Here is a 55,615-nt window from a genome sequence, read left to right as displayed (position 1 = left end):
TTATACTTTTGAATTATCAGCACAACACAAGGATCATATACATCGAAATGTTCATCAAGTTTAGGAAATACTAAATCAAGGCTCTCTCGATAATGCACTTTAGCCTTTGTTAGCGAGGTTAACTGTACTTCATAATAACGGTCCAACTGCATCAACTCATCATACACCTCTTGCTTCTTGACATTCATATCGATATCCAACATATAGTACGCTTTAGCGATGTACATTGGATCCAGTTTATCAGTTTTTGCAGCTCGCAGATCTAACTTACGAACCTTTGCAGACTGTAGTGGACTAATCATAATAAACTTCTTGTTCTTTTGTTCTAAAAAGTGTTGAATTACTTTGTGATACACCCCAGTAGATTCAAAAATAAACATCACATCATGACCACTGTTTTCTTTGAGCTCATTGTAGCGGTCCATAAGAACCTCAAATCCTTCTTTGTTATGCTCAAAGGAAAATGTTTTTCCATATTCCTTACCCAATTTAAAAAATGATCGCACATGACTTTTTCCTTTTGATACATCTATTGCTATACATGGTAATTTCATTTTGTTGCCTCCTTTCCATGCTTGTGAGCCTTAAGTTTCCTTCTCTTGTACACGGTGCCTATTTTCGTTTTTCATACAGGATACGTTCCTCATTAGTTCTAAGCAGGCTTTCATGATTAAGAAAGGGATGAGAACGTTTTTTTTAACGAGCTCAATGACCCCAAAGACGCCCCGTTCTTCATACCCTAGAACCTTTTTCTAATCTATGCCTAGAAAAGAAAAAAGCCAAGAGTATCTTACATAACTCTTAGCTCTCATATGCAATATGTGGGAGTGAACCTTAATCAATAGTCTAAGCTATAAAGGTTTTTACGAGATCTAAGTCCCAAATGTGAACACTCCCTAATTGAAGTATATCACATTCTCACGCACATTTACGTAAGTCTAATGTTTTATTAAGATATCTCTTAGCTTTATAATACGAAAAGACATCCGAAGATGTCTTAATATTATTTTGTAATTGTATAAGAGTCAATAATTTGATATGTACTTGTGTACACGGTTACAATCATGCGATCATCTTTTACATCAACTTTTGAAAAGACGGTTGCATCTGGACTCTTTTTCATTGCTCCTGGATTCCAAGATACATCAATCCAAGCACGATTATCATACATATCATATGTTTTCTCTCCACTGTTACGTGAAACCATGTAGATGGTTCCATCTTGTGAAGTTGAAATTTCACTACGATTATCTACCTTTGTATTTGGAGCACTGTTTTTAATTGGATAACTTCTTAAGTAGTTATGATCATGTCCTTGTAGTACTAAACTTACACCACACTCTTCAAATACTGGAACTAAGATCTTTTTAATATTTCCTGATCCTAATCCTGTATCTCCATGACCCAAAGCCCATCTACCACCAAAAGGCCCTTTATGGAAAGATACTACAATAAACTTATCTTTACCATATGTAGAAACTGTATTTCTAATCCAAGTAGCTTGTTTTTCTAATTCTCTTGTACTGTCATAATTAGAATTAATATTTATAAACAATGCATTCCCATATGTATAAGAATAGTTAAGTGCATATCCATTCTCATTCACTGGTGAAAAGATTTGTGGATATAAAGCTTCACTTGTTTTTCCTTCATGATTTCCTAATACTGGCATAAAGGCTCCAGTTGTAAAGCTATTACCAAAGCTTGTTAAGAATCCATCCCAATGTGATTTACTCATCGACTCAACCATATCTCCTGTATGAATATATAAAGCAGCATCTGGTACTAAAGCTTTTGCTTTTCTAGCTGTATTTCCCCAATATGCATTATATTCACTTGATCCACCTTGTGAATCAGAGAAATGTACAAAACTAAAATCTTTTGTATTCGTATCATCTGTTGTAAATGTATATACTTCACTTTCAAACTTTGTCTTTGATCCTGTTTTCGCATTTGTAACAATATTACCAACACGATATTGATATGTTGTATTTGGTTTCAATCCATTTAAACTTACCTTATTCGCATTATAACTTGTTAGATAAATAGATGTCTTTGCAGAGCTACCTCTTGTTTCAATACCTTGAGTAGCTAAATCTTGATCAACTGTCGCATAACGTATATATGGTTCAGCAAAAGTTGAATTACTTTGCCAAGTAAACGTACGGTTATCCGTAGCTTGTTTCACAAATGCATTATTCAAACCAATTGGTTCAAACGTTTCTATTCCACGCTCTGGTGTTTCACCTTCATAGATTTTATATGTATCTACTACACTTCCGTCAACTCGGTATGTCGTAAATGTTAATTCATTGTCATTTGCTTTAATATTTGTATATGTTTTCGCACCTGCTGCTTTTGCTTCGTTTTTATAAGCTGTTGTTTTTGATAACCATGTTCGACCAGAACTTGGATCCGTTTGTTCTGCTCCTGCAACTCCAGGGCTGATATATAACAGACCATCTTTCTTTGCAAATGCACTTCTTTGTGGATAATCCTCTAAAATCATATCATTTTTCACAAGATATGATCTTGCATAATACGTTTCTTTTCCTTGAAGAACTGCATTTACACCTAATTCATCAAAGACTGGTGTCAATTGTTTCTTAATCGTACTTGTTGAAATACTGTTTCCATAAAAACTATCACTCATACTAACTACAATCCATTTACAGTTCTTATTATTTGCTACCGTATTTCTTAACCAAGCGATGTGATTCTTAATATCAGTTGATGAATTCAACGTTGTATTCACATTTAAAATCAACGTATTTCCTACAACTACATAAGAATCTGATGAATCTTTCTGTGCTTTTGTAGCTGAATGATTCAATGCAAAGTACTTATTAGCACTGCTTTTTTGATCCGTATTATGAAGTAATGGAATATCACTATTAAACATATCATAGTAACCATTTAAATAACTCTCACTTGTTCCTGACGCAAGTTTTCCTGTATGGATTATAAAATCAGCACCAGTACGTTCAATAGCTGCATTATATGTATTTACATAATTATTTTGATAACTTGATGTTGAGCGATAATGGGCATTTGATAATGCAACAAAATTCACTTCATCTCCTGTCGTTTTAAATATATATTCTTTTGATATAGAATTATCATTTTTATTCTTTGCATAATATGTATATGCTGTATCCTTCTTCAATCCTTTTATATATGCTACATGATAACTTGTATATGACTCCACCGTAGCTGTAGCAGCAATCTTCTTCTCTTCTGCTTTTGCTCCTGTTGGGTAGTAATAAATATCAACCACTGGCTGAGTATCTTTTCTAGACAGTTTAGCCGTCTTAAAGTTGATTTGAATACTTGTACTACTATCCCCTACATATGTTGTATTCACATTCCCAATGTATAAATCGCTTGCCGCAGAGATTTCATTAGGTACTGTAATAAAACAGATGATACCTATCACCAATGCAATAAAAAGATTCCTTAATTTCTTCATATTCCCTCCTCTTTTCAATTACTCTTTCTAATAAATAAGTCGTCAGTTTATAAAAAAGGTTCATTATCTTTTCAAAATATCCCTTTTAAAAATAAAAAGTAGCATTACATACTTCGTAACCCTACTACTTACACATTCTTATTATCTTAATCCAATCATACTACCTAAAGGAAAGATTAACTTCAACTCTGTCCCTTGTTCTAAAGAAGAAGATATTTCAATTCCAATATACAATTTTTCACATAAGAGTTTACACAAATACAACCCCATACCCGTTGCCTTATTGTAAATTCTTCCATTTTCCCCAGTAAAACCACGTTCAAATACTCTTTCAATATCCCTTGGATCAATGCCAATTCCAGTATCTTTCATATACAATACAGTATTTTCTTTTTCCTTTTTTGTATAAATTTTTATTTCTCCATCCACTCCTGTATATTTAAGAGCATTATCAATCAATTGATTTAATATAAATTCTACCCATTTCGCATCACTAAATATTTTTTCATCAAGATCACATAAATCAATTTTAATATTCTTATATAAAAACGTTTGTTTATGTTTCTTAACAACCTTACGAACAATCTCATCTAGTTGTACTTCTTTCACAACGTAATCTTTTTCAAGACTTGTACTACGTGCATAAAATAATGCTTGTTCCACAAAACTATCAATACGATTTAATTCAGTATCTAAATTACGCATGACTGTACTATCATTATTTGCTACAATCAATTTCCCAGCAGCTAATGGGGTTTTTATTTCATGAACCCATAACTCAATATATTCTTGATATTCCTTTTCACGGATAGTGAAAGCATTGATTGTATCATTTAAATTTTTATTCAAATCCACAAGAACATCATATAGAATACGACCCTCTATAAATCTTGGTTCTTGAATCATTTCATGAATTAAATATTTTTTATCAACCTTTTGTAAGGTTGCATCAAGATTTTGATAAAACCCTACTTTTTGTTTGTATTCAATAAACAAACCTACGATTATGGCAACCCATAATAAAATCGCAAAAAATAAAATTGTATCAAGATTACTTCCACTGGCAACAAAAAACATTGTTTGTATACAGGAAACAAACAACCCTAAAACAAAAACATAAAACTTCTCAAGTAAAAACTTACTAATCTTCATACACGATGTATCCTAATCCTCGTTTTGTCTGTACTAGATCCTGTAATCCAATATAGTCCAATTTTTTTCTAACACGATTAATGTTTACAGTCAAAGCATTGTCATCAACAAAAAGATCTCCATCCCACATATCGTTCATCAGTTCATCACGAGATACAATTTCATTTTTATGACGAAATAAGCAATGTAATATACGAAACTCATTTTTGGTTAACTCAATTGTTTGATCTTGATATTGCAATAAGCTTTTACTCATATCCAAAATAATATCACCAACCATCAGTGATGTCTTCTCTTCATGTTCATAAGCACGGTTTATCAATCGTTCAATACGTGCTAAGAGAATTTGTAAGTTATAAGGTTTCGTTACAAAATCATCAGCCCCTAAATTCATACTCATCAATTCGTCCATTTCACTATCTCTACTTGTCACAACAATAATTGGTAAGTTGGATTGCTTACGAATCTCTCGACAAATATAATAACCATCAACAATTGGTAAATTTAAATCTAACAATAACACATGTGCATGTGCCTCTAATGTTTTCTCTACAGCATGCTTAAAATCCACAACCAAAGTTGTTTCATAGCCATTCTTATTCAAAAATTCTCCCAATTCATTACGAATGTTTTGATCATCTTCAACAATTACAATTTTGTACATAAAGCACCTTCCACAACCATTATATAAGAAAACATAAAGAAAAACTATGCAATAAATTTAAAAAAAGAATGTTTCTTTCGAAACACTCTTTTGCTACATACCTTCGTGCATTGTACGATTTATTACATCATCCTGTTGTTCTTTCGATAGTTTATTAAAATTAACAGCATATCCAGATACACGGATTGTAAGTTGTGGATATTTCTCAGGATGTTTTTGAGCATCCAATAAGGTTTCACGATTAAATACATTTACATTTAAATGGTGACCACCACTTTGTGCATATCCATCAATCATCGTCACTAAGTTATCAACTCTATCTTTCATCATGACCTCCTATTTCTCATCATCTTTCCCCAACGCTTCAGGGATAATCGAGAATGTGTTTGAAATTCCATCTCTAGAATATTCATATGGTAATTTGGCAACCGATTCTAAAGAAGCAACTGCTCCTGTAGTATCTCTACCATGCATTGGGTTTGCACCTGGTGCAAATGGTTCTCCAGCTTTACGTCCATCTGGTGTATTTCCCGTTTTCTTTCCATATACAACATTTGATGTAATCGTAAGGATACTCATTGAAGGAACTCCTCCACGATATGTTCTATGTTCTTTGATCATGTTCATAAATATTTTTACTAGGTTTGCTGCAATTTCATCAACACGGTCGTCGTTGTTTCCATATTTTGGAAAATCTCCTTCTACCGCATAATCTACTGCAATACCATCTTCATCACGAACTACTTTTACTTTTGCATATTTGATTGCAGATAAAGAATCAGCAACTACTGATAATCCAGCAATACCAGTTGCAAAGAATCTTCTTACATCATGGTCATGCAAAGCCATCTCTACTGCTTCATATGAATACTTATCATGCATATAGTGAATAACATTTAAAGTATTTACATACAACTCTGCTAACCAGCTCATCATCTGCGTATACTTTTGGATTACTTCATCATAATCTAAATACTCTGAAGTAATTGGTTCCATTCTTGGTGATACTTGAATCTTTTTCTTTTCATCAACACCACCATTAATAGCATATAGTAAACATTTTGCTAGGTTGGCACGAGCTCCAAAGAATTGCATATCCTTTCCAACTTTCATACAAGATACACAACAAGCAATACAATAATCATCACCCATTTCGACACGCATCAAATCATCATTTTCATATTGAATTGAACTTGTCTCAATCGATATCTTTGCACAATACCGTTTGAAGTTATTTGGCAAGCGTGTAGACCATAAAACCGTTAGGTTTGGTTCTGGTGCTGGCCCTAAATTTACAAGTGTGTGCAACACTCGAAATGAATTCTTTGTAACTAAGGTACGTCCATCTAATCCCATACCTCCAATAGATTCCGTTACCCAAGTTGGGTCACCTGAGAACAATTCATTATAATCTGGTGTTCTCATAAATTTCACTAAACGTAACTTCATAATGAAATGATCCATAAGTTCCTGTGCTTCAACTTCACTGATTACTCCATTATCAATATCTCTTTGAATATAAATATCCAAGAATGTTGATGTACGTCCTAGTGACATAGCAGCTCCATTTTGATCTTTTACAGCTGCTAAATATCCAAAATAAACTGCTTGTACAGCTTCCTGTGCGTTGGTAGCTGGTTCTGAAATATCACATCCATAGATATTTGCTAACTCTTTTAAAGCAGTTAATGCTCTGATTTGTTCGGAAACTTCTTCACGTTCACGGATTCTTTCTTCCGTCATTGAACCTAATAATACTGTATTTAATAAATCCTGTTTATCCTTTATTAAATAATTCACACCATAAAGTGCTACTCGACGATAATCCCCCACGATTCTTCCTCGTCCATATGCATCTGGCAATCCAGTAATGATTCCACATGTACGAGCACGTCGCATTTCTGGTGTATATGCATCAAATACACCTTGGTTATGTGTTTTACGATATTTCGTAAAAATTTCTACTACTTCTGAATCAATTTCATATCCATAAGCTTTTAATGCAGATTCACTCATTCTAATTCCACCAAAAGGTTGTAGTGAACGTTTGAACGGTTTATCTGTTTGAAAACCTACGATTTTCTCTAAGTCTTTATTTAGATATCCAGCTTTGTGAGATGTTAGCGAAGAAACAATTTTTGTATCTGCATCTAATACTCCGCCGGCTTCTCTTTCTTGTTGATTTAAATCGGTTACTTGATCCCACAATTTTTTTGTAGCATCAGTTGGCTTTTCCAAGAAACTTTCATCACCTTCATAAGGCGTATAATTTCTTTGAATAAAATCTCTGGTATCGATTTCTTTATTCCATTTTCCCGCTTTAAATCCTTCCCAGCCTTTGTACATTAATGTTACCTCTTTTCTTCTATAATTTAATGTTTGTATGACTCTTACAAAACCTATTGACTCACGTGAAGATTATAACACATAAGCCCCTCATTGTCATTAATTGGCATATACTTTTCTTTGCTTATATTCCCCGATTTTACAATCGATATATATTTCCAAAATCTCCTCTGGTTGATACCCTGTAACTTTCGAAATCACATGCCCTCGATGGAGTAACAAAATCGTTGGAACGACCTCAATTTCATAAAATTCTGTTATCTTATGATTGCTTTGGTTAATATCCACAACATACACACTTAGCTCATCAAACTTATCTCGCATCTGATTCACAATTGGTGTCATGGTGGTGCAGTTTGCACAACCATCACCACTTACAAGTACCAAACAAAATTCTTCGTTTTCTAGTACTTCTTTAAAATTTTCATTTTTCAACATTTACTTCACTCCTAAAATTTTTTTCACTTCATCTACACTATCCTTTGAAGGTGTTAAAACACCTTTTAAAGGATATTCCATTTGCATGTTCTCATATTTCGATACTCCCAAAGTATGATAAGGAAGTATTTCTATCTTTTCTACATTATGCAAGGTATCTAAAAATGATCGCAATGCATAAAGATCTTGTTTATCATCACTGTATCCAGGGACAAGTACATAACGAATCCATAATGACTTATGATGCTTATCTAGAAAGCTAGCAAAAGCCAATGTATGCTTATTTTCAGCCCCTGTTAAAAGCTTATGTTTTTTAGGATTCATCTGTTTGATATCCAACAAAAATAAATCTGTATATTTCAATAGTTCTTCAAACTTTTGAAGTTCTTTATCATTGTTTTCTTGAAATGTAATTCCAGAGGTATCAATACAAGTATGTAATCCTTCTTTTTTTAACTTCTTAAACAATTCAATTGCAAAATCAATCTGCAAAAGAGGTTCTCCACCACTTAGTGTGACACCACCATCTTTTATATAGTTGTAATATTTCATTATCTGCTCAAATACTTCATCCACACCATACTCTTTTCCCCTGTTTACTTCCCAAGTATCAGGGTTATGGCAATACAAACAACGAAGTGGACAACCTTGCATAAAAACAACAAAACGGACTCCTGGTCCATCTACCGTTCCAAAGCTTTCAAAAGAATGAATACGTGCCAAATCTACCACCTCTTTTTCATATTATAGCACAGCTTTTTTAAATCCTTATAAAATATGACTTGCTTATTTGCCTTTTTATCTAATACCTTTTATACTAATATTATGACAAAACAAATAATCGATGAAAACGGAATGCGAAGGTCTTTAATTCGCATTACTCATGAAATTCTTGAACACAATAAAGGTGTTGAAAAACTCTTGTTAGTTGGTATTGAAACAAGGGGTATTTATTTAGCAGAACGAATCAAAGAGAACATCAAAAAGGTAGAAGGAAAAGATGTTGAATGCATTGCTTTAAATATTTATGCATGGCGTGATGACTTAGATAAAAATACCAATTTACCAAAACTTGATTTAGATATTAAAGATAAGAAAGTCATCCTTGTAGATGATGTCCTTTTTAAAGGTAGAACAGTACGTGCTGCTATGGATGCAATCATGTATTTTGGAAGAGCAAAAGAAATTCAACTTGCTGTACTCGTTGATCGAGGGCATCGTGAACTTCCAATACGTGCTGATTATGTAGGTAAAAACATCCCTAGCTCATTAGATGAAAATATCAAAGTAAAAGTAAAAGAAATTGACGATGAAGATGGCGTCTACATTATGAAATAAGAGGTAGTTATGAACTTTAATAAAGACTATGTATTGAATACAGCAAAAACACTATTATCCATTGATTCGCCAACTGGATATACAAAAGAAGCAATCGCGTATCTAGAAACGCAAATCAAAGAATTTGGTTTTTCTTACAAGAAAAGTGAAAAAGGAAACTTAATGGTTTCATTAACCGGTAAGGATACATCTTATATACTTGGTATCTGTGCACATGTAGATACCTTGGGACTTATGGTACGATCTATTCAAAGTGATGGAACATTAGCACTTACTAATCTTGGTGGGCCTATTATACCAACATTAGACGCAGAGTATTGCAAGATTTATACAAGAGACAATAAAATCTATACTGGAACTATTTTAGCCAATACACCAGCTGCACACGTCTATCCTGACGCTTCTACACAAGAGCGTAAGATTGACAATATGTTAGTAAGAATCGATGAAGTCGTTAAAACCAAAGAAGACGTAGAAGCTCTTGGAATTCAAAATGGTGATTATATCGCCATTGAACCAAAAGTAGAGATCACCAAAAGTGATTTTATCAAATCAAGATTCCTTGATGATAAAATCAGTGTATCACTACTACTAGGTATTTTAGAAAAAATCAAAACGGATGCTATTACTTTACCTTATAATGTAACTTTCATCTTCTCTACTTATGAAGAAGTTGGTCATGGATCTTCTTATATTCCAGAAGATATCAATGCTCTTCTAGCAGTTGATATGGGGTGTATTGGATTAGATCTAGCATGTACAGAGTATGATGTATCCATTTGTGCAAAGGATTCTTCTGGTCCATACGATTATGATATGACAAACGATTTAATTGCTTTAGCAAAACAGAACAAGTTAAACTATGCAGTCGATATCTATCCCTTCTATGGCAGTGATGTAAGTGCTGCCTTGCGTGGAGGCAACAATATCAAAGGAGCATTGATTGGTCCTGGTGTTCATGCCAGCCATGGGATGGAACGAACCCATTATCAAGCCGTAGAAAATACCATGAAATTAGTATTATCTTATATCACAAAACAAACCCCTGATTCATAAATCAGGGGTTTTTGTTATTAAGAAGTTACTAAGTTTAATTTCTTCTTTCTTTTTCGATAGATTAGATATCCTATCGCTAATAACAGTAAGATGATGCCGATAATCAATGGGATTAAAATTCCTCTACTATGCAATTGTGCCATATTATATAGAATAAAATCAAATGTTGCAATTGCTGCTGTTGAACCTTTTGCCCTTGTGAATTCTTCTACTTCCACATCATCAATACCGAATAATTTGATCATGATACCTGGAGCTGTAATTTCATCACCATTATGAGAAATCATATCAAATAGTGCAGACTTAATAATAATTACTTTGTCATTACTATCTCCATGGAACTCCATTCCCTTATTTCTATAAGGAATCAAATCACCGTTATCATCATATGTAATAAATGCTTTCACTGTAAAGATATCACTACCTTCACCTGCATAAATCACTAAACTTCCTTTTGTTGAATAGATACGATATGTACTATTTCCACTTCCATCACGAATGGTTGTATCATGACTTGTACCTCTTGATAAGTAACCTTCCGTTGTCTTCGTTGCATTTGTACTATCATTTACAATAACACCAATATAGAACGTGTTATTACCATTACCACCAAGAATTTCTGTTTTTGCAAATGTATCAATAAGTTTAAATACATTATTTCCGCCTTGTGCATTGAATTTAACACTACCGATGTTTGATACATCATATGTATCTTTACCATTTCCTTGATCGTATGCGAATCCACCACGATCAATTTCATAAGTATCATCTGATGTTTGTCCATTCAATTCTAAACGATTTATATTCTTAATCGTATAATGATTATTTGTACCTGTTGCTTTTAAGTCAAGTGTTAATACATCATCTCCACCTGCTCCATCAAAGATAAATTGTTTTGATGAAGTTGCATTGAAGTTTTTCATATCTACTTGAACTGTATCTTTTCCACTACTTCCATTAAATACAAACTTGTTCGCTAATGAAAGCAATGTAATCGCGTGATAACTATTACTTACACGTGAATAAATACTAACATCACCAGCATCTTGATCAATGATATATTTGTTATTCAATCCACCATACAATGCTGTTGTCTTCGCATATAGCTTACCTAAGATTTCCAATCCCTCACTCAACGATGAAACTAGCTTAATACTATTTCCACGTAATGAAGCATTGGCAGCTACATGGATTTTTCCATTCGCTTCAATTTCAAGATTACCACCAGCTTGTAGTTTTGTTGCTGTTGTAATACTCATAGACTTGTTATTGTGAATCTTTAAGTTACCACTTGCACTTCCACTAATCTTACTTCCAGCAATTTTCAAATTACCATTACCTTGAATATTAAAGCCGATTGTTTCAGCATAAATTCTACCATTTGAAGTTACATTTCCAACATTGTTAATGGTAACTGATTGTGCTCTAATATCATCCAAGATAACACTTCTTGTATTGCGAACTTGAATTGTTGAAGCTTGTAGTTTCATACGGTTTACACTTGAGGTAAACTGCAATGTTCCACTTACGATTGCTTCAAGATAATTCGCCGAAATCATATCTCCCAAAATCGATGTTGCTTCAAGATATATGTTTCCTTTAGAAACCATATTCTTAATATTCAAACTTCCTGCATTCTTCAAATAAATATTACCTGAAGCATTTGCATAAAGCGTTTTCACATTGGTAGATAGTTTGCTTTGAATACCTTGACCAATCTGTCCAGCTTGCAAGTGTAACGTATTGGTTTGGATACCTCCACCTGTTATACTTCCAGTTGCCTTTAAGTGAATCGCATTCGACGCTGTCATTGAGCCGATTCTCATTGACGCTAAATCTTCTACATACATATATTCACTAGCTTTAATATTTAATACTCCGCCTTTTGATTTAAGTTTTAACCATGCATTCGCTGAACCAATATTCTTATCTGCACGAATTGTCATATTCACTGCATCTAATAATGTATTTTTATTTGCTAGAATATTTCCATTTACATGCAATGTGATATTCTTACCAACACTAACTTTTTCCACTAATAAGTCTTTCGCGTTTGTGAAGGTTGCATTACCACTAACTTTCATATTCAACTTATTTACTATTGCATTCACGGTTGCATTTTTTGAACTTGTAAGACTAAGAGCATCTGTTTTCACATTATCAACAACGATGTTGCCACTAATGATATTAACAATATTACTACTTGTAATGTCTTTTACATGTAAATCCTTATCAGAAGCATTTACAATGTAAATATTGTCTTTTGCATTTGCATACAATTTCGATACACTAGTATTCAATCCTTGGCTACTATTACCAATATTACCACTCGCTTTAACAATGAGTGTATCCGCACTAACATTTGCATTTTTCGCAGATGTTAGATTTCCTTTTACATATAGATCAAATACACTTTCTACATTACTATCACCACACATGTGTAAACTCTTCAAGTTAGTAAGATATGTTTTTGCTGCATTTACAGTAAGTTTATTTACATCAAGAACAAATCTTTCACTTCTTGAACCAATAACTTTTTTAGCATTTATCACTGCTGCATCAGCAATGATACTTGGAGATGATGAACCAAAGATATTTTCTTGTGCATCAATTACCACATTCGTACCAGCTTCAATCTTACCAATGTTCATATCACTTCCATAATGTGATAAGTAAACACCACCATATGCCTTTGCATAGATTTCTTTTGGCACTTTAAGAATAACTTTCTTATCTTTTGATCCAATATCACCTTTTATAGATTCAAGGGTTACTGATTTAGCTTTCAAGTTATATGCACAATCAGATCGATTCTCAATATCTTGATAAGCACTCAAGTAAATGTTTTCATCACTTGTCAATGCACCCAATCCAAGCGTATCTGTTCCATACAAGTATATATTGTTTTTCGCTGTAGCATTTAGAATACCTGTTGCACTTTGTTTTACTTGTAGTGCATTTTTAGATGTTCCAATACTACCTTTTGTTCTTAATTCAATATTGTTTCCAATAATATGTGTCTTATTACTTTCACCAAACAATGAAGCATTTGTTGAAAGAATAACATCTTTGTTGTGAGCATTCACTTGATCAATAATCAAATCCCCACTTGTTTCTTCCACAAAGACACCATTTCCATCTGCATACAATGATCCACTCAAATCAACCTTTAATAACTTATTCTTCAATCCAATACTTCCACCAGCTTCAAGCACTGCTTTTTGAGCTTCAATATTGTTTTGTGTAGAAGCATTAAGAATTGATTTTTCTGCTTTCAAGTATGCTGTTTCCTTTGTCTTCACAAGATCAATGTTCATATTACCTTTTGTCTCATGAAGATAGATTGACTTATCTGCAGTTACTTTTATGTTTCCACTAACATTCAATGTTACATATCCTAAATTATTTCCAATTCCTTGTGAAACAACCATTTCCAATTCTGAAGCCTTGATATTTACTACGCCTGCTTTACCAGATACCTGACCAGCATTTTGGATAAATACACGTTCTCCACTTTGAATTGTATGAATCAATACATCTGTATTGTTATATAGTGCTATTTTCTTTGTAGCCTGCAGAGCAACTTCATCAATTGTTGTATGAAGTTCCATCGCTCCTGTACTAACACCATTTAGGAATTTTGCATGAATATCACCTGCAATTACATTGCCTGTATACATATCAACAGTATCACCTGCATGAATTTTTTCAATTCTTAAATCTTTTGTTGAATCATTTTTAAAGTATACAGATGCTTTTGCAACTACATCAAGAACATTCACAGATAAATTCATTTTTGCTTCCATGCTTCCTACTGAAGCATCGCTTACTACTTTTAGCTTATTTGCTTTTAATAGATGTCCGCTACTTCCAGATAGACTTCCACTCACTTCAAGATCTAATGTCTCTTGAATATTGCTTTCACCTACTGCTGCAACATCTTTATCATTACTGATATAAGCATTTTTCGCTGTTAGTGTAAATTCAGAAACAGACATATACAATCGCTCTAAACTACTTCCAAGCGCATTCGTTGCAGTTAAGATTGCTTTATTTGCTTTAATTGCTGGTGTTGTATCACTAAAGATATCCACTGCTTTTAAATCAACTACCTTACCTGCTTCTATCTTGTCAATTGTCAATCTTCCTGTGTGTGTTAGATAAACACTTTCTTTTGCATAAGCCTTTACCAATCCACTCGTATTTAAAACCATACGATTACTACTAGATCCAACATTACCTAATGTGCTTCTTATATCGGTATTAACAGCTACTATATGAGCGCCATTACCAACCGCCATAATATCTTGTTTAGCACTTAAGAATACATCTTTCGCTGTTTGAATCGACTCAATTGCTAATCCATCTACACCATGAAGATATATATTTTCTAAACTATTTGCAACAACTTTACCACCTGCATCTTGTTTAATATTCAAATATCTCGTTGCCGAGCCAATCGATTTCGTTGCATCCAGGTATACATCTTTCGCATAGATATGTGTTCCATCTTGTAATCCAAGAATTCCTTCTTTTGCTTTTAAATGTACTGCTTTATTTGTTGCATCTATTGCTTTAATAATTAGATTGCCTGTTATTTCTTCAATATAAACATTGTCTTTTGCTTCTACATTGATAAATCCATCTGTAAGTAAGTGTGTCTTTAGATATGTAGTTGCATTACCAATACCTTTATTACTATGAATTGAAAGTTCTTTACCTTTTAAATGGTAAGCACTTGTTTTGTTTCCTAACAAGTTTCCATCCACAGTAATTTTAATATTAGCATTTGTTGTAACACCCTCTAATGTAAGTGTTTTATCATTTGTGATTACGATATTTTCAATCGCTTGTGCAAACAAATTATTCACACTGATATTTGCTGTAATAGCTTTATCTGAATATAGTTTCAATACATCACTTTGAGCATGTTCAACAATTAAATCAACAGCTGTAAGATATGCTTTTTCAGCCACTAATTTTTTCACTGTCAACAACTTGTTATTTTTCACATATACATCTTTTTCGCTTTCTGCTTGTAATGTATCAATAGCTGTTAGAATAACATTTTGTTCACTACCAATCATTCCATCAATTTTTAAAATCAATGATTTACCAAGAATATCAATTCCAGAGGTTTTTTGTGTACTCAAGTTTCCTTTGGTAATCAAGGTATTGTAAGTGCTGTTTAAACTTCCATTTTTACTAAAGATAAAGTCACTATCTTTTATATCAAAATATGTTTCTCCACTTTCTACCTTACCATCAAAGACAACTTCTAATCCTGCTGGCTTCGTTTTTGGTGTAATGGATTCACCACTTTCCATTTCGATCTTATAGCCTATAACAATTTCTTGAGCACCTAAGAATACATATGCACCCATACCATCATCACCAGCTGTAGGATCCCATTCCCAAATTTCTTTAATTTCAGTGATTGGTACTAACTTCGTTTTACCAAAATCAATCAATAATATATTTTCAATATACATTGCTGTTGATGTACGAACATCAAACTTACCACTTACTGAAACATTCTTAAAGATAATTTGTAACTTTCGATCAGGGAAAGCTTCTTCACTAAGATCAATAAAGTCTAATGCACTAACAGATAGATATACATTTTCTGCTGCATCAATTGTAATATAAGAATCTTCCAATCCTTCATCAGCCAAATAAATCGTAAAACGATTATCTGCACTTCCCACATTTCTCGCCTTATAGATCTTTAATTCTTTGAATCTTAAGTTTGCGTCTGCAGTTGTTTTTATATCTGCATTGGTACTCAACTCTAAGATTCCATTCAATAGTTCAATACCACTTTCGAAGACAATATCTCCTCCAAAGAGACTATTGATAATTACTCTTGTCTTTCCATCACCTTCACTTACATATAGAATTTCCAAATTATTTATATTTGCTGTTATTACATGTTCAGGATTTTCTATATCCTCATCATTAAAGTTGATACCTCCAATATAAATATTATATGGAGATTCATTTACAACCTTAATCATTGAAATATCAACATTTCGATAAACTGTTACATTTCCATTTACCTCACCTGCATAAGATGTGATAATAAGTGATCCAGAAGCAATTTTTCCAAACGATGTAATATGAATGTTACCATCTTTATCTTTATATGCAGTTGCTCCTGTTGTTGATGAAATATTTCCATCTTTATCAATCGTGATTTCAATTGGAACACTTGATCCATAATAGATTTTACCATTCAATGTAATGGTATTCTCACGATTATATTTATTCTCTTCTTTTTTATCGATTTCACTATTTAATACTTTTGGTACCAATTCATTCACGAAATATTCAACCGTTTCTACGATTGTTTCGACAATCCATTTCACGAGTTTATTGAATGGCCATGGTAACCATTTTACAATTTTCTTTGTAACTTCTCGTACTACTTGCATTGTCTTACGAACTGCTACTAATACATATTCAACAACCGTATCTACTTCTGTATGGTTGTTTAAAACACTTACTAAATTCGTATTAACCGGAGATGATGCTTTAATATTAATATCATTTCCCATCAGTACAGAATCAGCACCTAAAATTATTATTTTAGCTTTGATATTTGCATTTGCTTTTGCATTTGCAAAGATTGAACCAGTTACCCCAATAATACGAGCATCGGTTTTTGCACTCATTTTAAAATTACTGATAAGTGAATATAAATGCAATTCATGAGTTGCAGCTAAAGTAACATTAGTAGCTGTTATTGTTACATTTGCATTTACTGTAATCAATGAATCAATATATGTTTTTGAACTTGCTGTATAACTTTTACTTTCTGCATATGTAGTAATATTTAATGTCTTAATATCTGCAAAGATGTAGATATTTTTTCCACGATATACACCATTTACTCCAAGGTTAATCGTGTTATTTACATTTACATTAGCAATTGCTTTAGCATTATTATTATGTGCAACAAATCCATGTGATCCTTTAATAATCGATTTCACTGTTGCAACAAGATTTGTTTCAGCATTCACTTTTAGCGTACCTGTTGCTACCACTTCATTGTTGTTAGCAAAGCTGACACTTGTCACTGCATTTGTAATGTTTACAGTATTTTTAATAACAGCACTTGGGAATGCTCCATAAGATCCTCCCGTACCTTCTACTTTTACTGTAATATCACTTAATGCTTGAATAATTAAGTCACCAGTTGAAAGCAACTTCGTATTATCACCAAACATAATTTTATTATTTAATGATAATGTAACATCACTACTGATTTCACCTAATGCAACAATACCACTATTTGTAGCATTGGCATTACCAACAACTTCAATAATTGGTGTTGATAATAAAATCAATTCTTTGGCACTAAAAGTAACCAAATTAGCAACTTCAATACCAATGTTTTCATTTATTGTGATATTCGCTGTAGCACCTTTTGAACTTCCTAAAATAGAGACACCTTCAGAAGCTAAACTTGTTGCTGTTGCTTTAATACTTTCAATTGCAATCAATGACAATACATCGCCTGCTGTTATTGTGCTTGATTTTCCAACAATAACCTTGGTTGTTGAAGTGATTGTATTTATTGCTTTTGATTCACCAATTGCAACACCACTAACACTCTTACCAGTACTAATTGCACTATTTACAATTTTCGTACTTGCATTCATAAATACATTTGCTAATGCTTTAACACTAACTGTTTGTCCCAATTCAATCTTAGTACTTGATGTAATTGTAGTTTCCGCACTGTTTAGTGCTCCTCCATTTACTAAGCCTCCTGATGATTGTCTTGTTTCTGCACTCGCACTAATATCTGCATAACTTATAAGATGAATATCCTGCTGCGCACTTAGCGTGGCTGAATTTTCTACTTTTACTAAAGTTTCAACCTGGATTGTAGATTTTACTTGGTTTGCACCAACACTTACTAAACCACCGGAATCCGTCTTTAAAGTTGGACTATTTTGAATTGCCGAATATGCATATGTAAAGATACTATTTCCTGCTACTAATTGTCCATTTGCTTTAATGATTGTACGAACTTTTGTATTGTGATTTACTGTGATTTGCGTACCAATCACACCTGTCAGATTACCACTAGATCCATTCGCTTTTGCAAATGCTCCTAATCCTAAATCTGGAATAACGGCTAGATTACCTTCTACGTCATTTGCTGGATTTTCCGCAGTTGGTTGCGTCGTTTTCATATTGTAATATCCAACTAATTGAATATCTTTTGTTGCTGTTAATTTAGCATTTAATCCACTAACCGTTTCAATTACTGGATTTAACGTAACCGTCGCTCTACTAGCACCAACTGATAGTCCACCAAATGATGCACCTATAACCTCACTGATTGCTTTTCCATAGACATAACTCTTAATTCTTATGGTACTTGCATTCAATTCCACACCAGTACTAATTGATGTTGTAATACTTCCACCAACATTTACATTTGTTTTTGTATCGCCAATACCAATTGCTCCAATTGCCTTCGCTGTTGCGATTGCACTTGCCTGTAGTCCAGCATAGGTCAATACATTAATATCTCCACCTGCAGTTATTTTAGAATTTGCATTAACTGCGGTTATAATTGATGCTGTATGAATTGCAGTTAAATCAACATAGTTTGCTGTAATAGCTCCACCACCTGCATTATTTCCTGTTAAAAGGATACCATCTTGGATCATACCATTGCGTACATTATAGATTGTTTTCACATCTACTGCACCGGTTGTTTTAATTACATTAGAATCTCCAATATGGGTTTGAATACTTGGGTTTAATGTCGCTGTTGCTACCACTGCTCCAGCAGTGAAAGCACCACCATTTGTTCCTTCTGCTTTTACTGTAAGTTTCGCATACACTTCTGAGTTTACACTCAGTGATGTCGCTTCTATTTGTGCAGAAGTTAAAGTTCTCGTTAATACATTTTGTTTTGAATTTACATTTAATACGATTGCATTTAATGCGCCTAAACCAACACTAAATCCTTTCGCTGTAACATCCAACATCGAAGCTGCGATTCCTTTTACGCTTATTGCTCCAGCTTTTATTGTACCACCTAGATATGTATCCATCGACATGAAATCGTTGATTGTCACAACCAATCCGTTAAGCGAAGCATATAATGCTCCAGAAACAGATGTCGCTGATACTTTGAAGCGATCGGCTTTCACACTTCCATCTTTGTTTGTATTATAACAATTATAAACATCCATAGTTCCTGTAGTTATATTTCCTGATGTTCCAACACCTGCTGTCATTTTCGCATTATTGGTAATTGTCATTACACTTGCTCCACCAGCAACACCATATGCCATTGATGCTCCAGTAATGGTTGCATCTATTTTCACATCAGCATCAGCCCATAAGCTAATACTAGAACTATCTAGAACCTTCACACTATTTTTAAGTAATGCGGATACACTTGGTGCGATTGTAATTGTAAGTACAACTGCTTGTCCACTACCAAGAAGTCCTGCTGCTCCTGCCATTGCTTTTGCATTCAATACATTTGTCAAATTGGCATGAACTTTAATATCATTTGCTTTTTTAATTTCTACTTTATCATTGATAGTAGCTCTTATTGTTGTTGCAAGATTGATTACCAATACACTTGCTCCAACTGCTCCTGCTCCCGCTAAGGAAGCTCCTATTGCATGAGTATCCACTACATAGTTTGCAATTGCATTAACATTTAGATTTCTAACATTCTCAACAATTACATTATCATTAAGATATGCTTCGATAACACCACGAATATCCATATACGTAACTGCTGCACCCAGTGCTAATGTAACTCCAGCACTACCTGCTACAGAATTAATTGTATATTTTTGTTTCGTTGCTTTTGCACTTACATCGATATCTTCACTTGCTGACAATGATGTATTTTTACCTACGTATGAGCGAATATAACTTCCATGTTTCAAGACTAGAACACTTGCTCCAGCTCCTGCTGCACCAATTGATGCGGCTGCTGAATGAAGTGTAATCTCATTTGCTTCACTTGCACTCACTACAATGTTTTTGGCTTTGATTGTTGAACCTTCACCAATATATGAACTTGTTTTATCTTTATTATTTTCTGTTTTATTTATTAAATATCCAAGTAGATCAAATTGAATATCATCAAGTGAAGTATTTGCTTCATCTATGATATCATTTCCATCACTATTTGAATTATCACGTTGTACCTTAAGTGTTTTTAATGCTTCTTGTACATTCGTATTTGCTTGCGATACATCGTTTTTCGCTGCATTATTCATCACTTCATCATTTGTAATTCCTAAACTTATTACACTTACAGTTCCATTACCACTAACAAGTCCTCCTGAGGCTGCCAATGACTTCAATGAAACAACACGGTTAAGGGTTGCAAGAACACTTAGCGTGTTTGCAGCACTTACATTTACTTTATTTCCTATGTATGCTGCTATTGTGTTTTGAATTAAAATTACATTTACACCTGCACCAACGGCTATCGATCCAAGGTTTAATGATGCTGTTTTAGAATCTATTGATAAGCTATCATCAGCTTTTATAGTAATATTTCCATTACTTACAAGGGTAGAAGCATCTTGGATGTAACTATTTATTGTATTATTTGAAATAATAACTGCTACCGATCCACCAACTGCTATTCCACCAGCTGCTCCACCAACTATCTGTGTACCAATATTTTCTTCAGCCAATGCATGAACGAGAATATCTTTCAATGCTTCAGCATTTGCAAGTGCTGCATTTATAACAGATTTAAATGTTATTGTTGCATTTGAAGCTTGTACTGCTGCACCTCCAATACTTGTTGTATATGTTTGTAAATCATAATTTTGCGTGCTCTTTGCAAGTACACTAACTGCACCATTACTAGATATTAATGAACTTCCTGTATCAGAAACAGCATTCACAATATCTTCAATAATCATTGCATTCACACTTGCTGCTACACCAACTGCACCACCTGAGAAACCAATGACTAAACCTGTGAATGAATTTTTAGAAGTTGCACTTATTGAAATTCCTTCCACTGCTTTAATGCTTGCTGATTTCCCAATATAAGTTGATGTTTCTTTACTACTATTGATGACTAATACACTAGCTCCAATACCTGCCACTCCAACTCCTGCAGAACCGATATATGGTGCTATTGTTGTATTGCTATTTGCATCAATGCTAACTTTTTTATCGGTTGTAAATGATGCATTATCACCAATTACATTTTTCGTTGAACCACTTAGTACAAAGGTTGCACTTGTTGGTGATACACCTGCTGCTCCACCTGCTGCACTTGTGACAACACTCATAATATCTACATCTGAGGCACTTACGAATGTAATACCATTTGTAGCTGTATTCGTTTTTGATCCTGTGAAATTTAAAATTGCTGAATCACCAACGTTATTAGCTACGGCTACTTCACTAACTACTACTAATACGGATGTTCCCACACCTGCATATACAGATACAGCTGTTGTTCCAAGATATAATTTCATCATTAAATCATGGTACGCTTTCACATAAAGGCTACCACCCATTTTGATGTTACTATCTGTTCCTATTTCCGTAGTTATTTTAGATGTATTCAAAATCGTATTTGCTGATGCACTAACAGCCACACTACCAGAACCTGCGATTCCAGCAACAACACCAAAGAAACTGTCTTTTCCTGTTGCAAGTAACGTTAGATTACCAATGTTAGTATCTGTATTTTGGATTATCTCAACTGTTTTTCCAATTACTGTGCTAACGATATTTTCTAACTTAACCGTATTTACAGAAGCACCTACCGCAACTGTACCAGCTGCTGATAATGCTCCAACATAACAAGTAAAGTCATTCACTGCATTAGCTTTCAATAAGATATCTTTTTGAATATTTAAAATAACAGAGTTACCAAGCACTGCTTTTGTTTGTTGGCTCATTAATACTGTATTCACAACACCTACAACACTTACAGTTCCTGAAGCAGCACCACTAATTAAGGTTGTAAGAATGTTGTTTTCTGAATCTGCAATAATACTTAAATTTGCAGCTGTTATATTTGCACTGTCTGCAATTTGAGCAATCACTTTTCCTTGTATATATAAGGTATTAACTGCTGCACCAATCGCTACACTACTAGAAGCACCAATGCCTCCGGCATATACATCAGCATCGACTTTATCTTTCGCCGAAATACTGATATCTGTAGCTATTACTTCACCATCGATAGATGCCAAAATATCATTTTCAATAATTGTAACTGGTACAGAACCCTGTACTGCTACACTTTTACTAGCACCTACTGCAACAACGATAGCTAAAATCTTTTCTTCGCTGTCAACTTTTACGACGATATTATTCTTTGTATTTACTCTACCTTTTCCAATCAACGATTTTACTTTCTTCTTTATAACATTTGAAGTAGTCGTTCCACTAACAGCGACAGTTCCTGCAGCTGTTACTCCACCATTGATTGATTTACTTACTGTTTTCGATGCTGTTTCAATATTTAAATTCAATGCTGTAACATCATGTCCATCACCGATAGATGCAATTGTACTAGATTCAATTTGTGCATAAGCTCCACTTAATCCAATTGCAACATTATCAGAAACAGCAGCACTTGTAATAATAAATGCTAGATCTTCAGATGAAGTTGCTTTCACAATAATATTACCATCTGCTTTTAATGTTACATTTTCACCAACACTAGCATTGGTTTCATTTTCAATAAGGATTACAGCAGCTGTACAACCAACTCCTGCTTTTCCACCTTTTGTTGCTCCAAGTGATATTCCTTTAAACGATGAATCATTCTTCGCTAATACTTGAATATCTTTTTTCGCAATTACTGTTGCTTGATTGCCAATGATAGCATTTACCTTGTTTTTCGATAAGATCACATTTACAACACCGGCAATACCTGCTGTTGTTGCTTTCGAAGCAGCTACTGAAACAACTAAATAATCTTGTCTTGATGATGCATCTATTAAAACACCACCTGTATTCGTTGTAAGTTTTACTGCATTACCAATGGATGCTGTAACTTTACTTTCATCAACGATTGTACCTGTATTTAGTCCAATACCAACTTGATTAGCATTCGCTACACCACCTGTGATCACTTTCACATTGACATCACTATCTGCTTTGATTGTAATATCATTAATAGCTGTAACTTCTACTCCAGCTTCAAGTTTTGCTTCTGTAATATTATCAAACATCAAGATTCCAAAAGAACCTTGTAAAGCTAAGTTTCCTTTAGAAGCATTGCTTGCTCCTAATACTTCAATATAATAATTATTACTTGCTAAGAAGTTCGTAATATCAATATAATCAAATGCATCAAAATCATCAAACATGCCTTCTTTATATTCAAAGTTAAATGACAATTCATTTGGATTCACACGTTTACGTTTTGCTTCTACATATAATGCATCCAATTCTAATTTAGCACCTTTGGCAATGATTGCTTGTACTGTTGATGATGCGAAAATCATTGCAAAAGAAGTACCTACAGCAACAGCATTTGAATTTCCTGCACCTGCATAATTCCATGCTTTTGCAGCTAACTTATTATTTTCAATCGCTGTTACACTTACTTTTCCGTTTGCTTTTACTTCTGCATTTTCTAAAATCATTGCTTTCAATACATTTTCATATTTTAAGAATGCGATAGAACCAGCTAATGATAGCTCACCTTCTTTACCAACAGAAGCCATACCAACTGCTAATAAAGTTACTGCATTTTTAAATGTTTCATCCATATTAATACTTCCAGAAGCTGAAATTGTGATATCACCTAAAGATTCCATCATATTTCCATAAGCTTCCGTTTTGCTTCCAAGAATTGCTACCGCAACACTTAACGTAATTGCTGTACCATTACTTGAAGCTTTTGATCCATTATAAGATTTAAAGTTATTGTCATTGATCGCTTTAATCTCTATTTCACCAGCTTTGGCTATACCATCCATTGATGCTAATACATCATGTTGAAGAATAGTTACAGCTACGGCTGCTGCGATTGCTACTTGTTCACCTTTTTTCGGATTTGTCTTTCCATTTGTATCTGGTTCCATCGTTGTAACATTCGTTGCACCTAAAATTGATGAACTTGTGTTTTGATCCGCTTTTCCACCTGTAAATTCGGCAACTGTATCACCAGTCTTAGTCGATTCACCACTACCAAATGACTCACCTTTTAATACTTTTTTCAAATCAAAGTCTTTAAATTTATCTTTAAAGTCTTTTTCACTTACACCTTTACTTGTACCAGTAGCTTCTACAATATCAATTGTTTTTGCTTCTGATATAACACTTAATTTTCCACTAATACTTACACTCCCTGAAACGATTGCTGCATATTTTGCTTTAAAATATGTAACTGCAACAGCTGCACCAACAGCAGTTGCCTTCGCTTCCGCACCAGCATGTACTTTTGCATTTGTAGTACTTGTTGTTTTTTGTAATACACTTAATGTTCCAGTAACATTCACTACACCACCAGCTAAGATTTTAGCTGAGATATCACGTGATAGTAAGTTCAATACAACCGCTCCATCAATTGTGATGTCAGTGGCTGTTTTACCTTCACCAGAACCTGCTTCTGCTTCTGCATCAATACTTGAATCAAACGTTGTTTGAATCAATACATCTGCTTTGGCTCCGGTAGCTGTTTTAATAGCACCGTTTGACGCCAAAATCGCATTTGCTGTTGTTGAACAATAATTCATTACAAAGGAAGGTGCAATACCTTTCGATTTGCTTTGGTTTGTAGAATTATTATTTCCACCAGCCACATATTTTGCTTCTGAGAAACCACGCGAATAGAAACGTTCTTTCAAATCCGCTTTAATTTCTATTTTTGGTGTATTTCCATCTTGTTTTAAAACAGTAACTTTTCCATCTACACTTGCATCATAAGCTTGATCAACAAATACTAATACAACTGCTCCCGCAATTCCATTCTTTGATGCTCCTGCTCCTGATAAAGATACATTGGCAAATGTGTTTTTATCATTTGTTACAGTTTTATTATCATTATCATCTTTTGCTAATTCATTTACTTTTTCTAATGTATCACCACATGCTACAACACTTAGTGCTTTTACATTCATTGTTACATTACTTTTTATTTGTGCTTTGTTTTGAATATCACTTACCAAAACAATTACTGCTGTTGCAGCTCCTGTTTGGACACCATCACTAACATTTGCATTGGCAAAGTTATAAATGGCAACTGCTTCTTTTGCCAATACTTCTACTTTATCAGCTGTAATTTCAGCATTCTCAATAATTGCTTCATTTTTTGTTTCCAAATATACTACAATTACTGCACCAGCTACTTGAATTTTACCTTCTTGCGTAGACATATCAGCACTAAATTTATCACTTAATTTATCATCGCCTTCATTACCCATTAGCTGATCAACAGCTCCACGCAATTTATTAACTAAATCTTCTGGAGATGTTTCCTTGGCATCGGGGTCAGGGTCAGATTCTCCCTCAGGACTTGCCGTAGCATATGCGTCACTGCGGTGATGTGAGGTTGCATGTACATGCACTTCACGACCACTTACTTTTCCACCTAGAAGTGCTTTGTTTTTATCAATATTAATAACCAATGAAACGGTAGCCCCAATTCCACCTTTATCAACTAAATTACTAGCACTTGTTGTTTTTCTTGTTTTTTTACTTACTGACTTAACATTAATATCACCTGTTGCAACTGTTGCTGCTAAACATTGTGATAGAATATCATTTAAATTAATATTAACGGCTACACCTGGAGCAATACTCAAACCTCCATTACCGCCAGACTTCACATCTAAAATAGTATTTGAAATACTGTTTGTTAAAACATTTAAGTCTTTAACACTTAGTATTTTTACGCTGTCTAAAATTTGTGACATTGCAATATCTTCAAAAATTAAAACTGCAATACCTGCTCCAACTGCTTTGTCAGAACTACAATCAGCGTCAATACTCACATCATGTTTATCATTCGTAATAACATTTACATTACCTGTTGCTTGAATCTGTGAAGAATCAATTGTTGCTTTGGTAGTAATGTTATAAATCGTAATACCAAATGCTCCACCGATACCAAAGTCACCACGGTTTACACCTGCTTTGGCTACGATTTTTGATGTGTTCGTATTTGCACTTTCATTTGCTAATACATTTACATCTTTTGCCCGAAGTGTTGATACTGCTACATTTGCTGTATTTTCATAATCAACTTTATGTAATGCTACTGCAACACCAATACCTATTGGAATTACAGCTTCACCCACATCTACTTTTGCAGAACCATCGGCAATTGTTTCCGTATTAATTGAAGCATTAGAAATAACATTCAAATTTCCTGTAATATAACTATCTGCTTTATATTTTGCACTTGTAGTCATTTTAACATTGTTGAAAGCAAATGCTCCAACCATTTGTTTTGTTAATGCTGTTTCACTTGATGCATTAACCGAACCTAATATCGTTAACATATCATCACTTAATATAGCAGCTATATCAGCGAAAGGTGTTAATTTTAAAAGGTCTTTAATTTCTTGAACAACACCTTGTAAACTAATGTTTGTTCCAGTACTTCCTTTATATCCATCACCAATCGATTTCGCTTGTGTATCAAGTTTTAAAGATGCATTCACTTTTAACGATACATCTTTTGCAATTGGTGTATTAATACCACCAATTTTTACATTCTCTCCAATATCCCCTTTTGTTATCTGGCGGATATTGTGAATTGCAATAAATGCACCACTTGCACTTGCCTCGCTTTGGGACGATGGTGCTCTTGATCCATCTGCTAAAACTTTAGAATCAATTATATTATCTACATTCATAGCAACACTACTACTATTTAATTTTGTATTACCATCAATTGTTAATAGTGCTTCCGAAACAATGGAATTCATTGCAATTGAAATTGGGATTTCGCCCGCACCTACTTCAATTGCTGAAAGTATTTTACTAACACTACTAAACATCAAATTGTTTGTTGCTCTAAAAGAAGAATCCCCAAATATACTCAAATGGGATTTATTACTGATGTTGTTTACTGCCCTACTCTTTGTATCATCACCTGATATTTCAGAAATAGCTGCTGAAGAGATATTAATATTACTTGCAATAAACTCGACACTCTCTAATTCAATAGAACTTTTTGTATCAATGTTTTTAACAACACTCGTACCTTGTCCATCAATATCTACTAACTGAGAACCATTTGATAAAATCCGAATATCAGCACTCACCTGAATTTTCGCATACCTTATGGTTACCTTACTCTCAACCTTGCTTGCACTACTAGCATTGTTTTTTGCTTCCAATGTTAGTGATTTCGCTAAAATATTAAAAATATTCCCTTTCGCACCAACAATTTCAATTTGTTCACCTACTAGTTTTACATCAGCATTCGATAGTGTAATGGATGATACAACTGATATCTTATCATTTCCATTACCTCCATCTACACTAAACTGTGTAAGGTTTGGATTAGCAATTCCATTCAATGTAATTGTATCGTTTCCACTACCTCCTAGAACTGTTATTTTTCCTGTTCCATTAAGTACAAACCCAACACCTCCTAAGTCATATTTTATGTTTCCAGCATCACTTGTAAATGCAATTGCATTATCGCTATCTGGTAACGTCACAATACTGTGATCTGATGCTGTATCTTCAACATTTGAAATATTAGCAAATGCTATATCTCCAGAAGTTGACTTAATATTTGTAGCTTCAAATGTCAGTTCGCCACTGATATTTGAAACAATTTTATTAGTCCCTGCTTTTCCGTCAAGAACAAGATCTGTTGCAACCACTTCATTTAGGGTGAATACATCATTTCCATTCCCTCCGTTAATAACACTACCTCCAATAGATCCAGATAATATGAAATTAACTGCACCTACGCGGCTTGAAAAATCTAGAGTAGTATTTTCCATACCATGGATTGCTACTGTAGAAAACTGTGCTGTTGTTGCATTAAAAACTAATCCAGAAGCATTTTCTAGATTTATTTTCCCATTTACCGTAATTGATTTCAAATCGATATTTAGGTTTGTTTTCATATTCTTAAAACTAATATCGGTAAATGAAACTGCCCCAGCAGACGTTGGTTCAATTGTCAATTTGCTAATTGCTACATTATCAATTGATAAAGTTCCATGTGTCCCTGCTGGTACTTTGAAAACGACATCACCGCTTGCAGTGTTTACTGCATTTACAGCTTCATTTAACGTAGTGTATTCAGTACCATTCACATCGAACTTTTTAATATCACTTTGTACTGTAACAACTGGTGTATCTGATTGCGGTGTATCTGAGAGGGTAATCTCATCTGCACTTACTGCACTTGTACCAAGTCCAAAAATAAGTACACCAGCTATACAAATCAATAATTTCAAAAAGCCACTTTTTTTCATAAACTGCCTCCTTTCTTTTTTATATTTATACCTACTTTAATTATACCGTAATATCTTTTTTCAATTCTTACACTTTAAGGCATTTTCGATACACTTTATACCGAAAAATAATTTTTCATTCCATTTGATGATAAAATAAAGATAACATAAAGTGTTGAGGGCAAAAGAAATGAAACAAAAAACAAAAACTAAAAAAAACAATAAAAAAAGATTTATAAAAAAAGAAAAACGAAATGCTATCGCTATTATCATTTTGATTCTTTTTATCGTGGGAAGTACCGTTTCTTATGGTGTAATTCAAGAGAATCAAAAACAACAAAGAGAACAGCAAGAACAAGGATCTAAATATTATGATTTAGCTCTTGCTGCATATGAAGAAGGTAATTTTGCGAAAGCCTTAGACTATATCGATACCGCTTTACGTCATCAAAAACAAACTGCATATATTGAATTAAAAGGAGATATCCTAGTTGCATTAGAAGATTATGAAAAGGCGTTATCCATATATCAACGGGCTTTAAAAGATAATCCCGAAAATAAGAATTTATTAATCAAGCTTGCAAATTTACAAATAACACTTGAAGACTATGAAAGTGCTATCGCTTATCTATCTTCGTTGTTAGAACTTGAAGAAAATAAAGATGCTCGACTTAGTCGTGCTGAATTATATATGATGTGTGAAGACTACAAAAAAGCTGTCGATGATTTAAGTTATTTATTAGCTAAATCTCCAGATGATGAAAACCTACTTATAAAACGTGCATCTTGTTATATACAATTAAATGAATTAGCACTTGCAAATGCAGATATGAAAAAAATAAATGATTCATCTAATGCAGCTTCACTAGATGAATTACAAGGTGATTATGCTTATCAACAAAATGATTTCAATACTGCTATTGGTTTTTATACAAATGCATTAGCAATCCAACAAAAAGCAGATCTTTATTTAAAACGTGGAGATTGTTATTTTCAACTAAAAAAATATAATGAAGCAAGCACAGATTACAACGCCTTTCTACATACAGATGCAAATGATATAGAAGTCCTTACCAAGTTAGCTAATTGCTATATGCAACTAAAAAACTATGATCATGCATATACTACTTTAGCCAACCTTCATAAATTACAACCAAAAGATTTAGATACTTTATATCAAATTGGTTATGTTTCCTATATGCGCAAAGATTTAAAAAATACCATTACCTATTGGAAACAATATGAAAAAGAAGGTGGAAGTGATAAAGAAATATACTTTATAATGGCAAGTTGCTACAACAGTTTAAAAGATAGTAATAATGCTATAAAATATTATGGAAAATGTATAGATAAAAACATTCACAAAGGCTCTGCATATTTCAATCGTGGATCTATCTACCTTAATCAAAAGAAATACGAAAAGGCCATTGCAGATTTTAAAAAGTCCTATAGCTTAAATGAACAGAAAGACTATTCAAGATATAATCAAGGAATTGCTTATATGAATTTAAATCAATTTAGGGAATCAACTGCTGCTTTTGAAGAAGTAGTTGAAATATCCAAAAACCAAGATTTAATAAACTTGTCTAAAGATTGGCTTTCTAGATACTACGTAAAATAACCTCTATGTTTAAAACATAGAGGTTATTCTTTGCCAATAAATATAGAAATATAAAAATATTTATCATCATAGGAATACTTTAAAATTCCATTATACTTTTTTAGAATTGCTTGAACACTGCTAATGCCAATTGCATCTTGTCGATGCTTAGTAGAAATAAGTTTTCCTTCTTTTTCAATAACACTACCTGCATATGCATTATCAATTGTGAAAACCAAAGTTTCTTCTTCTTGGCTCCCGCGAACACGAAGCATTCGTTTGCTCTCATCAACATCTTTATTTGCTTGAATTGCATTTTCTATACAATTCCCCAAAACAATACTAATATCTGCTACTGAAATATGAATTGCTCTTTGGATATCTAATTTAATATCTATTGGAATGGACTCTGCTTTCGCCATACCAGCATAATAACGCATCAGTAAATCTATTTCCGCATTCATACAATATTTAATATTTTCTAAAAAATATTGATTATTTAAATACCCTTCAATATATTCTCTGATTTTTTCACTCTCTTGCGCTTGAGCAAGTGCATCAATAGCACGCATATGATGAATAAAATCATGCTTTACCTTTCTAAACTGATCCATTTTTTCTACCAATTGATTATATCCTTGATTGTGCAATTGTAATTGTACATCCATAACCTCGGCCTCTATTTCTAATATTACATTTTTTCGATATTGTTGTAAGAGTACAAAAGTTAAGTAATAAGTAGATAAGATACAAATAAAAATCATTGCAAAACTTGCTACAGTAAACTTATTAAATTCCATCGCTCTAGTCATCGCAAATGATAAAATTGAAATAATGGTTAACGTAAGTGGTAAAAAGCAAAGCTTTCTCCATGTTTCTTCAGATAATTTCAATGGTATTTTTCGCACAATAACACTAATGAATTTGCTTACAAATGGTAATGTAATCACTGTAACAATTAAAATAATCCATAAATCGACAAGCCCATTCGCAAAGCGATCAGAGCTATTTGGTAAATTCATAATATTCGCATATAATACGTAATTTGAAATTGTACTTACAATAATTGCATAATGTGAGACCAGCAACGCAATAAATAACTTTTCAAAGAATGGCACTTTAATTGGTGCTTCAATGCAGATAAAAACGACTATGGCAATCGCAATGAATAAATAATTCACAATGATATTTTTACCTGTAACATAATACGATAATAACCCACCAACAGAAAATAAAACTGCTCCTATCATCAAAATAACGCAAGCACGCATAACAACCTTTTTTGATAGTTCTTTTCGGGAACGAAAAGGAATAAAAACCAAGTAGAAACATGGAACTATTTGAATAAAGTATCCAAGAAACAAACGTAAAAACTTAATTAGCATTTCCATCACTTCTCACTTTTTTAAACTTATATTCATAATAACCATTTTTAATTTCAGAGCGAATCTTTCGACTCATTGAAATTTCTACCTTGTTTTTTAAAATAATTATATTGGTTTTTATTTCTTTTATATATCCATAATTTACAATAAAACTTCTTTGTGGTCTTGTAAACAAAGAATGATTAAGTTGTTCATATAACATCTCTAACGTTGAATATGATCGAATACATTCTTGATTTGTGTGAATTAATGCTGCTTTTAAATCTTTCTCAATATATAAAATATCATCTACTGGTATTGAAATGTCAGAATGCCCAACCTTAACTTTGATAAACTCCTTAGCTTTGTGTGGATAAGCACTATAACGCTGAAACACTTCTTCTATTTGAGCTTCATCAATTGGTTTTAAAATATAATGAAGTGCTTGAACCTGAAAAGCTTCCAAAGCGAAATCTTTGCTACTCGTCAAAAAAACAATCGCAACATCCTGATATTCGCGAATTTTTTTCGCCACTTCTATTCCATTATCTTCATTCAAATAAATATCTAAAAATATTAAGTCATAATTACGATTTAATATTTCACTTAAATTATTTGCATTATAAAAAACATCAATTTGTAATTGAAATTGATTTCTTTGTGCATAATTTTCCAGACATTTTTGTAATTCAATGATATCTTTTTTTGCATCTTCTAATATACATACATTCATAAGCTCTCCCTGTATTAGAATTAGATATAATGCCCCTCTTTATAAATCAATTATTTCAAGAATGAATTTGTTTGTCAAATTTAATTTAAAAACAAAAAGAAAGTCTTTTATTAAATAGAAGACTTCTTCCTAGTATTATATGAATTATTTTGCTGGTTCCCATTTACAACGTACAGGAGATACAATCGCTTCTTCTTTCTTTAATTCCTTGAATGCTTTATCGATTTCTTTACGATCAATTCCTGTCGCTTTTTCAACTTCTCCAGCACTCATTGGCTTTCCTGCATCACGCATTGCTTCTAATACTTTTTCTTTTGTTTCCATCTTGTTTCCTCCATAACTTTAAGTTAATCATAATATAGCATAAAGAGATAACAATCACCAACCCTTTGACTAAAAAAAAGGAGCATTCATATAGCTCCTTTAATCATATACTATTTATTAATAACGCTTTTAACATATGCTTGAACGTCTTCTGCAGAATCCATTTCCAAACATTTGCTAGCTACATCTTCCATTTCTTTCTTGCTTAGTGAAGTTACAACTTTACGTGCTCGTAAAATTGATGTTGCACTCATTGAGAACTCATCTAATCCCAATCCAAGAAGGATTGCAACTGCATCTGGTTCTCCAGCCATTTCTCCACACATTCCAGCCCATTTGCCTTCTTTATGAGCACCGTCAATTGTCATTTTAATCAAACGTAAAATTGATGGATTGTATGGTTGGTACAAGTAAGAAACTTTTTCACTCATACGGTCTGCTGCCATACTGTATTGGATAAGGTCATTTGTTCCAATTGAGAAGAAATCTGCAACTTTCGCAAATTGATCTGCCAATACTGCTGCTGCTGGAATCTCAACCATCATACCTACTTCAATGTTGTCTGCTACATCAACACCTTCAGCTTTTAAATCAGCTTTCACACCTTCAAAAATTGCTTTTGCATCTTTGAATTCTTGCACTGTCGCAATCATTGGGAACATAATACATAATTTACCATAAACAGATGCACGACATAACGCTCTTAATTGTGTTTTAAAAATATCTGTACGATCTAAACATAGACGGATTGCACGATATCCTAAGAAAGGATTCATCTCTTCTGGGAACTCAAAATATGGAAGTTTTTTATCTCCACCAATATCTAATGTCCTTACAACCACACGTTTTCCCTTCATACCTTCAAGAACCATTTTATATGCAATAAACTGTTCCTCTTCCGTTGGGAAATCTTGAGAATTCATATATAAGAATTCTGTACGATATAAACCAATACCTTCGCCACCATTGTTAAGAACTCCTTCTACATCGTTTGGTGTACCAATGTTTCCAGCTAACTCAACATGATGACCATCTGTTGATACTGATTCTGCATCTAACAATACTTTAAGTGCTTCTTTTTCTTCTTCGAAAGCAACACGTTTTGCTTCATACGTTTTTACTGTTTCTGCATCTGGATTCAAGATTACATCTCCCTCGATTGCATCAAGAATAATTGCATCTCCATCTTTTGCAGTTTCCAAAATACTACTACATCCTACAACTGCTGGAATTTCTAAACTTCTCGCCATAATAGCAGAATGTGAAGTTCTTCCCCCTATTTCAGTTGCAAAACCTTTTGTGTATTTTTTATTTAATTGTGCTGTATCAGAAGGTGTTAAATCGTATGCAACGATTACTACTTCTTCATCGATTGCCGTTAAATCTGGAATTTTTACCCCTAATAAATTCGCTTTTAAACGGAATGTAACATCTTTGATATCTGCAGCTCTTTCACGCATATATGCATCTTCCATTGATTCAAACATTGAAACATACATATTTGCTACACTTTCAGCTGCAAATTCAGCATTACAATTTTCAGAGTTTATTTGTCCTTCTACAGCACCAATAAATTCTGGATCTTGAGCTACCATCAAGTGAGCATCAAATACTGCTAGTTCTTCTGCTGAAAGATTTGCCGCTGCTCTCTCTTTAATTTGCTCAATGTCTTTTACAGTTGCTGCTACAGCTTTGTTTAAACGTTCTACTTCAACAGCAGCATCTGCATCTTTCTTTTCAATTTCCATCTTTGGCATTTCAAGTTTGTATACTTTAGCAATTGCTACACCACTTGAAGCCGCTATACCTTTTAACATACTGGTTCCTCCATATATATTTACTATAAGTAATTATAACAAACCTGCCCCCAGTAGGCAATGAACAAATTACGAACAAGTTATAAAATTCACAAAAAAAGGAAATTGCAAACACAAAAATGAAAACGTTTGCAGTATTTCCTACTTCTATCCATATAGTGCATGTAAAAGTGCATTCATGCTTCGCTCTTTGCATACTCTAAACTCTTTATCGTGATACCACTGCAAATACCAATTCTTTCGATTATCTTCTATATACTCCTTACGAATGATTTGTACTTGATAATCACATAGTTGTTTTAAAGCGATATCAATTCGATGTTTAATCTCTAAACAAGAATATAGATTTTTATCCTCTTTAACACAAAATCCTTTATTTAATTCCAAACTTAATTCACTATACCGATACATCTTTCCAACTTGTTTTAAAAGTTCATCTTTTTTCTCAAATGCTAAACGTTCAAAATCCAACCTTATCACCCAATACTTAATTATATAATTTTGCTTTTTTTCCTAGAGATAAAAAATGTACCACTAAGGGTACATTTCATTTATTATCTCATGTGATATGGTTTCACGTAAGCAGGAACACCATTTTCCATAATTAAATCTGGTTCTCCTTGGATAAGTGGCATAAAGTAGTCATATGCTTCTTTAACCAATCCTTGGTAATCTGGTAAAATCCATTCAGCTGGAATATTTTTCACATGGTTTGCAAATTCGTTTGCAGGTCCTGCAATATAATCTACATCATATTCAGCACCTTCTTTACGTACAACACCAACTACTTGTCCTGTAAAGTCTTTATCAGCACTGCGCATATGTCCACTCATACCTAATTTGAATGCTTCTTCAACATCCACATAAGATTGTAAGTAGTTTGCACAACGTTGTGCTGTACTCAAGTCTTGAACTTTGGCACGTGGAGCAATTCCAGCATCCAAAATCATGTTTTTAAGTGCGTTACCAGCACCACCTAATACAGCATGTCCAAATCCATCATTTTTAGCTTCTGCTGCAGCTAAATAACTTCCATCTGCAAAGTGTGCTCCTTCACTAACAACAATGTAACATTTTCCTTTTGTGTCCATGCAATTCTTTACTTGTTTCAAGAAGTTGTCTTTATCAAAGTCTTCTTCAGGTAATACTAATAAATCAACTTTGTTGCTGATTACACTAGAAGCTGCTAACCATCCAGCATCTCTACCCATTGTTTCAAGAATAAATACTTCTGCACGTGTGTACACATTATAATCTAACCAAGTACTTGTCACTACTGCATTTACAAACTTAGCAGCAGATGCAAATCCTGGACAATGATCTGTTACCATCAAGTCATTATCTACCGTTTTTGGGATTCCCACAAAACGTTTATTGATTCCGTTTTGCTTAGCCCATTGGCTCAATGCATCAACAGTATCCATTGAATCATTTCCACCAATATAGAATAAAATTTCAATATCAAATTGATCCATGATATCAACTAATCTACGGTAATCTGTATCGTCATCTCTTTTCAATTTATAACGGCATGATCCTAACGCTGAAGAAGGCGTTTGTTTCAAAATACGGTTTTCTAATTCACTCATATTTGTAAGATCATATAATCTTCCTTCTAAAATTCCTTCAATTCCATTCAATCCACCATATACAGTGTCATAGATTGGATTTAATTGGTTTGCCTTTACCACACCCGCTAACGAAGCGTTGATAACGGTAGTAGGTCCACCAGATTGTGCAACTAAACAATTTGCCATGTTTATAATACCTCCTATAGTACATACAGTGCTATTTTACCATATAGAATTAACCTTTTTCAATAAAAGAAGATAATTATTTCACAAATGCCTTTCTTTTAATTAAGAAAACATTATTTTGACACTTATTCAATAATTCGTTATCCTTTACTATATGAAATCTTTAAAACCAGAAAATAAAATTGAAGCTCTTTTATTTCTTTTCGCTTTTATCATCTTGCCCATCTTTTCAATTCTTTTAGGTGTACAAGAATCAATCTTCTATGAAAACCTTACATATATTGGAAATCAACCACAATATCGACTTCTTTTTCAAATATGGGGAATTACAATATCCCTAGATTATTTTTTCTCTTTCTATTATCTAACAAAGAAAACCAAAGTATATGGAAAACGATTGTTACCAATTGCAGCTGTTTTATCATTTATTAGTATTCTTTCCTTTTTTATTCCATACAATGCACATCAACCATTACTTTCTAATTTGCATGTATACACGTCATTGTCATCAAGTTTATTAACTATCTGTTTAATCTTTTATTATGTTCATCTATTTCAATTTGATGAACCTGCATATTATCAAAAATGCTTTCGATGTATTATTGCATTTATGATAATATGTGTAACTCTATTACTAATTCTTGGCGATATCTCTGGTATTTTAGAATTGGTTATGACATTATTTTTAAGTGTTTTTCTTTACTACATGATTCGCATCTACTAATGTTCACATAAACTTAAGATAGAAACCTCTTTTATTTCATATACATTGACTATAGTATACCCAAGAGGTGATAACAATGAAGCAAGAAGAACTTATGTATGCTGCAGTTATATGTAAAATCAACGAAAGCCTGAATGAAAACCAAAAACCGAAACCAGACCAAGAACAAAATAAATCAAAACAATATAATAAAAGAAGTGCACAAACAAAAAGATTGTAATTACTACAATCTTTTTTCTTCTTATTAAAAAATACAGTATTAATAAAATTTAATAATTTCCAACAATTCACTTTTTGTACCATGCTTTCGTAATAGTGTCGCAAATGTTTCATTTTGTAAGAGTGCTGCTAAATTTGCCAACAACTCCATATAGGAGGTTCTATTAATCGCACCAAATGCTACTGCCGCCTTAATCTCTATCCCATGAAACTCTTCAAATATAACTGGCTTTTCAAAGGTAATAAGACTTAAACACGTCTGTTTTACTTTAGATCCAGATACACCATGAAAAAAAGCAATTTCTGGTAACAACATCATCGATGCACCCATCTGCTTCGCTGTATCAATCATAGAATCAATATAAGCAGGAGTAATCTTTTTGTGCTCCAATAACATTTCCCCACAAATATAAACAGCATCGCGCCAACGCTTCACTTTCACATCGGTTTGAATACATGCTTCACTCAAAATCTCATATATCATCATTTCTCCTTTCGTTTAAATGGTTATATCGTTATAACCTATAAAAGTAAAAATTATACAATTAAATTTCTAATTTAATTGTAAATTCAAATGTATCACCTGATGCAACCGTAGTAGAATAACAAACAACTTTTTCATCTGAAAATGAAGTGCGTTTCACTAACAATCCATATTGATTTGGTCCATATCCTAATTTTTTACTTTCATCTTCTGTTAACATACACCCTGAAAAAGTTTCAATTGCTTTATTAATATAAACACCATATTCATCTTCTAACGTTTTATAAAGCGATTTCTTATTCAAATCAATATCAAGAATAAAGCCATATTTATCTTTACTAAAATATGATCTTTCAATCATAATTGGCTCTTCATCAGCACACCGAAGGCGCTCAATGTAGATTACTTCGGCTTCTTCTTTTACTCCTAATTGGTTTGCAATTTTAGTGTTTGCTTTAATAATCGATACATCCAATACTTTGGTCGTTGAAATTTTTCCCTGTTTTTCCATCTCTCTAGTAAAACTATATAGATTACCAAGATTCTGGATAATACTCTTCCCTAAAACATAGGTTCCTTTTCCTTGTATCTTTTCTAATTTACCCTTTTTAACCAACTCATCAATTGCATTACGGACTGTAATTCTACTTACACTATATATTTTTATTAATTCTCTTTCTGAAGGAATTGGTTCTCCTTTTTTCCATATACCTTTTTCTATATTTTCTTCAATTTTATTTGCCACTTGATAATATACAGGCAATTTATCAAAATTATTCATGTTATCAACCTCTATCTGTACCTTATCACTGGTTATAATCAGTTGTCAATACAAAAGTAACAATCCCTTTCCTATCGAGTATAGATTTATATAATCACAATAGCTTTATTCAAAAAGAAAAGCATCTTTTCAGATGCTTTATATCCATTATATTACAAATATTCACTATACTCTTCCCACTGTTTCATCATAGCATTGATTTCATTATGAACACCATCAATTTCTTCATCTAATTCATTCATTTTATGTGGATCATGATAGTACTCTGGTTCATAACGTAACTCGCGTAATGACGCTAGTTTTTCTTCTGCCTTTTGAATTTTAACTTCCAGTTTAGAAACTTCTCTTCCATAATTGATATGTCTTGGTTTTTCTTTTTTTATGCTTTCTTTCACTTGGATATTTTCTTTTGGTTCTTCTTTTTCATTCAACTCTTTATAAGTCAAAGGAAAATATTCGGCCTTTCCTTCATCAATTTTTAAAATTCCATTTGCCATCTTTGATATAAAGTATCGATCATGTGAAACAAACAACATGGTCCCATCATAGTTTAATAAACTTTCTTCCAAGGCTTCTTTTCCAATAATATCTAAGTGATTGGTTGGCTCATCTAACAATAATACATTGGGTTTTTGTAGCATTAAATCTACAAATGATAATCGTACCTTTTCACCACCACTCAATACAGCTACTTCTTTAAAAACATCTTCTCCTGTAAATAGAAAACTTCCCAAAGCAGTTCGTACTTGTGTTCGATTAAGCTCTGGATATTTGTCCCATATTGTTTCTAGTACATTCTTATTATTTTGAAATTGCGCCAACTCTTGATCAAAATATCCTATTTCAATCTGATGACCAAATAAGAAGGAACCTGATAATGCTGGTATCTGTTTCATTAGTGTCTTCATTAAGGTACTTTTTCCTTTTCCATTTGGGCCAATAATTGCAATTCGTTGTCCCCTTAGCACCTCTAAATTCACATTACACAATACGCGATCATAACCAATTTCTAAATCTTTGATATTGAGTACTTGGTTACCACCTTTAATTCCAGACTTAAAAGAAGCATGAAAAGACTTTGTATCTTCTCCTTTTAATTCCACTCTCTCCATTCGATCTAAATATTTAATCTTCGATTGAGCAAATTTTGCCTTATTCTTTTTATATCTAAATTTTTCAATCAAGGTTTCAAGACGATCAATTTCTTCTTGTTGATTACGATAGGCAATTTGATTGCGTTCTATTTCAATTTTCTTTGCCTCTACATAAGCACTATAATTACCGAGATACTTATTCATTTTATGAAATTCTAATTCATATACAATATCCACAACTTCATCCAAAAATGTCCTATCATGAGATACCATAACAACCGCTTTTGGATACCGTTTCACATATCCTTCCAACCATTTAATCGTATCTAGATCAAGGTGGTTGGTTGGCTCATCCAACAACAAAATATCTGGTTTACTCAACAACAGCTTCACAAACGCAATCCGTGTTTTTTGTCCACCAGAAAAATCACTTACACTTTTCTTTAAATCTTCCATCTGGAAACCAAACTTTGTGAAAATATTATGAATTTCACTTTTATAAGTATAACCACCTAGCATTTCATGTTGCTCTTGATACTTCCCATATTGCTCTAATACCTCAGGACTAGTATCAAATTGCATCTTTGCTGTCAATTCTTCCATTTGTTTTTCTAAATGATGTAATTCTTCAAATATTAACTCAAACTCTTCTTCCACAGTATGATTTTCATCAAAAAAAGTAGTTTGAGATAAATATCCAATTGTCATTTTTTTATCTTTATGTATATCGCCACGATCTAATGATTCCTCATTCGCAATAATTTTTAATAACGTGGTTTTCCCACAACCATTTCTTCCTACGATTGCTACTTTTTCTTTGTCTTTTACCTCAAATGTTATATTACTAAAAATTTCTTGCGCACCAAAAGCTTTGTAGCCTTTACTAATTTGATAACGCATAATCTCTACACTCCTATTCTTCTATATTTAAATATGTTGTTATTGAATTTGCTAATACATCAATAATCAATTCTTTTTCTTCCTTCCAATATGTTATATCACTTTTATTTGATATAAATCCAAAATATAAATTAATTGCATTCATACCATAAATATTATCTTTCGCAAATGATGCTGTACCTTCCTTCGCATGTTCTGAATACATACCAGCTTGTGTTGCTTTACCGCCTGTTTCACGAACATACAAATCACCATCATATACACTTCTACCATCTAATTCGCTCTCAACAAGCCCAGCACTAATAACACCTACATCATCATTAACCCCCATATAAATAGTACTACCTTCTAATTTCGTCTTCTTTCCAAAGTCATAGCCAATCTGTGAAGCTAACATTTTTGTAGAATGTTCTGAATAAAAAATATTAAACCCATGCAAATTACTATCACCATCTTCAGCAAAACCTAAACGTATATAATATTTTGCTCTTACTTGATATGCTTTTGCTAAACGTCCATTTTTTCCATACGTATCGATTTTTTCATTCTCATCCCGTAAAATAAGAACTTTTAATCCCTTAGCTTCAAGTTTCTCTTTCAACATTTTTGCTGCCTTATATGCTTCTTCTGCCTCTGAAATACCATTTCCTGAAGCTCCATTTGATAAGCTATTATCATTTCCTGCAGGATCAATTACAATATCGTATTCATTCTTTGCAACCTTCTTTTCTTGTACATTCAAAAAAGCATATGGCTGTTGTAAGGTCACTTTATAATCTGCCAATAATTTTTGATTTGCAATAAATTCCACTTTCGTATTCTTGCCATTTCGTGTTACTGTATAAATCGATTCAGAAATCGTATCATTTGCGTATAAACGTTTTTCCTTGAGATCTTCAACCAAGTACATTTCATAAAATCCAGGTTTAATATTTCCCAATAGAATTCGTCTGTCAACCTTTCGATCAAGTACAAAAGCATATGTCTGATCACTACAAACATCTTTTAATTTTAATGTTTTTCCACTCATATCATCACTGTCTTCACCAGTGTATGTATCTTTAAATAAAGATAAACTTTCTCCATAGAAAAGATAATCATTAAACGCATACGTATCTTTAAATTTCTTATCTAATACCGTTTTGGTCTTTTCATTACTAAAATCACAAACACTATAATTTTCTTTTGTTACACTGGTTTCTTTTAATAATAAATTAACTGCAAAATACGCAATAAAAATAGTCAGTATCAAAAGTGGTACTGCGACTTTATAATTTAACTTTAGTTTTCTTTTCTTCGGAATATAAGCCATCTATTTTTCCTCACTATTCAGATTAATATCAACAATATGTTTTGGTTGTTGCATTTTTTCAGGTGGATAACTCATATGATTTACTGAAATCTCAATATCCAAAAGTGCTTTTGGATTTTTTGGAATCGGTAACTCTATATCTTCAAATTTATGATACTGTACTGGATATATTTCATCCTTTACATATACAACTGGATGAAGTGGCGAATTAAACGTCCAGTTTAAATCATAACCTATGAGCTTACTATCTTTATTTCGTCGTGAATATCTTCTTGAAAACCTAACAAAGCGTTTTTTCAAAAAAACTGGATTGATGCGAATGTTTTCAAATAACGTAATCACACCCATATAAAGATACGCTTTCATACGACATAAGAAATCTACCCATTTGCGCTCATCGATATAGTCTACTAGAAACACATCAATGAATAACCCATCTCCATCTTTACAACGATTTTGAAGTAGGGTGTTTACCTCTTTGAGATACGTACCGCGTTTGCGTATTTTCATTGCTGGAATACAAACATTGTACTCCTTATGTGTATCAAAACACTGAAAATAGTATTTCTGTGGATCCAACTCCTGCTTCAATACTTCAATAAAACGAACATAATCTTCATACAACATTCCAATATCTGCATCATCATCCCATGGAATAAATCCATCATGACGAACAGCCCCCAAACAAGAACCGCCTGTTAGATAATAAGGAATATTATGTTTACGACATATTTCATCGATATCTTTCAACATTTCTAATAAAACAAGTTGGACATCACGAACTGTGACTTTAGTCCCATCTGTATTTGTTTTTAATATATACTCTTTCAAATAATCACCTGTTCTTATTATACAAATTTTCACCACAAAAAGAAACGGCAAATAAAAAAAGCTTTGTTTTGCTAATAAAACAAAGCTTTTCTAAGATTATACTAAGAATCCAAAATAGGCAATGAAGAGTGCCACTAAAAACCAAACAACTGCACTTACTTCTTTTGCACGATTTGTTGCAACCATTGCAACTGCATATGTAATAAATCCTAATGCCATACCATTTGAAATAGAGTATGTAAGAATCATCATTACAATTGTTACAAACGCTGCTGCTGCATATGCAAAATCATCCCAATCAATTCCCTTTAACTGTTGTGCCATTAAAATTCCAACTGCAACAAGTGCTGGTGTAGTAACCGCATAAGTCACAACTGATAAAACAACTGGTGCTAAGAAGATTGATAAGAAGAATAACACTCCTGTAGTAACTGCAGTAAGTCCTGTTTTTCCACCAACTGCTACTCCACTACTTGATTCTACAAATGAAGTAACCGTAGATGTTCCTAACGCTGCCCCTGCAAGTGTACCAATCGCATCGGATAACAACGCTCTTTCTACATTTTCTAATTCTCCATCATCATTTACTATTCCAATACGATTTCCAATTGCTACAAGTGTTCCTGCAGTATCAAAGAAATCTACAAATAAGAAAGAGAATACGATAATAAACATATTAGACCAATTTGAAAACAATTGATCAAAACCATCCATAAACGCTCCCACTGTATTCATTTCAAAGTTTGTAGCCATTGATTCAGGTAGCTGTGGCATTCCTTCAACTCCAGCAAATCCACAAACTAATCCAACGATAGCCGTAATCAATAAACCAAAGAAAACAGCTGCTGGAACTTGCTTTGCAATTAAAGCAATCGTAATTAAGATTCCAAAGACTGCTAATAATACTGTTGGTTCTGTAAGATTACCTAATGCTACTCCAGTCGCTTCACTTGCGACAATAACGCCACCATTCTTCAACCCAACAAAAGCAATAAAGAAACCAATTCCTGCTCCAATTGCTAACTTCATTTGCTTGGGAATCGCATTGATGATCATCTTACGAATTCCTGTTACTGAGATTACCAAGAAGATTACACCTGATACAAATACTGCAGCCAATGCACTTTGCCAAGTTTCTCCCATTGTTAAAACAGCAGTGTAAGTAAAGAATGCATTTACACCCATTCCTGGTGCTAACGCAACCGGATAGTTTGCCAACAATCCCATTAAGATTGATGCAAACCCTGAAGCAATAGCAGTAGCCATAAACACAGAATGTTTATTCATTCCTGCTTCTGCTAGAATTCCTGGATTTACTGCTAAGATATACGCCATTGCCAAAAAGGTCGTAACTCCAGCAATCAATTCCGTCTTCACATCGGTTTTTTTCTCGCTAAGTTTAAATAATTTTTCTAACATTTTGTCCCCCTTATTAAAAAAATAACACTCTCATTATATAATAATTGCTACGATTTTCATAGGCTGAATCAAAAGAAAAGGATGTTATATTAACATCCTTCACATCCACAATCGTCTCCACAACCTTCGCCTTCATGACCTCCACAGCCACCACAGCCTTCTTGTTGACGTTCATACATAAGTGTATCAATCACTAGACATTCTATTTCTACCAAAGCATTTTTTGGTAAACGCGCAACTTCGAATGCGCTTCTTGCTGGATAGACACCTTCAAAATAAGCACCATAGATTTCATTAACTTTTTGAAAATCATCAATGTTATCCAATAAAATTGTTGTCTTAACAATATGATGCATATCCAAGCCTTTTTCATTTAATAAAGCTTTAATATTTTCCATCACTTGTCTTGTTTGGTTTTCAATACCTTCAACCAATTCATTTGTATTTGGATCTAAACCAAGTTGTCCAGACATATATACAAAATCTCCTAGTTTTACTGCTGGAGAATACGCACCAACTGGTTTTGGTGCATTCTTACTTTCTATTTTTTGAAGAAACATTTTACCACCTCTACTCTTCGTCATCTTCAACAGGGGTTAAAGCTCTAAGTTCAATCTTTGTAGCCATACCCTCTTTTGTTGCTAATACTTTGATTTCATAATTTTCATATTCAATCTCTTTACCTTTACGAACTTTACCACCAGCCAATTCCTTGACCCATTGTGCAACTGAACGAGCTGCTGTTTGTGGCAATTCATAATCATCTAAATATTCATCAAAGAAATGTGCTAAATTCACTTTTCCTTCTACTTCAAACGTATGATGTCCAAATTCTACAACATGATCTGGAAGTAAATCATATTCATCATAAATTTCTCCCACTAACTCTTCAAGAATATCTTCCAATGTTACAACACCTACAAAATTATCTATCTTACTACTTTCAGTAACAATCGCCATATGTACTCTACTTTTTTGAATTTCTTCCAAAATTTGAGGAAGTTTCTTTCGCTGAGATACAAAAATTGGGGCGCTCATCATCTTTGTGATATTAACCTTGCGATCAGATAATAAACAATCTAATATATCACGAATACGTAGTATTCCAACCACTTTCAAAGTTTCATGGGAAATAACTGGAAACCGTGATAGTTTATTTTCTCTTACAATCTTTTTCAATGTTGTATAAGAAGCATTATCATAGATCCAAATCACTTCATCGCGGGGAACCATGACATCCTTTATACTAGTATCATCAAATTCTATTACACTTTCTATAAGTTCTCTCTCATCTTGAACAAGAACTCCCTCTTGTTCAATTGTAGATACTATTTCTAATAGCTCATCTTCGGTAGCAGTGACTTTTTTAATATCTTCACCGTCTTCCCATTTTGATTGTGCGCTAACTGCAATCGAGCTCACTGGCTTAAATACCGCCATTAAAATAAGCATCGGTCGAGCCATAAACATACAAATTGCTTCTGGTTTTGATTGGGCAATTACTTTTGGTGTAATTTCACCAAAAACCAAAATCAAGACCGTCATTACTGCAGTAGCTATTGCAACTCCCAATTCACCAAATAACTGAGAAAATAACAACGTCGCTAAAGATGTCGCTAAAATATTCACAATATTATTTCCGATTAAAATAGTTGTAATAGCAGCAGTTAAATTTCGATATACTTGATATGCTACCTCTGCTTTTTTATTACCTTCTTTTGCCATGTTTTTCAACCGAATACCATTCACATGTGAATAAGCTGTTTCACTTGATGAAAAACATGCGGATAAAAGAATAAGAATTATTAATGCTATTATGATACCAATCTGCTGGGGATCCAAAATTTACCACTCCTTTTTCTATAAATTCTTATAAATATCTAGTACTTAGTATTATAATATATCGCTCCTTTTTTATCAAATATTTGCTTCTTTTTTCTTGACACTTCTAAAAACATGAGTAAAATAAGCTGTAACAACATAGATGAGGACGAGTATCTTTAGAAACTGTATTCAGTGAATTGGTGATAGTGGAAACCCAATAATAAGCCTAAAGTGAAAAACACCTCGGAGTTGCTTATGCGATATAGTAGTGTAAGCCGTATGTACAACGTTAAAAGTACTTATTAATGATAGTTAATAAAAGAGATCATAAATTCACAATTATGATAAATAGGGTGGTACCGCGGATACACAGTCATTCGTCCCTTGGGATGATGACTGTTTTTTTCGTTTAAGGAGGAAGAAAAATGTGTGGATTTATGTTTTGTGAAGATATCAGCGTAAGCGCTGAAGTTTTTAAAGAGGAATTTGATAAAATACGCTATCGTGGTCCTGATATGAGTAACATCATAAAAAAGGACGCCGGGTACTTTGGTTTTCACCGGTTAGCAATTATGGGTATGGATGAAAAAGGAATGCAACCTTTTGAATTTGAAGGTTCACTTGTTATCTGTAATGGTGAACTGTATGGATTTCGCAAATTGAAGAAAACTTTAGAAAAAAAGTACACGTTTACATCCGAAAGTGATTGTGAACTTTTATTACCACTGTATAAAGAATATGGAACGGCTATGTTTAAAAAATTGGATGCTGAATTTGCCTGTGTTCTATATGATGCGAAAACCGATTCACTTATTGCTGCAAGAGACCCTTTTGGTATTCGAGGAATATTTTATGGTTATCATAAGAACAGTAAAAAGATTATGTTCGCTTCAGAAGCCAAATGTCTTATTAATCTTTGTAATGAAGTGTATCCTTTCCCACCTGGTTGTTTTTATAAAGATGGTACTTTCACCTCATATTATGATGTATCCCAAGCATCTAGTTTTATCAATAAAGATATAAATGTAATATGTAATGATATCAACCAACGCTTATGGGATGCCATTGAAAAGCGAATGGATGCAGATGCTCCTGTGGGCTATTTATTAAGCGGTGGACTAGATTCTAGTATTGTATGTGCAATCGCTGCCAAAATATCTAATCACCCTATTCGTACCTTTGCAATCGGAATGGAGAAAGATGCAATCGATCTAAAATATGCACGTGAAGTTGCTACTTATATCGGTAGTGAACATACAGAAGTTATTATCACAAAAGAGGAAGTACTACAGATACTTCCTGAAGTTGTGTGGATATTAGAAACTTGGGATATTACCACCATTCGTGCTTCTGTGGGAATGTATTTGCTATGCAAATGGATACAAAAACATACCAATATCAAAGTCTTGTTCACAGGTGAAATATCTGATGAACTACTAGGTTATAAATATACAGACTATGCTCCCAATGCCACAGAATTTCAAAAAGAAGCTCAAAAAAGAGTACGTGAGTTATATATGTATGATGTATTACGTGCAGATCGTTGTATTTCTTCATGTGGTTTGGAAGGACGAGTTCCTTTTGGTGATTTAAAATTTGCAGATTATATCATGAGTATTGATCCAAAATTGAAAATGAATCACTATCATATGGGAAAGTATTTATTGCGAAAAGCTTTCGCTAAAGGGTTCTTACCAGAATCAATCCTGTATCGTGATAAAGCAGCCTTTTCTGATGCAGTGGGGCATTCATTAGTAGATTATATAAAAGCATATGTTGAAACAAAATATACAGATGAACTATTTTATGAAAGAAAGCAACAATATAAACATTGTCCTCCTTATACGAAGGAAAGTTTATATTATCGTGAACTTTTCTCTAAATATTATCATGGATATGATACATTGATTTCTTCTTATTGGTTACCAAACCAAACATGGGAAGGATGTAAGGTAGATGATCCAAGTGCTAGAGTTCTTTCCAATTATGGAAAAAGCGGAATTTAATTAACAATACCATTTAAAATAAGCATATGTAAATAAAAAATAAAAATCTATCTTGACAATTCACTTTAGAAAGGATAAACTTTTCTATAACAGCAAAGATGCTGTAGGTATTTTTCCTACTGCATCTTTTTTTGTAACTTAATAACAGCAAGGGGGAATTAGAAATGTTAAATAAGTTAGCTTATGTAAAAGAAGAAGTATTGAAGCGTAATCCTAATGATGCAGAATTTCTACAAGCCATAGATGAAGTTTTAGAATCATTGGAAATCGTAGCTGAAAAGAACCCTGAGTTTTTAGAAGCTGGAATTTTCGAGCGAATCGTTGAACCTGAACGTCAAATCATGTTCCGTATCCCATGGGTGGATGACAATGGTAAAATTCAAGTTAATCGAGGCTTCAGAGTACAGTTTAACAGTGCAATTGGTCCATACAAAGGTGGATTAAGATTTCATCCAAGTGTTAATTTAAGTATTATTAAATTCCTAGGATTCGAGCAAATCTTTAAAAATGCACTTACTACTTTGCCAATGGGTGGTGGAAAAGGTGGAAGTGACTTTGATCCAAAAGGTAAATCAGATGGTGAAGTAATGCGTTTCTGCCAAAGCTTTATGAATGAATTAAATCGCCATATTGGTCAATTCACAGATGTTCCAGCAGGAGATATTGGTGTTGGAGCACGTGAAGTTGGTTTTATGTATGGTCAATATAAAAAAATCCGCAATGAAGTTACAGGTGTATTAACTGGTAAAGGTTTAGATTTTGGTGGTAGTCTTGCTCGAACAGAAGCTACTGGTTATGGTCTTTGCTATTTAACTGAAGCAATGTTAAATGATCATAATAATAGTTTTAAAGATAAAACTGTTGTAATTTCAGGTTCTGGAAATGTTGCTATTTATGCTTGTGAAAAAGCAATGGAATTAGGAGCAAAAGTTGTTGCTCTTTCTGATTCACAAGGATATGTATATGATCAAAATGGAATTGATTTAGCAATCGTAAAAGATATCAAAGAAGTTCGTCGTGGAAGAATTCGTGAATATATCAAAGAAGTTCCTTCTGCTTCTTATCATGAAGGATGCAAAGGAATTTGGACAATCAAATGTGATATAGCATTACCTTGTGCTACTCAAAATGAATTGGATAAAGAAAGTGCAGACGCTCTTGTTGCAAACGGATGCATCGCTGTTGCAGAAGGTGCAAACATGCCTTGTACTCCAGAAGCAGTTGTAGTATTCCAATCAAATAAAGTATTATATGCACCTGGAAAAGCAAGCAATGCTGGTGGGGTTGCTGTATCTGGTTTAGAGATGAGTCAAAACTCTTATCGGTTATCATGGACATTTGAAGAAGTAGATGCACAACTTAAAGTTATCATGGAAGAAATCTACAACAACATTTCAACCACTGCAAAAACTTATGGTGTCGAAGGAAACTATGTAGCAGGAGCAAACATTGCTGGTTTCTTGAAAGTTGCTAGAGCAATGATGGCACAAGGTGTAATTTAATAAATAAACCTACATTATTAGAATATAGATATTACCTCCACTTACAAAAGTGGAGGTATTTTAAAAAGACTGTCAATTTTGTCAACAGTCTTTCATAGATGTTGAATCATCAACATCTTTTTTTATTTCCATCCATAATCTTTTAAACATCTATCTACATCGTCTTCAAAGGTTGATAAACGAAGTCCATGTCGTTTTGCCTTTGTATTATCTAAACGATAATCACGGAAGCGATCTGCATAACGTTCGTGATTAGGTAAGATATATTTCGCGATAACATCATCATCAAAGCCAAATTGTTTTGCTACATACTTTGCTGCCTCATAAGTATTTAAGTTATTTATATTAGAAAAATGATATACGCCAGTTGGTAATTTGGTTATGTTCACAAATTGATCTGCTAAATCTTGTGCATATGTCATTCCTCTTACTTCATTAACTGTAAATAAAGTTTCTTTTTTCTTCATGATTGCATCCAAAGTATTTTTTATTATATTTGGACTAGGATGAATTCCTGGTTGTGACATACCCATCATCCATGAAAGCCGTAATGTTACATAATCATTTACATGGTTTTGTAAATATTCATCCACTTCTGCTTTTTGCTTCCCATAATTTGTAACACTAATCAATTCATCTTCCTCTTTAAAAGGACCTGGCTTAGTATGTCCATTAAAACATTGTTCTGTAGAAATAAAAATCATCCGTTTCTTTCTTGCATTACAAACATCAGCAATTGCGATTGCAGATGCGGTGTTAATCTTATAGCTACGCTCTGGAAACTCTTCTCCAAAAGCCGTATTAGCATTTGCAGCAGTATGAAAAACAATATCAAAATCAAGCTTTTCAAAATAAGCTTTGACATCTTCTGGTTTTTCAAAATCTACTTCTTTTCGCGTAATTGGTATAATTTCAAAATTCATTTCATTATATCTTCGTATTAGAGACGCTAAATATCCATTAGCTCCAGTAATCGCAACTTTTTTCATGATTATGAGTTCCTTTCTTTTCTAAATCCTTCCAAGATCGCCGCACTAGAACGTGTCCCGATTCGTTCCACACCAAGCTCAATCATAGCTTTACATGTTTCCCAATCACGAATTCCTCCAGCCGCTTTTACCTTCACTTCACCTGCTACTGCATCCAACATAATCTTTACATCTTCTAAAGTAGCTCCACCAGTTCCAAAACCGGTTGAAGTTTTAATAAAATCAGGTTTGACTTCCTTCGCTAGTAAACTCATCTTCTTAATTTCATCTTTTTCTAAATAACAGTTCTCAAAAATCACTTTACTGATAACATTGTGTTCACGACAAAGATCAACAATTGTTTGCATTTCTTTTTTAATATAATCGTAGTCCTTATCTTTTAACTTACCAATATTGATAACATAATCAATTTCATCACATCCATCTTCAATTGATTTTAATGTTTCAAAGGCTTTTACTTCAATCGTTGTTTGACCTAAAGGAAACCCAATTGCAGCTCCAACATGAATATTCTTTTCATTATCACCTAATAGATGTTTACATCTTTTTACTTGGCAAGAATTGATAGCTAACATCTTTACATCCATATCAATCGCTTCTTTTACAAACGCTTCAAAATCTTGTTCACTTGAATATGCAAATAATAAAGTATGATCAAAATACTTAGCTAAACGTTTTTCATCTAATTTACTTGTATCCATTACTTTACCCCCGATTTGTTAGTTCTGTAGAATATGTATATTTATTACCTGGGTAATAACATAAACTATACTCTACTATTTCATCATAGATATCGTATGATTTTCTGACTCTAAAGAAAATAGGGCTACCTTCTTTAATTTCTAATTCTTTAGCCACTTCTGCTGACGCTGAAATTGCTTCAAATGTTTCACAAACACGAACAGGTGTTTTTACCCCTATTTCATCAAATACATCATACATTGAATTCATATATTTCTCTTTATCCATTGGAAATGGATATTTACTATTTAAATATGTATGAAAAATTACAACTGGTTCGCCATTTCCACAACGTACACGATGCAATAAAAATACTTCATCATCTTCTTTGATATTGAAAACTTTTGCCACATCTGCATTTGCTTTTACTTTTTTCATCTCCACAGATTTTGTCGATGGTGTTATGCCTCGATCTTCCATTTCTTTAGTAAAAGATTTAATCTCAAACAAGAATTCATTAATCTTGTCATTATAGATTACAGTTGTTCCTTTTCCTCGTGCTCTTGAAACATAACCTTCTCTTTCCAGTTCGAGAATTGCCTGACGTACTGTAATTCTACTCACATTATAAATTTTTTCCAGTTCTAATTCTCCAGGAATTATATCATTCATTTTATATTCTTTATTTTCTATTTTTTGTTTCAAATGATTTTTTATTTGAAGATATAAGGGCATTGCCTCTTTCGAATGGTTTAGTTTCATAATTACACCTACCTTACATATGCTTTAATAACTTTAATTTCCTCGTTTTCACTTAACCCATAGGGACGAATCGTATATTCTTTTACATTTGCAGGAATGATAAATGTTTCTGCATAATGTACAACAAATGGTTCAAATTCTCCATTTACACTTTCTACAATTGCTTCTTTTCCGTCAATTAAGTTTAGCATATTTACTGTATTATTGGTACTATGCTTTGAATTTTTATCTATTGTATATCTTCTAGTTTCAATAAATTCCAACTCATGTAATCCCGTATGTTCTACACGACATCCACAATCTTCATCAACATCATAAAAGTTGTTTACTAAGTTTTTTTCTACCCATGGGGTTGTACGATCCCACTGAATTACTTCTTTTCCATGTTCAATATGTACTGGTCTAGGCAATCCATCAAGACCTAATCTTTCCCAATCCCATAATTTGAAAGTGAAAATATATGGTGTAGCACTAATTTCTAATACCATTGTTCCTGTAGCACTACAATGACAAGTTCCTGCTGGAATTAAATAGTGATCGTGCTTTTTCACTTCAAAGGTATTAATATACTTTTCAGCATCAAATACAATTTCACCTTTGTTTGCTTGACGCAATTCGTCAATCATCGTATCTGGATTAATATTTTCTTTTAGCCCAAGATATACCTTAGCTCCTTCAACTGCATCCAAAATATAATAGCTTTCATCTTGTGTATAACTAATTCCAAATTGTTTCTTTGCGTACTCTGTTAGTGGGTGCACTTGCAATGAAAGATTTTGTCCTTCCATTGTATCTAAGAAGTCAAAACGAATTGGAAATTCGGCTCCAAATCTTGCATATACTTGAGGTCCCAACAATTCTTTTGGTCTTGATAAAACAACATCCATCGCTGGAAATTCTAGTACTGTTCCATCAAAATCAAATAAAACACTATTCTCTTCTGGAACGCCATCAAAACTCCATGCATAATTTGCTTTACTTGTATCAAGGTTACATACTTCCTTCATCCATTGACCACCCCATACTCCTGGATCAAAGTAAGGAACTGTTCGAAATGGTTTTGTTACAATCATATCTAATGCTTTTTGGAATGCATCTCCACTGATCATCTTTGGATCATTTGCTTTATTTGTATCGATAAAGTAATCTACTTTTTTGATATATTGCATTTTATGCTTATCTGCAATACGCCATTCAAAGAAATAACCACGTTTAAATTTACGCAATGCATCTTCTGCCTCATTACCTGCTTTATAGTTTCCACCACCTGCACGTAAACGAGCTTGAATCTCCCAACGAGCCATATCCAAATATACAGCTAAATCTGGGTTTTGCACAAGAAATGCTCCAAACCCATAAATAATAGTTAATCCCTTTGCCGATGAAGCTTTTGCTGTTGCTTCTTTTAATCTTTCTTCATCAATAAAATCGGTTACTTTTCCATTATACATATTTCCAAATACGCGATCATCTGTCATTTGATATTTAATTTGCTCATTGATTGTAGAACTATCTTTAAAAATATCAATTGTTTCAATCAAGGTATCTGGATTTAATTTTTTCAATTGTTCCAATACTTCCGTATCATCAACACCAGGATAAGTATCCACACAAAGAATAAAATCTTCTTTGTTTATCTTTGTTTTTAATGCTTCTAATATTGCATCATATCCTTGTATTGCATGATGTCCTTCTACTTTTGTACTAGGATATTTATCATACTTTGATTTAAAATTCAAATAAGCCATTATTTATCCTCCTCTATGACTAATTCATCATCTTTTTTAAAAACTCTGGCACCAAATGGATGTTTTTCAATTCGTTCATAATCATGCCCTGCAATCGTTGGCCAACAAGCTCCCACCTTTAAATCTTCATTTCCTGTATTGATTAAACGATGAGCTACACTACCATCAATGTGATGCAGTGAATTTAAAAACACTTTTTCCGCAAAACAAGTGCCATCTTCTTTCATCATCAATAACAATCCTTCTCCACCTAAGCCAAAATAAAACTCTGCACAATCCAAATTTTCATGAAAATGACCACGTGTCATATTGCATTCTTGATTCACAGAAACAGGTTTTAATACAGTCAATCCCCAATTAAGATTACCTACTTGCTCACTGTTTCCCTCACTATAAGAATACACTTGATACATAAGGGTATCATCAGCTAAAGAAGCATCTGGATTAAGATAGAAATGTTTTGCATCACGATAATATTTTTTGCTAATTTTCACATCTTTTCCTTCGACAATTCCATTCACAAAATCATGTTGAACTCTAGGATCAAATATTTCCATAAACGTACCTCCACACCTAAATGTTATAACATTATAATTTGAGTGTCAACTAATATTTAAAATAATGACAAATATCATCATATTTTACTTCATATAATGATATAATGAATGGGTGAAAGTGAGGATTTTCGAATGAAAATAGCCTATTTAGTTCACTCTTATAGAGAGTATGATGAAGTGATTGAATCTATCAATCAACTAATCAAACAAGGAGATCATGTTTTCATTATGATCAATGATAATGATTTACGTGAAAAAATACATTTTGTATATGCAGAAAGCCCAAAAGTGCATATTTCTTCCGTACAAGAATATGCCCAAGAAGGAGACCTTTCAATGGCTAGAGGAACAATCCTTCAGTTAAAAGAGGCAGTTGAGTTAGGAGGTTTTGATTACTTTATCAACCTCAGTGATGGTATGATGCCGATTAAAACTCGTGAAGATATTGTTGCTTATTTAGAAACTAAAAAAACAAATTTCTATTCTATTGATCGTAGCGAGGCAGAAGATGAGAATCTACGAAAGAAAACATTAAAGTTTTATCCATTAACAAACCTTTTATCTTTTCCAACAGGAAAGATTTCAAGAGCGGTTGCAAAAGGAAGTGGAGCGATTTTCAATATCTTTGGTATTCGCAGAAAATTAGATGATGAAATCCTTATCGGAAGTCCTTACTTTATCTTAAATCACAAGAGTGCTGCTGTTCTAGCACAGAATTTCGACTATGTTTCAGAAACCTTTAAATTAGCATGGTATGCAGAAGAAATGTATATCCCAATGATGCTTAAAAAATTCAATATGGAAGATCATATTAATGACGATCTTCGTGTTATTGGTCCTAATGGTAAATGGATTGAATCACAAGCGCCACGGGAAGTTAATTTAGAGACTATTCAAAAATATCCAGAAGCTTTGTTTGCTGCTCAGATTCATGCAGATAAAGACCCTAGTCTATATCAAGAATATTTTGATATCTATAATCGAAACTTACCACCAAAGGAGGAGGAATAATATATGAGAACAATTACGTTATCTCCATCTGTAATGTGTATGGATCTTACTAATCTTGAGAAAAGCATTCGTGAAATTGAAAAAATTGGTATTGATACGCTACATATTGATATTATTGATGGTGCTTTCAGTCCTAGTATGCCGTTAGGAATTGATACGGTAAAAAAATTAAGAAGGATTACCGATTTACCTTTTGATGTTCATATCATGTCATTAAACAATGAATACTTTATCAATGAATTACTTGATATTGGGGTTCAACACATCACCTTCCATTATGAAACTAGTTTACATGTTGATCGTTAT

The 55,615-nt window shown here is 33.1% G+C and carries 35 protein-coding genes, 1 pseudogene and 1 other annotated feature (1 of these 37 running past the window's edge); of the genes and pseudogenes, 9 read left to right on the top strand and 27 right to left on the bottom strand.

The window, feature by feature from the left end:
• The 7 genes and pseudogenes from M2475_RS01060 to pflA form a co-directional block, all read right to left on the bottom strand.
• Positions 1-554 (bottom strand): transposase (locus tag M2475_RS01060; RefSeq protein ID WP_277489041.1); only part of this gene is annotated, 554 nt, incomplete at its 3' end.
• Positions 555-1,003: 449 nt separating this feature from the next.
• Complete coding sequence (locus M2475_RS01055; RefSeq protein ID WP_277489040.1) at positions 1,004-3,469, bottom strand: metallophosphoesterase family protein; 2,466 nt, start codon at positions 3,467-3,469, stop codon at positions 1,004-1,006.
• 141 nt (positions 3,470-3,610) lie between these two features.
• Entirely contained in the window at positions 3,611-4,621 is a 1,011-nt protein-coding gene (locus M2475_RS01050) for a sensor histidine kinase (protein WP_277489038.1), read from the bottom strand.
• On the bottom strand, positions 4,611-5,285 hold the full coding sequence (locus M2475_RS01045) for a response regulator transcription factor (RefSeq protein WP_277489036.1): 675 nt from the start codon (positions 5,283-5,285) through the stop codon (positions 4,611-4,613). Before M2475_RS01045 ends, M2475_RS01050 begins: the two co-directional genes overlap by 11 nt.
• A gap of 93 nt (positions 5,286-5,378) precedes the next feature.
• Positions 5,379-7,631 (bottom strand): annotated as a pseudogene (gene pflB / locus M2475_RS01040) (formate C-acetyltransferase).
• A 99-nt stretch (positions 7,632-7,730) separates the two neighbouring features.
• Positions 7,731-8,069 carry a thioredoxin family protein gene (locus M2475_RS01035; protein ID WP_277489035.1) on the bottom strand — a complete coding sequence of 113 codons (339 nt, stop codon included), beginning with the start codon at positions 8,067-8,069 and terminating at the stop codon, positions 7,731-7,733.
• Positions 8,070-8,801, bottom strand: coding sequence for a pyruvate formate-lyase-activating protein (pflA, locus tag M2475_RS01030; RefSeq protein ID WP_277489034.1), 732 nt, complete (start codon positions 8,799-8,801; stop codon positions 8,070-8,072).
• 90 nt (positions 8,802-8,891) lie between these two features.
• On the opposite strand from pflA, the gene pyrR reads away from it, so the two are divergent.
• Positions 8,892-9,407, top strand: a complete 516-nt coding sequence (pyrR, locus tag M2475_RS01025; protein WP_277489045.1) for a bifunctional pyr operon transcriptional regulator/uracil phosphoribosyltransferase PyrR — start codon at positions 8,892-8,894, stop codon at positions 9,405-9,407.
• A 9-nt stretch (positions 9,408-9,416) separates the two neighbouring features.
• Positions 9,417-10,463 (top strand): M42 family metallopeptidase, encoded by a 1,047-nt coding sequence (locus M2475_RS01020; protein WP_277489033.1) that lies wholly within the window; start codon positions 9,417-9,419, stop codon positions 10,461-10,463.
• 17 nt (positions 10,464-10,480) lie between these two features.
• Here the strand turns inward: M2475_RS01020 and M2475_RS01015 are convergent, their stop codons facing one another.
• Complete coding sequence (locus M2475_RS01015; RefSeq protein WP_277489032.1) at positions 10,481-28,891, bottom strand: hypothetical protein; 18,411 nt, start codon at positions 28,889-28,891, stop codon at positions 10,481-10,483.
• A 169-nt stretch (positions 28,892-29,060) separates the two neighbouring features.
• Between M2475_RS01015 and M2475_RS01010 the strand changes: the two genes are divergently transcribed.
• Complete coding sequence (locus tag M2475_RS01010) at positions 29,061-30,491, top strand: tetratricopeptide repeat protein (protein WP_277489030.1); 1,431 nt, start codon at positions 29,061-29,063, stop codon at positions 30,489-30,491.
• Between the two features lie 23 nt (positions 30,492-30,514).
• Here M2475_RS01010 and M2475_RS01005 read toward each other — a convergent pair whose 3' ends face one another.
• The 6 genes from M2475_RS01005 to M2475_RS00980 form a co-directional block, all read right to left on the bottom strand.
• Positions 30,515-31,861 carry a sensor histidine kinase gene (locus M2475_RS01005; RefSeq protein ID WP_277489029.1) on the bottom strand — a complete coding sequence of 449 codons (1,347 nt, stop codon included), beginning with the start codon at positions 31,859-31,861 and terminating at the stop codon, positions 30,515-30,517.
• A complete protein-coding gene (locus M2475_RS01000) occupies positions 31,845-32,567 on the bottom strand; it encodes a LytTR family DNA-binding domain-containing protein (protein ID WP_277489028.1) in 723 nt (240 codons plus the stop codon). Before M2475_RS01000 ends, M2475_RS01005 begins: the two co-directional genes overlap by 17 nt.
• Positions 32,568-32,711: 144 nt before the next feature.
• The gene (locus M2475_RS00995; RefSeq protein WP_277489027.1) at positions 32,712-32,891 is read right to left on the bottom strand and encodes a MarR family transcriptional regulator; all 180 of its coding nucleotides are present in this window, start codon (positions 32,889-32,891) and stop codon (positions 32,712-32,714) included.
• 110 nt (positions 32,892-33,001) lie between these two features.
• Positions 33,002-34,708 carry a phosphoenolpyruvate--protein phosphotransferase gene (gene ptsP, locus M2475_RS00990; RefSeq protein WP_277489026.1) on the bottom strand — a complete coding sequence of 569 codons (1,707 nt, stop codon included), beginning with the start codon at positions 34,706-34,708 and terminating at the stop codon, positions 33,002-33,004.
• Between the two features lie 147 nt (positions 34,709-34,855).
• Positions 34,856-35,179, bottom strand: a complete 324-nt coding sequence (locus M2475_RS00985) for a hypothetical protein (protein WP_277489024.1) — start codon at positions 35,177-35,179, stop codon at positions 34,856-34,858.
• Positions 35,180-35,262: 83 nt separating this feature from the next.
• The gene (locus M2475_RS00980; RefSeq protein WP_277489023.1) at positions 35,263-36,465 is read right to left on the bottom strand and encodes a diphosphate--fructose-6-phosphate 1-phosphotransferase; all 1,203 of its coding nucleotides are present in this window, start codon (positions 36,463-36,465) and stop codon (positions 35,263-35,265) included.
• A gap of 154 nt (positions 36,466-36,619) precedes the next feature.
• Between M2475_RS00980 and M2475_RS00975 the strand changes: the two genes are divergently transcribed.
• Together M2475_RS00975 and M2475_RS00970 are read left to right on the top strand one after the other, a co-directional pair.
• Positions 36,620-37,189, top strand: a complete 570-nt coding sequence (locus tag M2475_RS00975; protein ID WP_277489022.1) for a hypothetical protein — start codon at positions 36,620-36,622, stop codon at positions 37,187-37,189.
• Positions 37,190-37,265: 76 nt separating this feature from the next.
• Positions 37,266-37,409 (top strand): hypothetical protein, encoded by a 144-nt coding sequence (locus tag M2475_RS00970; protein WP_277489021.1) that lies wholly within the window; start codon positions 37,266-37,268, stop codon positions 37,407-37,409.
• Positions 37,410-37,448: 39 nt separating this feature from the next.
• On the opposite strand, the gene M2475_RS00965 is transcribed toward M2475_RS00970, so the two are convergent.
• The 8 genes from M2475_RS00965 to M2475_RS00930 all read right to left on the bottom strand — a co-directional run bounded on the left by M2475_RS00965 (position 37,449) and on the right by M2475_RS00930 (position 46,071).
• Entirely contained in the window at positions 37,449-37,892 is a 444-nt protein-coding gene (locus tag M2475_RS00965) for a PTS sugar transporter subunit IIA (protein ID WP_277489020.1), read from the bottom strand.
• A 61-nt stretch (positions 37,893-37,953) separates the two neighbouring features.
• Positions 37,954-38,673 carry a GntR family transcriptional regulator gene (locus M2475_RS00960; RefSeq protein WP_277489019.1) on the bottom strand — a complete coding sequence of 240 codons (720 nt, stop codon included), beginning with the start codon at positions 38,671-38,673 and terminating at the stop codon, positions 37,954-37,956.
• 152 nt (positions 38,674-38,825) lie between these two features.
• Positions 38,826-40,667, bottom strand: coding sequence for a ribosomal protection-like ABC-F family protein (gene abc-f / locus M2475_RS00955; RefSeq protein WP_277489018.1), 1,842 nt, complete (start codon positions 40,665-40,667; stop codon positions 38,826-38,828).
• 13 nt (positions 40,668-40,680) lie between these two features.
• Positions 40,681-41,979: an N-acetylmuramoyl-L-alanine amidase gene (locus tag M2475_RS00950; protein WP_277489017.1), complete on the bottom strand. Its 1,299-nt coding sequence runs from the start codon at positions 41,977-41,979 to the stop codon at positions 40,681-40,683.
• A complete protein-coding gene (locus tag M2475_RS00945; RefSeq protein WP_277489016.1) occupies positions 41,980-42,810 on the bottom strand; it encodes a LicD family protein in 831 nt (276 codons plus the stop codon). It lies immediately after the preceding gene.
• A 96-nt stretch (positions 42,811-42,906) separates the two neighbouring features.
• A complete protein-coding gene (locus tag M2475_RS00940) occupies positions 42,907-44,229 on the bottom strand; it encodes an NCS2 family permease (RefSeq protein ID WP_277489015.1) in 1,323 nt (440 codons plus the stop codon).
• Positions 44,230-44,318: 89 nt separating this feature from the next.
• Positions 44,319-44,789: a RidA family protein gene (locus tag M2475_RS00935; RefSeq protein WP_277489014.1), complete on the bottom strand. Its 471-nt coding sequence runs from the start codon at positions 44,787-44,789 to the stop codon at positions 44,319-44,321.
• A gap of 10 nt (positions 44,790-44,799) precedes the next feature.
• The gene (locus tag M2475_RS00930; protein ID WP_277489013.1) at positions 44,800-46,071 is read right to left on the bottom strand and encodes a hemolysin family protein; all 1,272 of its coding nucleotides are present in this window, start codon (positions 46,069-46,071) and stop codon (positions 44,800-44,802) included.
• A gap of 130 nt (positions 46,072-46,201) precedes the next feature.
• Positions 46,202-46,441 (top strand) — a binding site (T-box leader).
• Between the two features lie 37 nt (positions 46,442-46,478).
• Here M2475_RS00930 and asnB point away from each other — a divergent pair.
• Positions 46,479-48,059 carry an asparagine synthase B gene (gene asnB, locus M2475_RS00925; protein WP_277489012.1) on the top strand — a complete coding sequence of 527 codons (1,581 nt, stop codon included), beginning with the start codon at positions 46,479-46,481 and terminating at the stop codon, positions 48,057-48,059.
• Positions 48,060-48,223: 164 nt separating this feature from the next.
• Complete coding sequence (gene gdhA / locus M2475_RS00920; protein ID WP_277489011.1) at positions 48,224-49,561, top strand: NADP-specific glutamate dehydrogenase; 1,338 nt, start codon at positions 48,224-48,226, stop codon at positions 49,559-49,561.
• Between the two features lie 122 nt (positions 49,562-49,683).
• On the opposite strand, the gene M2475_RS00915 is transcribed toward gdhA, so the two are convergent.
• Genes M2475_RS00915 through M2475_RS00895 form a run of 5 tightly spaced genes read right to left on the bottom strand, consistent with a single transcriptional unit; the run spans position 49,684 to position 54,298 of the window.
• Positions 49,684-50,550, bottom strand: coding sequence for a sugar nucleotide-binding protein (locus tag M2475_RS00915; protein WP_277489010.1), 867 nt, complete (start codon positions 50,548-50,550; stop codon positions 49,684-49,686).
• Between the two features lie 2 nt (positions 50,551-50,552).
• Positions 50,553-51,251 carry a deoxyribose-phosphate aldolase gene (gene deoC / locus M2475_RS00910; protein WP_277489009.1) on the bottom strand — a complete coding sequence of 233 codons (699 nt, stop codon included), beginning with the start codon at positions 51,249-51,251 and terminating at the stop codon, positions 50,553-50,555.
• A 4-nt stretch (positions 51,252-51,255) separates the two neighbouring features.
• Positions 51,256-51,993, bottom strand: coding sequence for a GntR family transcriptional regulator (locus M2475_RS00905; RefSeq protein ID WP_277489008.1), 738 nt, complete (start codon positions 51,991-51,993; stop codon positions 51,256-51,258).
• Positions 51,994-52,001: 8 nt separating this feature from the next.
• Positions 52,002-53,741 carry a class I mannose-6-phosphate isomerase gene (locus tag M2475_RS00900; RefSeq protein ID WP_277489007.1) on the bottom strand — a complete coding sequence of 580 codons (1,740 nt, stop codon included), beginning with the start codon at positions 53,739-53,741 and terminating at the stop codon, positions 52,002-52,004.
• Entirely contained in the window at positions 53,741-54,298 is a 558-nt protein-coding gene (locus M2475_RS00895; protein ID WP_277489005.1) for a glucose-6-phosphate isomerase family protein, read from the bottom strand. Before M2475_RS00895 ends, M2475_RS00900 begins: the two co-directional genes overlap by 1 nt.
• Before the next feature lie 132 nt (positions 54,299-54,430).
• Here M2475_RS00895 and M2475_RS00890 point away from each other — a divergent pair, with 132 nt between their 5' ends.
• Together M2475_RS00890 and M2475_RS00885 are read left to right on the top strand one after the other, a co-directional pair.
• Complete coding sequence (locus M2475_RS00890) at positions 54,431-55,309, top strand: beta-1,6-N-acetylglucosaminyltransferase (RefSeq protein WP_277489004.1); 879 nt, start codon at positions 54,431-54,433, stop codon at positions 55,307-55,309.
• A gap of 3 nt (positions 55,310-55,312) precedes the next feature.
• Positions 55,313-55,615, top strand: partial view of a ribulose-phosphate 3-epimerase gene (locus M2475_RS00885; RefSeq protein WP_277489002.1) — the 5' end (the start) only. The gene runs 384 nt beyond the window's last position; the window shows 303 of its 687 coding nt (coding positions 1-303); the start codon lies at positions 55,313-55,315; its stop codon lies off the right edge, out of view.

It is taken from the genome of Breznakia sp. PF5-3, assembly GCF_029504745.1.
In the GTDB taxonomy this organism is placed as follows: domain Bacteria; phylum Bacillota_I; class Bacilli_A; order Erysipelotrichales; family Erysipelotrichaceae; genus Breznakia.
The sequence above is the reverse complement of the archived record's forward strand: the minus strand, read 5'-3'. Positions and strand labels throughout refer to the sequence as shown.

What these genes read in the sequence shown, in the direction of transcription:
- M2475_RS01045 (WP_277489036.1), bottom strand. Translation starts at nt 5,285, where the DNA reads ATGTACAAAATTGTAATTGTTGAAGATGATCAAAACATTCGTAATGAA.
- M2475_RS00960 (WP_277489019.1), bottom strand. Translation starts at nt 38,673, where the DNA reads ATGAATAATTTTGATAAATTGCCTGTATATTATCAAGTGGCAAATAAA.
- abc-f (WP_277489018.1), bottom strand. Translation starts at nt 40,667, where the DNA reads ATGCGTTATCAAATTAGTAAAGGCTACAAAGCTTTTGGTGCGCAAGAA.
- deoC (WP_277489009.1), bottom strand. Translation starts at nt 51,251, where the DNA reads ATGGATACAAGTAAATTAGATGAAAAACGTTTAGCTAAGTATTTTGAT.
- M2475_RS01055 (WP_277489040.1), bottom strand. Translation starts at nt 3,469, where the DNA reads ATGAAGAAATTAAGGAATCTTTTTATTGCATTGGTGATAGGTATCATC.
- M2475_RS01015 (WP_277489032.1), bottom strand. Translation starts at nt 28,891, where the DNA reads ATGAAAAAAAGTGGCTTTTTGAAATTATTGATTTGTATAGCTGGTGTA.
- M2475_RS00915 (WP_277489010.1), bottom strand. Translation starts at nt 50,550, where the DNA reads ATGAAAAAAGTTGCGATTACTGGAGCTAATGGATATTTAGCGTCTCTA.
- M2475_RS01050 (WP_277489038.1), bottom strand. Translation starts at nt 4,621, where the DNA reads ATGAAGATTAGTAAGTTTTTACTTGAGAAGTTTTATGTTTTTGTTTTA.
- M2475_RS00905 (WP_277489008.1), bottom strand. Translation starts at nt 51,993, where the DNA reads ATGAAACTAAACCATTCGAAAGAGGCAATGCCCTTATATCTTCAAATA.
- asnB (WP_277489012.1), top strand. Translation starts at nt 46,479, where the DNA reads ATGTGTGGATTTATGTTTTGTGAAGATATCAGCGTAAGCGCTGAAGTT.
- M2475_RS00970 (WP_277489021.1), top strand. Translation starts at nt 37,266, where the DNA reads ATGAAGCAAGAAGAACTTATGTATGCTGCAGTTATATGTAAAATCAAC.
- M2475_RS01010 (WP_277489030.1), top strand. Translation starts at nt 29,061, where the DNA reads ATGAAACAAAAAACAAAAACTAAAAAAAACAATAAAAAAAGATTTATA.
- M2475_RS00895 (WP_277489005.1), bottom strand. Translation starts at nt 54,298, where the DNA reads ATGGAAATATTTGATCCTAGAGTTCAACATGATTTTGTGAATGGAATT.
- M2475_RS01020 (WP_277489033.1), top strand. Translation starts at nt 9,417, where the DNA reads ATGAACTTTAATAAAGACTATGTATTGAATACAGCAAAAACACTATTA.
- M2475_RS00965 (WP_277489020.1), bottom strand. Translation starts at nt 37,892, where the DNA reads ATGATATATGAGATTTTGAGTGAAGCATGTATTCAAACCGATGTGAAA.
- M2475_RS00980 (WP_277489023.1), bottom strand. Translation starts at nt 36,465, where the DNA reads ATGGCAAATTGTTTAGTTGCACAATCTGGTGGACCTACTACCGTTATC.
- M2475_RS00950 (WP_277489017.1), bottom strand. Translation starts at nt 41,979, where the DNA reads ATGGCTTATATTCCGAAGAAAAGAAAACTAAAGTTAAATTATAAAGTC.
- gdhA (WP_277489011.1), top strand. Translation starts at nt 48,224, where the DNA reads ATGTTAAATAAGTTAGCTTATGTAAAAGAAGAAGTATTGAAGCGTAAT.
- M2475_RS01000 (WP_277489028.1), bottom strand. Translation starts at nt 32,567, where the DNA reads ATGAATGTATGTATATTAGAAGATGCAAAAAAAGATATCATTGAATTA.
- ptsP (WP_277489026.1), bottom strand. Translation starts at nt 34,708, where the DNA reads ATGTTAAAAGGTATAGCGGCTTCAAGTGGTGTAGCAATTGCTAAAGTA.
- M2475_RS00940 (WP_277489015.1), bottom strand. Translation starts at nt 44,229, where the DNA reads ATGTTAGAAAAATTATTTAAACTTAGCGAGAAAAAAACCGATGTGAAG.
- M2475_RS00995 (WP_277489027.1), bottom strand. Translation starts at nt 32,891, where the DNA reads ATGGAAACAAAAGAAAAAGTATTAGAAGCAATGCGTGATGCAGGAAAG.
- M2475_RS00975 (WP_277489022.1), top strand. Translation starts at nt 36,620, where the DNA reads ATGAAATCTTTAAAACCAGAAAATAAAATTGAAGCTCTTTTATTTCTT.
- M2475_RS01035 (WP_277489035.1), bottom strand. Translation starts at nt 8,069, where the DNA reads ATGTTGAAAAATGAAAATTTTAAAGAAGTACTAGAAAACGAAGAATTT.
- M2475_RS00890 (WP_277489004.1), top strand. Translation starts at nt 54,431, where the DNA reads ATGAAAATAGCCTATTTAGTTCACTCTTATAGAGAGTATGATGAAGTG.
- M2475_RS01005 (WP_277489029.1), bottom strand. Translation starts at nt 31,861, where the DNA reads ATGGAAATGCTAATTAAGTTTTTACGTTTGTTTCTTGGATACTTTATT.
- M2475_RS00900 (WP_277489007.1), bottom strand. Translation starts at nt 53,741, where the DNA reads ATGGCTTATTTGAATTTTAAATCAAAGTATGATAAATATCCTAGTACA.
- M2475_RS00935 (WP_277489014.1), bottom strand. Translation starts at nt 44,789, where the DNA reads ATGTTTCTTCAAAAAATAGAAAGTAAGAATGCACCAAAACCAGTTGGT.